67 protein-coding genes and 1 tRNA gene (1 of these 68 running past the window's edge) are annotated in these 52,140 nt (G+C 57.6%); 57 read left to right on the forward strand and 11 right to left on the reverse strand.

What is annotated here, in order from left to right; all coding sequences use genetic code 11:
- The first annotated feature begins 94 nt into the window (after positions 1 to 94).
- The 8 genes from C4K40_RS10570 (at position 95) to C4K40_RS10605 (ending at position 7,799) form a co-directional block, all read left to right on the forward strand.
- Positions 95 to 553 (forward strand): hypothetical protein, encoded by a 459-nt coding sequence (locus C4K40_RS10570; RefSeq protein WP_022643527.1) that lies wholly within the window; start codon positions 95 to 97, stop codon positions 551 to 553.
- 270 nt (positions 554 to 823) lie between these two features.
- Positions 824 to 1,780, forward strand: coding sequence for a sugar ABC transporter substrate-binding protein (locus C4K40_RS10575; protein ID WP_022643528.1), 957 nt, complete (start codon positions 824 to 826; stop codon positions 1,778 to 1,780).
- Positions 1,781 to 1,835: 55 nt separating this feature from the next.
- Positions 1,836 to 3,389, forward strand: a complete 1,554-nt coding sequence (locus C4K40_RS10580; RefSeq protein WP_053138159.1) for a sugar ABC transporter ATP-binding protein — start codon at positions 1,836 to 1,838, stop codon at positions 3,387 to 3,389.
- The gene (locus tag C4K40_RS10585; protein ID WP_022643530.1) at positions 3,386 to 4,363 is read left to right on the forward strand and encodes an ABC transporter permease; all 978 of its coding nucleotides are present in this window, start codon (positions 3,386 to 3,388) and stop codon (positions 4,361 to 4,363) included. The genes C4K40_RS10580 and C4K40_RS10585 overlap by 4 nt, the downstream gene beginning before the upstream one ends.
- A gap of 3 nt (positions 4,364 to 4,366) precedes the next feature.
- Positions 4,367 to 5,386: a LacI family DNA-binding transcriptional regulator gene (locus C4K40_RS10590; protein ID WP_053138162.1), complete on the forward strand. Its 1,020-nt coding sequence runs from the start codon at positions 4,367 to 4,369 to the stop codon at positions 5,384 to 5,386.
- A 24-nt stretch (positions 5,387 to 5,410) separates the two neighbouring features.
- On the forward strand, positions 5,411 to 6,328 hold the full coding sequence (rbsK, locus tag C4K40_RS10595; RefSeq protein WP_053138166.1) for a ribokinase: 918 nt from the start codon (positions 5,411 to 5,413) through the stop codon (positions 6,326 to 6,328).
- The gene (rbsD, locus tag C4K40_RS10600; protein ID WP_022643533.1) at positions 6,325 to 6,729 is read left to right on the forward strand and encodes a D-ribose pyranase; all 405 of its coding nucleotides are present in this window, start codon (positions 6,325 to 6,327) and stop codon (positions 6,727 to 6,729) included. The genes rbsK and rbsD overlap by 4 nt, the downstream gene beginning before the upstream one ends.
- Before the next feature lie 41 nt (positions 6,730 to 6,770).
- A complete protein-coding gene (locus C4K40_RS10605; RefSeq protein ID WP_022643534.1) occupies positions 6,771 to 7,799 on the forward strand; it encodes a nucleoside hydrolase in 1,029 nt (342 codons plus the stop codon).
- Positions 7,800 to 7,832: 33 nt separating this feature from the next.
- Here C4K40_RS10605 and C4K40_RS10610 read toward each other — a convergent pair whose 3' ends face one another.
- Positions 7,833 to 8,024 carry a hypothetical protein gene (locus tag C4K40_RS10610; RefSeq protein ID WP_031321411.1) on the reverse strand — a complete coding sequence of 64 codons (192 nt, stop codon included), beginning with the start codon at positions 8,022 to 8,024 and terminating at the stop codon, positions 7,833 to 7,835.
- A gap of 138 nt (positions 8,025 to 8,162) precedes the next feature.
- Between C4K40_RS10610 and C4K40_RS10615 the strand changes: the two genes are divergently transcribed.
- Both C4K40_RS10615 and C4K40_RS10620 read left to right on the forward strand, forming a co-directional pair.
- Entirely contained in the window at positions 8,163 to 8,468 is a 306-nt protein-coding gene (locus C4K40_RS10615) for a hypothetical protein (protein ID WP_022643536.1), read from the forward strand.
- Positions 8,469 to 8,629: 161 nt separating this feature from the next.
- Positions 8,630 to 8,944, forward strand: a complete 315-nt coding sequence (locus tag C4K40_RS10620) for an I78 family peptidase inhibitor (protein WP_022643537.1) — start codon at positions 8,630 to 8,632, stop codon at positions 8,942 to 8,944.
- A 68-nt stretch (positions 8,945 to 9,012) separates the two neighbouring features.
- Here the strand turns inward: C4K40_RS10620 and C4K40_RS10625 are convergent, their stop codons facing one another.
- Together C4K40_RS10625 and C4K40_RS10630 are read right to left on the reverse strand one after the other, a co-directional pair.
- Positions 9,013 to 9,225, reverse strand: coding sequence for a cold-shock protein (locus C4K40_RS10625; RefSeq protein WP_003179963.1), 213 nt, complete (start codon positions 9,223 to 9,225; stop codon positions 9,013 to 9,015).
- 297 nt (positions 9,226 to 9,522) lie between these two features.
- Positions 9,523 to 9,822 (reverse strand): hypothetical protein, encoded by a 300-nt coding sequence (locus C4K40_RS10630; protein ID WP_022643538.1) that lies wholly within the window; start codon positions 9,820 to 9,822, stop codon positions 9,523 to 9,525.
- A 378-nt stretch (positions 9,823 to 10,200) separates the two neighbouring features.
- On the opposite strand from C4K40_RS10630, the gene thrS reads away from it, so the two are divergent.
- The 9 genes from thrS to C4K40_RS10675 all read left to right on the forward strand — a co-directional run bounded on the left by thrS (position 10,201) and on the right by C4K40_RS10675 (position 17,664).
- Complete coding sequence (thrS, locus tag C4K40_RS10635; protein WP_022643539.1) at positions 10,201 to 12,123, forward strand: threonine--tRNA ligase; 1,923 nt, start codon at positions 10,201 to 10,203, stop codon at positions 12,121 to 12,123.
- Positions 12,123 to 12,674 (forward strand): translation initiation factor IF-3, encoded by a 552-nt coding sequence (infC, locus tag C4K40_RS10640; RefSeq protein ID WP_172681693.1) that lies wholly within the window; start codon positions 12,123 to 12,125, stop codon positions 12,672 to 12,674. The genes thrS and infC overlap by 1 nt, the downstream gene beginning before the upstream one ends.
- A gap of 60 nt (positions 12,675 to 12,734) precedes the next feature.
- Complete coding sequence (rpmI, locus tag C4K40_RS10645) at positions 12,735 to 12,929, forward strand: 50S ribosomal protein L35 (RefSeq protein ID WP_002553160.1); 195 nt, start codon at positions 12,735 to 12,737, stop codon at positions 12,927 to 12,929.
- Between the two features lie 30 nt (positions 12,930 to 12,959).
- Positions 12,960 to 13,316, forward strand: a complete 357-nt coding sequence (rplT, locus tag C4K40_RS10650; RefSeq protein WP_016963673.1) for a 50S ribosomal protein L20 — start codon at positions 12,960 to 12,962, stop codon at positions 13,314 to 13,316.
- A 109-nt stretch (positions 13,317 to 13,425) separates the two neighbouring features.
- Complete coding sequence (gene pheS / locus C4K40_RS10655; protein WP_053138173.1) at positions 13,426 to 14,442, forward strand: phenylalanine--tRNA ligase subunit alpha; 1,017 nt, start codon at positions 13,426 to 13,428, stop codon at positions 14,440 to 14,442.
- A gap of 35 nt (positions 14,443 to 14,477) precedes the next feature.
- The gene (pheT, locus tag C4K40_RS10660; protein WP_053138176.1) at positions 14,478 to 16,856 is read left to right on the forward strand and encodes a phenylalanine--tRNA ligase subunit beta; all 2,379 of its coding nucleotides are present in this window, start codon (positions 14,478 to 14,480) and stop codon (positions 16,854 to 16,856) included.
- 3 nt (positions 16,857 to 16,859) lie between these two features.
- Positions 16,860 to 17,162 carry an integration host factor subunit alpha gene (gene ihfA, locus C4K40_RS10665; protein ID WP_002553164.1) on the forward strand — a complete coding sequence of 101 codons (303 nt, stop codon included), beginning with the start codon at positions 16,860 to 16,862 and terminating at the stop codon, positions 17,160 to 17,162.
- Complete coding sequence (locus C4K40_RS10670; RefSeq protein WP_007920509.1) at positions 17,143 to 17,499, forward strand: MerR family transcriptional regulator; 357 nt, start codon at positions 17,143 to 17,145, stop codon at positions 17,497 to 17,499. Before ihfA ends, C4K40_RS10670 begins: the two co-directional genes overlap by 20 nt.
- 88 nt (positions 17,500 to 17,587) lie before the next feature.
- Positions 17,588 to 17,664: transfer RNA gene (locus tag C4K40_RS10675), tRNA-Pro, on the forward strand.
- Between the two features lie 87 nt (positions 17,665 to 17,751).
- Here the strand turns inward: C4K40_RS10675 and C4K40_RS10680 are convergent.
- From C4K40_RS10680 to C4K40_RS10690, 3 genes are read right to left on the reverse strand one after another with little or no spacing between them, the layout of a single operon-like run.
- Positions 17,752 to 18,864 (reverse strand): tyrosine-type recombinase/integrase, encoded by a 1,113-nt coding sequence (locus tag C4K40_RS10680; RefSeq protein ID WP_053138180.1) that lies wholly within the window; start codon positions 18,862 to 18,864, stop codon positions 17,752 to 17,754.
- Complete coding sequence (locus tag C4K40_RS10685; RefSeq protein WP_083457009.1) at positions 18,864 to 19,076, reverse strand: hypothetical protein; 213 nt, start codon at positions 19,074 to 19,076, stop codon at positions 18,864 to 18,866. The genes C4K40_RS10680 and C4K40_RS10685 overlap by 1 nt, the downstream gene beginning before the upstream one ends.
- A complete protein-coding gene (locus tag C4K40_RS10690; protein ID WP_256224292.1) occupies positions 19,073 to 19,384 on the reverse strand; it encodes a hypothetical protein in 312 nt (103 codons plus the stop codon). Before C4K40_RS10690 ends, C4K40_RS10685 begins: the two co-directional genes overlap by 4 nt.
- A gap of 497 nt (positions 19,385 to 19,881) precedes the next feature.
- Here C4K40_RS10690 and C4K40_RS10700 point away from each other — a divergent pair, with 497 nt between their 5' ends.
- The 3 genes from C4K40_RS10700 (at position 19,882) to C4K40_RS10710 (ending at position 21,703) form a co-directional block, all read left to right on the forward strand.
- The gene (locus C4K40_RS10700) at positions 19,882 to 20,526 is read left to right on the forward strand and encodes a BRCT domain-containing protein (protein ID WP_053138186.1); all 645 of its coding nucleotides are present in this window, start codon (positions 19,882 to 19,884) and stop codon (positions 20,524 to 20,526) included.
- Positions 20,527 to 20,786: 260 nt separating this feature from the next.
- Positions 20,787 to 21,137: a hypothetical protein gene (locus C4K40_RS10705; protein WP_053138189.1), complete on the forward strand. Its 351-nt coding sequence runs from the start codon at positions 20,787 to 20,789 to the stop codon at positions 21,135 to 21,137.
- Entirely contained in the window at positions 21,137 to 21,703 is a 567-nt protein-coding gene (locus C4K40_RS10710; protein WP_124421283.1) for a hypothetical protein, read from the forward strand. Before C4K40_RS10705 ends, C4K40_RS10710 begins: the two co-directional genes overlap by 1 nt.
- A 151-nt stretch (positions 21,704 to 21,854) precedes the next feature.
- On the opposite strand, the gene C4K40_RS10715 is transcribed toward C4K40_RS10710, so the two are convergent.
- A complete protein-coding gene (locus C4K40_RS10715; RefSeq protein ID WP_053138195.1) occupies positions 21,855 to 23,084 on the reverse strand; it encodes a hypothetical protein in 1,230 nt (409 codons plus the stop codon).
- A 773-nt stretch (positions 23,085 to 23,857) separates the two neighbouring features.
- Here C4K40_RS10715 and C4K40_RS10720 point away from each other — a divergent pair.
- Positions 23,858 to 24,775, forward strand: a complete 918-nt coding sequence (locus tag C4K40_RS10720; RefSeq protein ID WP_124421284.1) for a hypothetical protein — start codon at positions 23,858 to 23,860, stop codon at positions 24,773 to 24,775.
- 380 nt (positions 24,776 to 25,155) lie between these two features.
- Here C4K40_RS10720 and C4K40_RS10725 read toward each other — a convergent pair whose 3' ends face one another.
- Positions 25,156 to 25,548, reverse strand: a complete 393-nt coding sequence (locus C4K40_RS10725) for an Arc family DNA-binding protein (RefSeq protein WP_083457011.1) — start codon at positions 25,546 to 25,548, stop codon at positions 25,156 to 25,158.
- A 126-nt stretch (positions 25,549 to 25,674) separates the two neighbouring features.
- Between C4K40_RS10725 and C4K40_RS10730 the strand changes: the two genes are divergently transcribed.
- The 4 genes from C4K40_RS10730 to C4K40_RS10745 all read left to right on the forward strand — a co-directional run bounded on the left by C4K40_RS10730 (position 25,675) and on the right by C4K40_RS10745 (position 27,860).
- Positions 25,675 to 25,830: an Arc family DNA-binding protein gene (locus C4K40_RS10730; RefSeq protein ID WP_058545789.1), complete on the forward strand. Its 156-nt coding sequence runs from the start codon at positions 25,675 to 25,677 to the stop codon at positions 25,828 to 25,830.
- Complete coding sequence (locus C4K40_RS10735) at positions 25,823 to 26,212, forward strand: hypothetical protein (RefSeq protein ID WP_256224295.1); 390 nt, start codon at positions 25,823 to 25,825, stop codon at positions 26,210 to 26,212. The genes C4K40_RS10730 and C4K40_RS10735 overlap by 8 nt, the downstream gene beginning before the upstream one ends.
- Positions 26,212 to 27,003, forward strand: coding sequence for a phage antirepressor KilAC domain-containing protein (locus tag C4K40_RS10740; RefSeq protein WP_053138205.1), 792 nt, complete (start codon positions 26,212 to 26,214; stop codon positions 27,001 to 27,003). The genes C4K40_RS10735 and C4K40_RS10740 overlap by 1 nt, the downstream gene beginning before the upstream one ends.
- A 107-nt stretch (positions 27,004 to 27,110) precedes the next feature.
- A complete protein-coding gene (locus tag C4K40_RS10745; protein WP_053138209.1) occupies positions 27,111 to 27,860 on the forward strand; it encodes a zeta toxin family protein in 750 nt (249 codons plus the stop codon).
- Between the two features lie 313 nt (positions 27,861 to 28,173).
- Here C4K40_RS10745 and C4K40_RS10750 read toward each other — a convergent pair whose 3' ends face one another.
- Positions 28,174 to 28,599 carry a hypothetical protein gene (locus tag C4K40_RS10750; protein WP_053138212.1) on the reverse strand — a complete coding sequence of 142 codons (426 nt, stop codon included), beginning with the start codon at positions 28,597 to 28,599 and terminating at the stop codon, positions 28,174 to 28,176.
- 99 nt (positions 28,600 to 28,698) lie between these two features.
- On the opposite strand from C4K40_RS10750, the gene C4K40_RS10755 reads away from it, so the two are divergent.
- The 9 genes from C4K40_RS10755 to C4K40_RS10795 all read left to right on the forward strand — a co-directional run bounded on the left by C4K40_RS10755 (position 28,699) and on the right by C4K40_RS10795 (position 34,220).
- Positions 28,699 to 28,944 carry a YdaS family helix-turn-helix protein gene (locus C4K40_RS10755; protein WP_053138214.1) on the forward strand — a complete coding sequence of 82 codons (246 nt, stop codon included), beginning with the start codon at positions 28,699 to 28,701 and terminating at the stop codon, positions 28,942 to 28,944.
- Positions 28,945 to 29,068: 124 nt separating this feature from the next.
- The gene (locus C4K40_RS10760; protein WP_053138217.1) at positions 29,069 to 29,491 is read left to right on the forward strand and encodes a phage regulatory CII family protein; all 423 of its coding nucleotides are present in this window, start codon (positions 29,069 to 29,071) and stop codon (positions 29,489 to 29,491) included.
- A gap of 203 nt (positions 29,492 to 29,694) precedes the next feature.
- Positions 29,695 to 30,075 carry a hypothetical protein gene (locus C4K40_RS10765; RefSeq protein ID WP_124421285.1) on the forward strand — a complete coding sequence of 127 codons (381 nt, stop codon included), beginning with the start codon at positions 29,695 to 29,697 and terminating at the stop codon, positions 30,073 to 30,075.
- Positions 30,075 to 30,338, forward strand: a complete 264-nt coding sequence (locus C4K40_RS10770; protein ID WP_053138222.1) for a hypothetical protein — start codon at positions 30,075 to 30,077, stop codon at positions 30,336 to 30,338. The genes C4K40_RS10765 and C4K40_RS10770 overlap by 1 nt, the downstream gene beginning before the upstream one ends.
- The gene (locus C4K40_RS10775; protein WP_053138224.1) at positions 30,335 to 30,556 is read left to right on the forward strand and encodes a hypothetical protein; all 222 of its coding nucleotides are present in this window, start codon (positions 30,335 to 30,337) and stop codon (positions 30,554 to 30,556) included. Before C4K40_RS10770 ends, C4K40_RS10775 begins: the two co-directional genes overlap by 4 nt.
- Before the next feature lie 3 nt (positions 30,557 to 30,559).
- Positions 30,560 to 31,297, forward strand: a complete 738-nt coding sequence (locus C4K40_RS10780; RefSeq protein ID WP_053138228.1) for a helix-turn-helix domain-containing protein — start codon at positions 30,560 to 30,562, stop codon at positions 31,295 to 31,297.
- A 289-nt stretch (positions 31,298 to 31,586) separates the two neighbouring features.
- Complete coding sequence (locus C4K40_RS32090) at positions 31,587 to 32,084, forward strand: ATP-binding protein (protein ID WP_306108870.1); 498 nt, start codon at positions 31,587 to 31,589, stop codon at positions 32,082 to 32,084.
- Entirely contained in the window at positions 32,081 to 33,466 is a 1,386-nt protein-coding gene (locus C4K40_RS10790; protein ID WP_053138234.1) for a DnaB-like helicase C-terminal domain-containing protein, read from the forward strand. The genes C4K40_RS32090 and C4K40_RS10790 overlap by 4 nt, the downstream gene beginning before the upstream one ends.
- A gap of 67 nt (positions 33,467 to 33,533) precedes the next feature.
- On the forward strand, positions 33,534 to 34,220 hold the full coding sequence (locus C4K40_RS10795) for a hypothetical protein (protein ID WP_053138237.1): 687 nt from the start codon (positions 33,534 to 33,536) through the stop codon (positions 34,218 to 34,220).
- 143 nt (positions 34,221 to 34,363) lie between these two features.
- Here C4K40_RS10795 and C4K40_RS10800 read toward each other — a convergent pair whose 3' ends face one another.
- Positions 34,364 to 34,891: a hypothetical protein gene (locus C4K40_RS10800; protein ID WP_053138240.1), complete on the reverse strand. Its 528-nt coding sequence runs from the start codon at positions 34,889 to 34,891 to the stop codon at positions 34,364 to 34,366.
- A gap of 501 nt (positions 34,892 to 35,392) precedes the next feature.
- On the opposite strand from C4K40_RS10800, the gene C4K40_RS10810 reads away from it, so the two are divergent.
- The 3 genes from C4K40_RS10810 to C4K40_RS10820 all read left to right on the forward strand — a co-directional run bounded on the left by C4K40_RS10810 (position 35,393) and on the right by C4K40_RS10820 (position 36,528).
- Complete coding sequence (locus tag C4K40_RS10810; protein WP_083457012.1) at positions 35,393 to 35,752, forward strand: hypothetical protein; 360 nt, start codon at positions 35,393 to 35,395, stop codon at positions 35,750 to 35,752.
- A 105-nt stretch (positions 35,753 to 35,857) separates the two neighbouring features.
- Entirely contained in the window at positions 35,858 to 36,187 is a 330-nt protein-coding gene (locus tag C4K40_RS10815; RefSeq protein ID WP_022639557.1) for a hypothetical protein, read from the forward strand.
- Positions 36,184 to 36,528: a hypothetical protein gene (locus tag C4K40_RS10820; protein WP_053138242.1), complete on the forward strand. Its 345-nt coding sequence runs from the start codon at positions 36,184 to 36,186 to the stop codon at positions 36,526 to 36,528. Before C4K40_RS10815 ends, C4K40_RS10820 begins: the two co-directional genes overlap by 4 nt.
- Before the next feature lie 92 nt (positions 36,529 to 36,620).
- Here C4K40_RS10820 and C4K40_RS10825 read toward each other — a convergent pair whose 3' ends face one another.
- Positions 36,621 to 36,983: a hypothetical protein gene (locus C4K40_RS10825; protein ID WP_053138245.1), complete on the reverse strand. Its 363-nt coding sequence runs from the start codon at positions 36,981 to 36,983 to the stop codon at positions 36,621 to 36,623.
- 90 nt (positions 36,984 to 37,073) lie between these two features.
- Here C4K40_RS10825 and C4K40_RS10830 point away from each other — a divergent pair, with 90 nt between their 5' ends.
- From C4K40_RS10830 to C4K40_RS10915, 18 genes are all read left to right on the forward strand, one after another.
- Positions 37,074 to 37,697, forward strand: a complete 624-nt coding sequence (locus C4K40_RS10830; RefSeq protein ID WP_053138396.1) for a putative metallopeptidase — start codon at positions 37,074 to 37,076, stop codon at positions 37,695 to 37,697.
- A gap of 32 nt (positions 37,698 to 37,729) precedes the next feature.
- Positions 37,730 to 38,191, forward strand: a complete 462-nt coding sequence (locus C4K40_RS10835; RefSeq protein ID WP_053138248.1) for a DUF2280 domain-containing protein — start codon at positions 37,730 to 37,732, stop codon at positions 38,189 to 38,191.
- A complete protein-coding gene (locus tag C4K40_RS10840; protein WP_053138251.1) occupies positions 38,178 to 39,479 on the forward strand; it encodes a terminase large subunit domain-containing protein in 1,302 nt (433 codons plus the stop codon). The genes C4K40_RS10835 and C4K40_RS10840 overlap by 14 nt, the downstream gene beginning before the upstream one ends.
- The gene (locus C4K40_RS10845) at positions 39,476 to 40,894 is read left to right on the forward strand and encodes a DUF4055 domain-containing protein (protein ID WP_053138254.1); all 1,419 of its coding nucleotides are present in this window, start codon (positions 39,476 to 39,478) and stop codon (positions 40,892 to 40,894) included. The genes C4K40_RS10840 and C4K40_RS10845 overlap by 4 nt, the downstream gene beginning before the upstream one ends.
- Entirely contained in the window at positions 40,869 to 41,954 is a 1,086-nt protein-coding gene (locus tag C4K40_RS10850; RefSeq protein WP_053138399.1) for a minor capsid protein, read from the forward strand. Before C4K40_RS10845 ends, C4K40_RS10850 begins: the two co-directional genes overlap by 26 nt.
- Positions 41,955 to 42,361: 407 nt before the next feature.
- Entirely contained in the window at positions 42,362 to 43,090 is a 729-nt protein-coding gene (locus C4K40_RS10855; RefSeq protein WP_053138258.1) for a hypothetical protein, read from the forward strand.
- A gap of 12 nt (positions 43,091 to 43,102) precedes the next feature.
- Positions 43,103 to 44,065, forward strand: a complete 963-nt coding sequence (locus C4K40_RS10860) for a major capsid protein (RefSeq protein ID WP_053138262.1) — start codon at positions 43,103 to 43,105, stop codon at positions 44,063 to 44,065.
- Between the two features lie 46 nt (positions 44,066 to 44,111).
- Entirely contained in the window at positions 44,112 to 44,702 is a 591-nt protein-coding gene (locus C4K40_RS10865; RefSeq protein WP_053138401.1) for a hypothetical protein, read from the forward strand.
- 59 nt (positions 44,703 to 44,761) lie between these two features.
- Positions 44,762 to 45,265 (forward strand): DnaT-like ssDNA-binding protein, encoded by a 504-nt coding sequence (locus C4K40_RS10870; RefSeq protein ID WP_053138265.1) that lies wholly within the window; start codon positions 44,762 to 44,764, stop codon positions 45,263 to 45,265.
- A 2-nt stretch (positions 45,266 to 45,267) separates the two neighbouring features.
- A complete protein-coding gene (locus C4K40_RS10875) occupies positions 45,268 to 45,639 on the forward strand; it encodes a hypothetical protein (RefSeq protein WP_053138268.1) in 372 nt (123 codons plus the stop codon).
- A complete protein-coding gene (locus C4K40_RS10880; RefSeq protein ID WP_053138271.1) occupies positions 45,636 to 46,289 on the forward strand; it encodes a hypothetical protein in 654 nt (217 codons plus the stop codon). Before C4K40_RS10875 ends, C4K40_RS10880 begins: the two co-directional genes overlap by 4 nt.
- Positions 46,286 to 46,702 (forward strand): phage tail terminator-like protein, encoded by a 417-nt coding sequence (locus C4K40_RS10885; protein WP_053138274.1) that lies wholly within the window; start codon positions 46,286 to 46,288, stop codon positions 46,700 to 46,702. Before C4K40_RS10880 ends, C4K40_RS10885 begins: the two co-directional genes overlap by 4 nt.
- Positions 46,703 to 46,775: 73 nt before the next feature.
- Positions 46,776 to 47,429, forward strand: a complete 654-nt coding sequence (locus C4K40_RS10890; RefSeq protein ID WP_053138288.1) for a phage tail protein — start codon at positions 46,776 to 46,778, stop codon at positions 47,427 to 47,429.
- A 3-nt stretch (positions 47,430 to 47,432) separates the two neighbouring features.
- Positions 47,433 to 47,813, forward strand: a complete 381-nt coding sequence (locus C4K40_RS10895) for a phage tail assembly chaperone (RefSeq protein WP_053138291.1) — start codon at positions 47,433 to 47,435, stop codon at positions 47,811 to 47,813.
- A gap of 65 nt (positions 47,814 to 47,878) precedes the next feature.
- Positions 47,879 to 48,130, forward strand: coding sequence for a DUF1799 domain-containing protein (locus C4K40_RS10900; RefSeq protein WP_053138294.1), 252 nt, complete (start codon positions 47,879 to 47,881; stop codon positions 48,128 to 48,130).
- Positions 48,127 to 51,414, forward strand: a complete 3,288-nt coding sequence (locus C4K40_RS10905; protein WP_053138297.1) for a phage tail tape measure protein — start codon at positions 48,127 to 48,129, stop codon at positions 51,412 to 51,414. The genes C4K40_RS10900 and C4K40_RS10905 overlap by 4 nt, the downstream gene beginning before the upstream one ends.
- Complete coding sequence (locus C4K40_RS10910) at positions 51,414 to 51,752, forward strand: phage tail protein (RefSeq protein ID WP_053138299.1); 339 nt, start codon at positions 51,414 to 51,416, stop codon at positions 51,750 to 51,752. The genes C4K40_RS10905 and C4K40_RS10910 overlap by 1 nt, the downstream gene beginning before the upstream one ends.
- 9 nt (positions 51,753 to 51,761) lie before the next feature.
- Positions 51,762 to 52,140: the 5' portion of a phage minor tail protein L gene (locus tag C4K40_RS10915; RefSeq protein ID WP_053138302.1), read on the forward strand. It continues 371 nt past the right edge of the window; the window shows 379 of its 750 coding nt (coding positions 1-379); it begins with the start codon at positions 51,762 to 51,764; the stop codon falls past the right edge of the window.

The raw sequence follows: 52,140 nt of genomic DNA on the forward strand, positions 1-52,140 counted from the left end.
GTCGTCAGCCGCAGGCGGGCTTTTCGCTCATGAATTAAAGATTGTTCTGACGCGGTCGATGAGTCTTTTAGGATTTTTTTAACCAGGAGTTCATATGTCGCTGTCAGTCGGATTTCCAGGGCCGGGGGCCATTCTGATCAATGGCAAGTCGCCCGCGACCATCAATGCATTGAGCGATGCCAGTGCCGAGGGCGCTCCGGCAGCGCTGGGTACTGAAGACTCGGGTACTTTGCGCGTCGGCTCGGCCAAGCAGGCGGAAAAGGCCGAGGGCGGCGATGCGGGTGGCGAGGGCGACAACCACAGCATCGTCGTCAAGATGCTGCTCAAGCGCATGCAGGAGCTGCAAGAGCAGCTCAAGCAGCAGCAACAGCAACTGGCCGCTGCCCAGGCCGCCAGCTATCCGACACCCGAGGCCAAGCAGACTGCGGTCATGGCCATCCAGGGGCAGGTAGCGCAAACCAACGCTGCACTGGCTGAAGTTTCGGGCAACCTGGTTCGCGAGCTGGCCAAGGAATCAGGCTCCTCCGGCAAGTTGGTGAATACCTCCGCTTGATCAGCAGCCGCCCAGTGCCAAGCGCTGGGCGGCTGCTTCCTCTTGGCCATCGGCGCAGCTGTGCGCCGATGGCACCTTCGCGTAGTAATCAGCGTTGACAAACCCCGGTCGGGTTCGCATAGTTCGCCTTACGCAAACGTTTGCGCGGACTTCCGGCAAGGATAATCGACTATCTTTTCCGCACCTCCAGGCCGTTGAGCGATACCCGGCACCTGGTTGTGCATGTCATCCAAGCGTTGCCCACAATAATCATAAGATCGGAGTGAACCCATGAAGCTGCCCTTTGCTGGACGTCTGCTTGCCGCCGCTGTCCTGGCCGCCACCTGCTCAGCGCTTCCCCTCTCTTCGGCCTATGCCGATACCCCGCAGAAACCCAAGGTCGCCCTGGTCATGAAATCCCTGGCCAACGAGTTTTTCCTGACCATGGAAGACGGTGCCAAGGCCTACCAGAAAGAACACCCGTCCGACTTCGACCTGGTGTCCAACGGCATCAAGGATGAAACCGATACCGCCAACCAGATCCGCATCGTCGAGCAGATGATCGTCTCCAAGGTCAATGCCCTGGTGATCGCGCCCGCCGACTCCAAGGCGATGGTGCCGGTGATCAAGAAGGCCGTGGATGCCGGGATCACGGTGATCAACATCGACAACCAGCTCGACCCTGGCGTGCTCAAGAGCAAGAACATCAGCGTACCGTTCGTAGGTCCCGACAACCGCAAGGGCGCCCGCCTGGTGGGCGAGTACCTGGCCAAGCAGCTCAAGGCCGGGGACGAAGTGGCGATCATCGAAGGGGTCTCCACCACTACCAATGCCCAGCAGCGTACCGCTGGCTTCAAGGACGCCATGGAGGCCGCGCAGATCAAGGTGGTATCCCTGCAGTCCGGTGACTGGGAAATCGACGCGGGCAACCGTGTCGCCGCGGCCATGCTCAGCGAATACCCGAACCTCAAGGCGCTGCTGGCCGGTAACGACAGCATGGCCGTCGGCGCGGTATCCGCGGTGCGCGCAGCAGGCAAGGCCGGCAAGGTGCAGGTGGTCGGCTACGACAACATCAATGCCATCAAGCCGATGCTCAAGGATGGCCGGGTCCTGGCCACCGCCGACCAGTTCGCCGCCAAGCAGGCTGTGTTCGGCATCGAGGCTGCGCTGAAGATCCTCAAGGGCGAGAAGGTCGACAGCGGCGCCAACGGCGTGATCGAAACTCCGGTCGAACTGGTCACCAAGTAGTCCTCCCGGCGGTACAACGGCGCCCATCCGGCGGATGGGCGGATGGAGAGTCTTTATGTCTGTTTCCGCTGCGAACGCTGTCCTTTCGGTCAGCGCTATCGGCAAGACCTATGCGCAACCGGTACTGACCGGCATCGACCTGACGCTGCTGCGTGGTGAAGTGCTGGCGCTGACCGGCGAGAACGGCGCCGGCAAGAGCACCCTGTCGAAGATCATCGGTGGCCTGGTCAGCCCCACCACCGGCCATATGCGTTTCAATGGCCAGGATTATCGCCCGGGCAGTCGTACCCAGGCCGAGGAACTGGGCATCCGCATGGTCATGCAGGAGCTCAACCTGCTGCCGACCCTGTCGGTAGCCGAGAACCTGTTCCTCCACAACTTGCCCAGCCAGGGTGGCTGGATCAGCCGCAAGCAACTGCGCAAGGCGGCGATCGAGGCCATGGCCCAGGTCGGCCTCGACGCCATCGATCCCGACACCCTGGTGGGTGAGCTGGGGATCGGCCACCAGCAGATGGTGGAGATCGCCCGCAACCTGATCGGCGACTGCCATGTGCTGATCCTTGATGAGCCGACCGCGATGCTCACCGCCCGGGAGGTGGAAATGCTCTTCGAGCAGATCACCCGGCTGCAGGCCCGTGGCGTATCGATCATCTATATCTCCCATCGCCTGGAAGAGCTGGCCCGGGTGGCCCAGCGCATCGCCGTGCTGCGCGACGGTTGCCTGGTTTGTGTCGAGCCGATGGCCGATTACAACAGCGAGCAACTGGTGAACCTGATGGTGGGGCGCGAGCTGGGCGAACATATCGACCTGGGCGACCGCAACATCGGCGCGCCGGCACTGACCGTCAGCCACCTCAGTCGTGCGGACAAGGTCCGCGATGTGTCCTTCCAGGTGCGCAGCGGCGAGATCTTCGGTATCTCCGGATTGATCGGGGCAGGGCGCACCGAGTTGTTGCGCCTGATCTTCGGCGCCGACATCGCCGACAGCGGCAGCATTGCCCTGGGCGCTCCGGCGCGGACGGTGAGCATCCGCTCCCCGGTGGACGCGGTGGCCAACGGCATTGCCCTGATCACCGAGGATCGCAAGGGCGAGGGCCTGCTACTGACCCAGTCCATCAGCGCGAACATCGCCCTGGGCAACATGCCGGCGATTTCCAGCGGCGGCCTGGTCAAGGCCGAGGATGAAGAACAGCTGGCGCGCCGGCAGATCGATGCGATGCGGATCCGCAGTTCCAGTCCGGCGCAGTTGGTGTCCGAACTCTCCGGCGGCAACCAGCAGAAAGTGGTGATCGGCCGTTGGCTTGAACGCGACTGTTCGGTGCTGCTGTTCGATGAGCCGACCCGGGGGATCGACGTCGGTGCCAAGTTCGATATCTATGGCTTGCTGGGTGAGCTGACGCGCCAGGGCAAGGCCCTGGTGGTGGTTTCCAGTGACCTGCGGGAGCTGATGCTGATTTGCGATCGCATCGGCGTGCTGTCGGCCGGGCGTCTGATCGACACCTTCGAGCGTGACAGCTGGACCCAGGATGAATTGCTTGCCGCCGCGTTCGCCGGCTATCAAAAACGAGATGCGTTGCTCAATGAAGCGGCGCCTAGGAATGCATCATGAAAACTGCACCTGCAAGCGGCAAGCGCGGCGGCCAATATTATGGCCTCGGTACCTACCTGGGGCTGGCGGGGGCCCTGCTGGGGATGATCGTCCTGTTCTCCGTGCTCAGCAGCCATTTCCTGTCCTACGACACCTTCAGCACCCTGGCCAACCAGATTCCGGACCTGATGGTGCTGGCGGTGGGCATGACCTTCGTCCTGATCATCGGCGGCATCGACCTGTCCGTCGGCTCGGTGCTGGCCCTGGCGGCCTCAGCTGTCAGCGTGGCGATCCTCGGCTGGGGCTGGAGCGTGGTGCCGGCGGCCTTGCTGGGCATGGCCGCTGCCGCGCTGGCTGGCACCATCACCGGCTCGATCACCGTGGCCTGGCGCATCCCGTCGTTCATCGTGTCCCTGGGCGTGCTGGAAATGGCCCGGGGCGTGGCGTACCAGATGACCGGTTCGCGCACGGCCTATATCGGCGACGCCTTCGCCTGGCTGTCGAATCCGATTGCCTTTGGCATTTCGCCGTCGTTTATCATTGCCCTGTTGATCATCTTCCTGGCCCAGGCGGTGCTGACCCGTACCGTGTTCGGCCGCTACCTGATCGGCATCGGCACCAACGAAGAGGCAGTGCGCCTGGCGGGAATCAATCCCAAGCCCTACAAGATCCTGGTGTTCAGCCTGATGGGGCTGTTGGCGGGTATCGCCGCGCTGTTCCAGATTTCCCGCCTTGAGGCGGCTGACCCGAACGCAGGCTCCGGCCTGGAGCTGCAGGTCATCGCTGCGGTGGTGATCGGCGGCACCAGCCTGATGGGTGGACGCGGCTCGGTGATCAGCACCTTCTTCGGCGTCTTGATCATTTCCGTGCTGGCTGCAGGTCTTGCGCAAATCGGCGCAACCGAACCGACCAAGCGCATCATCACCGGCGCGGTCATCGTGATTGCCGTGGTGCTCGATACCTATCGCAGCCAGCGCGCCAACCGGCGGGTTTGATTCATGGCAACAATCAAGGATGTGGCGGCGCTGGCGGGAATTTCCTATACCACGGTGTCCCATGTACTGAACAAGACACGGCCGGTCAGCGAAGAAGTGCGGCTCAAGGTCGAAGCGGCGATCCAGCGCCTGGACTACGTGCCCAGCGCGGTGGCTCGTTCGCTCAAGGCCAAGACCACCGCCACCATCGGTTTGCTGGTGCCCAACAGTCTCAATCCGTACTTCGCCGAATTGGCGCGGGGTATCGAGGATTACTGCGAGCGCAACGGCTATTGCGTGATCCTCTGCAACTCCGACGACGATCCGGACAAGCAGCGCAACTACCTGCGGGTGCTGCTGGAGAAACGCATCGACGGGCTGATCGTGACCTCCGTCGGTGGCGACAGCGGCTTGGCCCAAGGGCTGCTCGGGGTGCGTACGCCCATGGTGATCGTCGACCGTGGCCTGGAGGGCGTGGATGCCGACCTGGTGCGCATCGACCACCAGTACGGTGCCTACCTGGCGACCCGGCATTTGCTGGAGCTGGGGCATCGCGACATCGCCTGTGTAGGCGGCCCGGCCAATACCAGCGTGACCCAGATGCGCCTGGCGGGCTTTCACCAGGCGTTGCGCGAGGCGGGAGTCGAGGTGCCGGCACAACGCATCCTGGAGAGCGATTTCAGCAGCACCGGGGGTTACTTGGCGGCGGCGCAACTGCTGGACGGGAATCCGCCGAGCGCGATCTTCGCTACCAACGACATGATGGGCATCGGCGTGTTGCGTGCTGCGGCGGAGCGCAATATCCGCGTGCCCGGCGAGCTGTCGGTGATCGGGTTCGACGACATCTTGTTGAGCCGTTATGTCTATCCGGCGCTGACCACTGTGGGCCAGTCGATCCTGCAGTTGGGCGAGACCGCGGCGGAGCTGTTGCTGCGCCGTATCGCCACGCGGGACCTGCCGCTGGACCAGCGCATCGTCACGCCGAGCATCGTCTTGCGGGAATCGACCGCGCCCGTTGCTGGCGCGTTTGTGCAATACCGCTGAACCTTATTGATTGAGTATCGATGTATGCCAGCAAAAGTAGTGGTAGTGGGTAGCCTCAACATGGACCTGGTGACCCGGGCCGAGCGCTTGCCTCGGGGTGGCGAGACGCTGGCGGGCAAGTCCTTTGCCACGGTGTCCGGCGGCAAGGGTGCCAACCAGGCGGTGGCGGCAGCCAGGCTGGGTGCGGAAGTAGCCATGGTCGGCTGCGTTGGCGACGATGCCTATGGCGTGCAGTTGCGTGATGCGTTGCTCGCCGAGGGCATCGATTGCCAGGCCGTGAGCGTGGTCGAGGGTTCCAGTGGCGTGGCCCTGATCGTGGTGGATGACAGCAGCCAGAACGCCATCGTCATCGTTGCCGGTGGCAACGGCCAACTTGTGCCCGAGAAAGTAGCGGCCGTGGACGCGGTATTGCAGCAGGCCGAGGTGATCATTTGCCAGCTCGAGGTGCCGCTGGCCACGGTGGGCTACAGCCTCCAGCGTGGTCGTGAGCTGGGCAAGACGGTGATTCTCAATCCTGCGCCAGCCAGTGGACCTTTGCCGGAGCAGTGGTACGCCTCGATCGACTACCTGATTCCCAACGAAAGCGAGGCCGGCGCACTCAGCGGCGTGGTCGTCGATTCGCTGGAAAGCGCCGAGCAGGCGGCCAACCGCTTGCTCGCCGCTGGTGCCGGCAAGGTCATCATCACCTTGGGTGCCCAGGGTTCATTGTTCGCCGATGGCAGCCGCTTCGAGCATTTCCCGGCGCCCAAGGTGCAGGCCCTCGATACCACGGCGGCGGGGGACACCTTCGTCGGCGGCTTCGCTGCCGCGTTGGCGGCCGGCAAGAGCGAGGCCGAGGCCATCCGTTTCGGTCAGGTGGCGGCGGCCCTGTCGGTGACTCGTGCCGGCGCCCAGCCTTCCATTCCCACTCAGTCCGACGTCCAGGCGTTCATTCCCTCATGAAAAAGACCCCTTTGCTCAACATCGCCCTGTCGCGCCTCATCGCTTCCCTGGGGCATGGCGATATCGTGGTGATCGGCGATGCCGGTTTGCCGGTGCCGCCCGGAGTCGAGCTGATCGACCTGGCGCTGACCCATGGCGTTCCCGACTTTCTCGCTACCCTCAAGGTGCTGCTCAGCGAGATGCAGGTGGAGCGCCACGTGCTGGCCGAGGAAATCCTGCTCAAGCGGCCGACGCCGCTACCAGCCCTCGACGCCTTGGCCGCGGCCGGCGAGCTGGGGCAGCGCCAGCTCCTGAGTCATGAAGAGTTCAAGGTGCTCAGTCGCCAGGCCCGTGCCGTGGTCCGCACCGGTGAATGCCAGCCGTACTGCAACATCGCCCTGATCGCCGGAGTGACTTTCTAGTTCGCCAACCGGTTTTTCCCACTTTGCACAAGGAGTGCGCTATGCGCCGCTATGCTCAGCTGTTCCACCACTGGTTCCGGAGTCTACTGCTCTTGTCTCTACTCACTGCTACCGGCGCCCAGGCGGCGGAGAAGATCGATCTAATCATCGATACCGACCCGGGGGCCGACGATGTGGTGGCCTTGTTGTTCGCCCTGGCGTCGCCCGAGGAACTGCATGTTCGCGCCTTGACCACCGTGGCCGGCAACGTGCGCCTGGACAAGACCTCGCGCAATGCGCGCCTGGCGCGTGAATGGGCCGGGCGCGAGGAGGTTCCGGTGTACGCTGGTGCCCCTGCGCCTTTGCTGCGCACGCCCATCTATGCCGAAAACATCCATGGCAAGGAAGGTATCTCCGGGGTCACGGTGCATGAGCCCAAGGCTCCCCTGGCCAAGGGCAGTGCGATCAACTACCTGATCGACACGCTGCGGGCGGCCAAGCCCCACAGCATCACCATCGCCATGCTTGGCCCTCAGACCAACCTGGCGCTGGCGCTGATCCAGGCTCCCGACATCACCCAGGGCATCAAGGAGGTGGTGGTCATGGGTGGTGCACATTTCAACGGTGGCAATATCACTCCGGTGGCGGAGTTCAACCTGTACGCCGATCCCCAGGCTGCCGAAGTGGTGCTCAAGAGTGGCGTCAAGCTGACCTACCTGCCGCTGGATGTCACCCACAAGATCCTCACCAGCGATGCGCGCCTGCAGAAGATCGCGGCGTTGAACAACAATGCCAGCAAGGTGGTGGGCGATATTCTCAACGAGTACGTCAAGGGCGATATGGAGCACTACGGCATTCCAGGTGGTCCGGTGCACGATGCGACCGTGATCGCCTACCTGCTCAAGCCTGAGCTGTTCACCGGGCGCCAGGCCAACATGGTCGTCGACAGTCGCGAAGGGCCTACCTTCGGCCAGACCATCGTGGACTGGTATGACGGCCTGAAGCAGCCGAAGAATGTGTTCTGGGTCGAGAACGGCAACGCCCAGGGCTTTTTCGATCTGCTCACCGAGCGCCTGGCTCGCCTGAAATAAGCATCGCCCCCGCAGGCGCCTGCCTGCGGGGTTCTACTCCCGGCGGCTTGTCGGGTACTTCTCGAATACCTGGTTCATGAACGCCTGGGCCGACTCCGCCCCCAGCTCCCTGACCAACAAGTCGACGCCGATGATCGCCAGTTCTTCCGGGCTTGCGGGGCTATAGGAGCATTGGCCTTGGGGCCATCTGGCCTTGATGTCGGCGTCGATGTTGACGATGGGCATGACGGTCTCGCTGGTTCTGTGGAGGTGGGCTGGCAAGGTCGCAGAGTTAAGCATGTCGCCCTGGTTTACGCACTGCGACTTAGGCATCAGGCGAGGGGTGTGCGACACTGCGGCTTTTCCGCGTTCAAGGAAGCCTGTGTGCAAATCGATCTGAACCAGCCTGATGCCCTGACTGCGCAAGCGGTGCGCCAATTGCTGGCTTCGGCCAGCGACGACGTCCACACCCAATTGCGCGTGAGCAAGAGCGGTATCGCCTATATTTCCTCGGGAGTGGTGGGCGGCGTCCAGATCGATAACGTGCTGTTTCGCCTGGAGACCTGGGCTGCTGGCTCCGGTTACGTAGGGGAGGTGGCCGCTAGCGATGAGGCCTGGGTGATGCAGGTCCTCAATGCGCTCAAGCAGAACTGGCCGAAGCCTGCATTCGACTACATCGATATCTACTGAGCGTCATTCATATCCAGTGACGATTGTCCGCTGAAACCGGAAGGTCGGCTGAGGCAGACTTGCCCGCCCCGTTCCATGGGGCAAAATGCCATTTCGTTTTGCAACCAAACTCGAAATCGACTGTCGCACGATCTCTGTATATTTTTGAAAAAGGAGGCTTCATGCCTTGGAAGTTCGCTTCATTCGCAACCTTGTTGGCCGTCGCAGTCCTGGGTGGCTGCAGTACCGGCGGGTCGACCAAGGAACCCGTGGCCGCAGCCGAGGCTGGGCATACTCGTTGTGAAGCAACCGCCGCCGAATTCGCCATCGGCAAGAAGGCCTCTGCGGAACTGCTCGAGCAAGCCCGTACCCGCGCTGGTGCGCAGTACGCGCGCTTCCTCAAGCCCAACGACATGATTACGCTGGAGTACCGCTCCGATCGCCTGAATCTCAATACCGACGCCGATCTGGTGGTCACTCGGGTCAATTGCGGTTAAGGCTGCAGGTTTACCCGCCCACAAAAAACCCCGTCACATGGACGGGGTTTTTTTAGCTCGCTGAGAAATTACTCAGGGCGAACTTGTGCAGCTTGCATACCCTTTTGGCCTTTCTCAGCCACGAAGGAAACGGTCTGGCCTTCTTTCAGGCTTTTGAAACCGTCGGATTCGATAGCTTTGAAGTGTACGAACAGGTCGTCACCGCCACCTTGAGGAGTGATGAAACCGAAGCCTTTTTCATCGTTGAACCATTTTACGGTGCCGGTTTGGCGATTAGACATGGTGTATCTCCAAGAAACATATATTTTCAGTAGTGCTGTGTTGCTCAGGCCAACTGGGCACACCGGGCTATCATAGTCGAAATGTTCGGCTTGGGAGCCCCCTGCAGAGGTTGTTTGCCTGGCGCTTTGGTGGGTTTTTCTGCTTGGGTTGGCTGCAGGCCCCGGTTTAAGGGGCTCTCGTGGGAAAACAAGCGGTGATAAAAAAACCGTAAAAGCTGCATTTCAGTGCAGGAAGGCCGCGTTTCAGCCTGCTTGGCTAGCGTCGATGCGGCCGTTCTCGCTCCTGGCGGTGTCGGGTTACTTGGTCACCCGGCACGCGGCAATGGCATCGAGTGCCCGAGTGCGCAGGTCGGCACTGGGTTGCTTGGTCTTGCTCATCAGTTCCTTGATTTCCTCGGTAGTGAACTTGTCATTCAGCTTTTCGGCACCGCAGGCGCAATGCTGCTCGGCGCTTTTGGCATCGATGCTCTGGCTGGCCGCTGCGGTGCAGTCCTTCATGTAGTCGGCACGGGCGCCGGCTGGCCAGGCGGCCTGGGCGCTCAGGGGCAGCAGCAGGGCGAGCGGAGCGGCTAGGGCAAGCAGGTTGGTGAGGCGCATGGGTCGATTTCTCCTGAAGTCGGTAGCAAAGGCGACGATTCTCGGGGCATTTGAGGGCTGGCGTACATGCCAAGTTCACTTTCTTCAATAAAAGACCGGAAACTGCAAATTGCGAAGTTTGCCGCACGATGATTGTGATTTTTCTGTGCTAGCATGCCCGGCTTGGGTGTTTTCAGGCTTTGGATGTTTCACTTTCCCTCGCGGTCGATACCTTTTTTTGATTTGAATTCCAGTCACTCTGGTTCGTCCCTGGCAGGCCGAAAGGTCTCTGCCACTGTGAGGCAGGCTTTCCCGTGGGAAAGGCAGGGCGGATCTTGTACTGGCTCATCCCAACCCACGTGACCTTTGGTAGGGGTCACCACTAGGAGAGGAGGCGCCATGCCCACTATTACTCTTCCCGATGGCAGTCAACGTTCGTTCGACAAGGCCGTATCCGTAGCTGAAGTCGCCGCCTCGATCGGCGCCGGCCTGGCCAAGGCCACCCTGGCAGGCAAGGTCGATGGCAAGCTGGTCGATGCTTGCGACCTGATCGAACACGATGCCACTTTGCAGATCATCACCCCCAAAGATGAAGAGGGACTGGAGATCATCCGTCACTCGTGCGCCCACTTGATCGGCCACGCGGTGAAGCAGCTGTATCCGACCGCCAAGATGGTGATCGGCCCGGTGATCGACGAAGGCTTCTATTACGATATCGCCTACGAGCGTCCTTTCACTCCGGACGACCTGGCCGCCATCGAGCAGCGCATGCACCAGCTGATCGACAAGGACTACGATGTCATCAAGAAGATGACCCCGCGCGCGCAAGTCATCGACGTGTTCCAGAACCGTGGCGAAGACTACAAGTTGCGCCTGGTGGAAGACATGCCCAACGAAACCGCCATGGGCCTGTACTATCACGAAGAATATGTCGACATGTGCCGCGGTCCGCACGTGCCGAACACGCGTTTCCTCAAGGCTTTCAAGCTGACCAAGCTGTCTGGTGCCTACTGGCGCGGTGATGCCAAGAATGAGCAGTTGCAGCGCGTCTATGGCACCGCCTGGGCCGACAAGAAGCAATTGGCTGCCTACATCCAGCGTATCGAAGAAGCCGAGAAGCGCGACCATCGCAAGATCGGCAAGCAACTGGACCTGTTCCACCTGCAGGAAGAAGCGCCAGGCATGGTGTTCTGGCACGCCAACGGCTGGACCATCTACCAGGTGCTCGAGCAGTACATGCGCAATATACAGCGCGAAAACGGCTATCTCGAGATCAAGACCCCGCAAGTCGTCGACCGTATCCTTTGGGAGCGTTCCGGCCACTGGTCAAACTACGCCGAGAACATGTTCACCACGTCCTCGGAAAGTCGTGACTACGCGGTCAAGCCGATGAACTGCCCATGCCACGTACAGGTGTTCAACCAGGGCCTGAAGTCCTACCGTGACCTGCCACTGCGTCTGGCCGAGTTCGGTGCCTGCCACCGTAACGAGCCGTCTGGCGCCCTGCACGGCATCATGCGCGTGCGTGGTTTCGTCCAGGACGATGCGCACATTTTCTGCACCGAAGAACAGGTGAAGAAAGAAGCCGCTGACTTCATCAAGCTGACTTTGGACGTCTACAAGGACTTCGGCTTCAGTGACATCGCGATGAAACTGTCGACTCGTCCGGCCAAGCGCGTGGGCTCCGAAGAGCTGTGGGATCGCGCCGAGGGTGCCTTGGCCGATGCCTTGAACGAGTCCGGCCTGGAGTGGGAATACCAGCCGGGAGAGGGCGCGTTCTACGGCCCGAAGATCGAGTTCACCCTGCGTGACTGCCTCGGCCGTAACTGGCAGTGTGGTACTCTGCAGTACGATCCAAACCTTCCAGAACGTCTGGATGCCAGCTATATCGCCGAAGATAACAGCCGTGTTCGCCCGGTTATGTTGCATCGAGCGATCCTGGGTTCGTTCGAGCGTTTCATCGGCATGCTGATCGAGCATTACGCAGGTGTGTTCCCGGCTTGGCTGGCGCCAACCCAGGCGGTGATCATGAATATCACCGACAAACAGGCCGATTTCGCCCTCGAGGTGGAAAAAACACTCAACCAAAGCGGATTTCGTGCCAAGTCCGACTTGAGAAATGAAAAGATCGGCTTTAAAATCCGCGAGCATACTTTGCTCAAGGTTCCCTATCTCTTGGTTATTGGAGATCGGGAGGTCGAGATGCAGACTGTCGCTGTGCGTACCCGCGAAGGTGAAGACTTGGGCTCGATGCCTGTCGCCCAGTTCTCGGCGTTGCTCGCACAAGCGGTTTCCCGGCGTGGTCGCCAAGATTCGGAGTAATTACTATTAAGCGTGATATGAGACAAGATAAACGAGCTGCACCGAAGGCCCCGATCAACGAGAATATCTCGGCACGCGAGGTTCGGTTAATTGGCGCTGACGGCGAGCAGATTGGCATCGTCTCGATTGATGAAGCGCTCCGTATAGCTGAAGAAGCCAAACTGGATCTGGTGGAAATTTCCGCCGACGCAGTCCCGCCTGTTTGCCGGGTGATGGACTACGGCAAGTCGATCTTCGAAAAGAAGAAACAGCTTGCTGCCGCGAAGAAGAACCAGAAGCAGATTCAGGTTAAAGAAATCAAGTTTCGTCCAGGGACGGAGGAAGGGGATTACCAGGTAAAACTACGCAACCTGGTACGTTTCCTGAGTGACGGGGACAGGGCCAAGGTTTCCTTGCGATTCCGCGGCCGTGAGATGGCCCACCAGGAGCTGGGGATGGAACTCCTCAAGCGGGTTGAAACTGACCTGCAAGAGTACGGTTCGGTCGAACAGCATCCTAAGATGGAAGGACGCCAGCTGATCATGGTCATCGCCCCGAAAAAGAAGAAGTAATCAACAGGGCACGGCAGGCCTTCTGATTATGTTTATCAATTGAATGCGGAGTATCCGAACATGCCAAAGATGAAAACCAAAAGCGGTGCTGCTAAGCGGTTTCTGAAAACTGCTAACGGTATCAAGCACAAGCACGCTTTCAAGAGCCACATCCTGACCAAAATGTCGACCAAGCGTAAGCGTCAACTGCGCGGTAGCAGCTTGCTGCATCCGTCTGACGTGGCAAAAGTCGAGCGCATGCTGCGCCTTCGTTAATTTTTGGATCAAGAATAGAGGAAGTAACTCATGGCTCGTGTAAAGCGTGGCGTCATTGCCCGTAAGCGTCACAAGAAAATTCTGAAACTTGCTAAAGGTTACTACGGTGCTCGCTCGCGCGTATTCCGTGTTGCCAAGCAAGCGGTAATCAAGGCAGGCCAATACGCCTACCGTGACCGTCGTCAGAAAAAACGTCAGTTCCGCGCTCTGTGGATCGCTCGTATCAACGCTGGTGCTCGTACCAACGGTCTGTCCTACAGCCGTCTGATCGCCGGTCTGAAAAAGGCGTCCATCGAGATCGACCGTAAGGTTCTGGCTGATCTGGCAGTGAACGAAAAAGCGGCGTTTGCTGCGATTGTCGAGAAAGCTAAAGCCACCTTGGCTTAAGTATCCCCGACAGTCACCCGGGCTCACCTTCGTGGGCTCTGGTGTTAAACGTCATAAATAGGGGAAGAGCCTTCAAGCTCTTCCCCTATTTTGTATCTGGAGTCTGTACATGGAAAACCTGGATGCGCTGGTTTCTCAAGCACTTGAGGCCGTGCAACACGCTGAAGACATCAATGCCCTGGAACAGATCCGGGTTCACTTCCTTGGCAAGAAGGGCGAGCTGACTCAGGTGATGAAGACCCTGGGCAACCTGCCGGCCGAAGAGCGCCCGCAGGTCGGTGCGCTGATCAACGTTGCCAAGGAGCGTGTGACAGAGGTTCTCAATGCTCGCAAAGCGGCTTTCGAGGAGGCGGAACTCAGCGCCAAGCTCGCCGCCGAGTGCATTGATGTGACCCTGCCGGGCCGTGGCCAGACCTCTGGTGGCCTGCACCCGATCACTCGGACCCTGGAGCGTATCGAGCAGTTCTTCACCCATATCGGCTTCGGCATCGCCGAAGGCCCCGAGGTCGAAGACGATTATCACAACTTTGAAGCGCTCAACATCCCAGGCCACCACCCGGCCCGGTCGATGCATGACACCTTCTATTTCAATGCGAACATGCTGTTGCGCACCCATACCTCGCCGGTACAGGTCCGCACCATGGAATCGCAGCAGCCGCCGATTCGCATCGTCTGCCCAGGCCGTGTGTATCGCAGCGACTCCGATATCACCCACTCGCCGATGTTCCACCAGGTCGAAGGCCTGTTGGTGGATCGCGGGATCAACTTCGCCGACCTGAAGGGCACCATCGAGGAGTTCTTGCGGGTGTTCTTCGAGAAAGAACTGGCGGTGCGTTTCCGTCCTTCCTACTTCCCATTCACCGAGCCATCCGCTGAAGTCGACATGGAATGCGTGATGTGCAGTGGCAAGGGTTGCCGCGTCTGCAAGCAGACTGGCTGGCTGGAAGTGATGGGTTGCGGCATGGTTCACCCCAACGTGCTGCGTATGTCCGGGATCGATCCGGAAGAATTCCAGGGCTTTGCCTTCGGCATGGGCGCCGAGCGTTTGGCCATGCTGCGTTACGGTGTCAATGACTTGCGCCTGTTCTTCGACAACGACTTGCGGTTCCTTGCGCAATTTCGCTAGTCGCGCGTCCGTAACGAATCTATTAGGAGAGCAGGATGAAATTCAGTGAACAATGGCTGCGCGGTTGGGTTAGCCCGCAGGTAAGTCGTGACGAGCTGGTCGCTCGTCTGTCCATGGCTGGCCTTGAGGTGGACAGTGTTACGCCAGCCGCCGGTGACTTCAGTGGTGTGGTCGTGGGTGAGGTGCTAAGTACCGAGCAGCACCCTGACGCCGACAAACTGCGGGTCTGCCAAGTCAGCAACGGAGCCGAGACTTTCCAGGTTGTCTGCGGTGCGCCGAACGTGCGCCCCGGCCTGAAGGTCCCTTTCGCGATGATCGGTGCCCAACTGCCCGGCGACTTCAAGATCAAGAAGGCCAAGCTGCGTGGCGTCGAGTCCAACGGCATGCTGTGTTCCCAGGCGGAGCTGCAGATCGGTGAAGGCAACGACGGCTTGATGGAGTTGCCGGCTGACGCGCCAGTGGGTGAGGACATTCGTGCCTACCTGAGCCTGGACGATGCCAGTATCGAAGTCGACCTGACCCCAAACCGCGGTGACTGCCTGTCGTTGGCCGGTATTGCACGCGAAGTTGGTGCCCTTTATGCGGCCAAGGTGCAGCGTCCGGAAGTCAAGGCAGTTCCTGCAGTGCACGATGAAGTACGTCCAGTTGACGTGTTGGCGCCAGCAGCCTGCCCGCGTTACCTGGGGCGGGTGGTCCGTAACGTGGACCTGTCCAAGCCGACCCCGCTGTGGATGGTCGAGCGCCTGCGACGTGCCGAAGTCCGCAGCATCGATGCTGCAGTGGATATCACCAACTACGTGATGCTTGAATTGGGTCAGCCGCTGCATGCGTTCGACCTGGCCGAGATCAACGGTGGCATTCGCGTACGCATGGCTGAAGAAGGCGAGAAGCTGGTATTGCTCGATGGTCAGGAAGTGGCCCTGCGCAGCGATACCCTGGTGATCGCCGACCATGCCCGTGCCCTGGCGATTGCCGGTGTGATGGGGGGCGAGCATAGTGGCGTCACCACCAAGACTCGCGATGTATTTTTGGAAAGCGCATTCTTCGACCAGATCGCCGTGGCTGGCAAAGCCCGTTCCTACGGCCTGCATACCGATGCTTCCCATCGTTATGAGCGTGGCGTGGATTGGCAGTTGGCCCGTGAGGCCATGGAGCGTGCTACTGGCCTGCTGCTGGAAATCACCGGCGGCGAAGCCGGCCCGATCATCGAAACCGTCAGCGAGCAACATTTGCCATTGGTGGCGCCTGTCACCCTGCGGGCCGAGCGCATCAGCCAAATGCTGGGCATGGAACTCGAAGATTCTGAGGTCGAGCGCCTGCTCACCGCGTTGGGCCTGACGGTAGCTGCCGATGGGGCAGGGCAGTGGCGCGTTGACGTGCCGAGTCATCGTTTCGATATCAGCCTCGAGGTCGATCTGATCGAGGAGCTGGCACGCCTGTACGGTTACAACCGCTTGCCGGTTCGTTATCCGCAAGCCCGCCTGGCTCCTCAGGCCAAGGCCGAGGCGCAAGGCGACTTGCCGGCACTGCGGCGCCTGCTGGTGGCTCGTGGTTACCAGGAAGCCATCACTTACAGCTTCATCGACCCGAAACTGTTCGAACTGTTCAGCCCTGGTGTCGAGCCGTTGCTGTTGGCGAACCCGATTTCCGCCGACATGGCTGCCATGCGTTCGTCCCTGTGGCCAGGCTTGGTCAAGGCGCTTCAGCACAACCTGAACCGTCAGCAGGATCGCGTCCGCATGTTCGAAAGCGGCCTGCGGTTCGTTGGTCAGCTGGAAGGCCTGAAACAGCAGCAGATGCTGGCAGGTATCGTTTGTGGTACCCGGTTGCCTGAAGGTTGGGCGCAAGGCCGCGATGGCGTGGACTTCTTCGACGTCAAGGCAGATGTCGAGGCGGTGCTGGGCTTTGCCGGGGCTTTGGATGCGTTCACTTTCGTACCGGGCAAGCACCCTGCGCTGCATCCGGGCCAGACAGCACGCATCGAGCGCGCTGGGCGTGAAGTCGGTTACCTGGGTGCCATTCATCCGGAACTGGCGAAGCAACTCGGGCTGGATCGTCCGGTTTTCGTGTTCGAACTGGTCCTGAGCGAAGTGGCCCAAGGTCGTTTGCCGAAGTTCCACGAGCTGTCGCGCTTCCCTGAAGTGCGTCGTGACTTGGCCCTGCTGGCAGATCGTGACGTTGCCGCGAGTGCGGTCTTGGAGGTCATTCGCGAGAATGCTGGCGAGTGGCTGACCGACCTCAGGCTATTTGACGTGTATCAGGGTAAAGGCATTGATCCTCATAGAAAAAGCCTTGCCGTTGGCTTGACCTGGCAGCATCCATCGCGCACTCTTAATGACGATGAGGTGAACTCAGCGACGCAAAACATCCTCACCTCGCTCGAACAAAGGTTGAACGCCACGTTAAGGAAGTGACGTATGGGGGCTCTGACGAAAGCTGAAATGGCCGAACGTCTCTACGAAGAGCTGGGCCTGAACAAACGCGAGGCCAAGGAATTGGTCGAGCTATTCTTTGAAGAAATCAGGCACGCTCTCGAAGATAACGAACAGGTCAAATTGTCCGGTTTTGGTAACTTCGATCTTCGGGATAAACGCCAGCGTCCTGGCCGGAACCCGAAGACAGGCGAAGAAATCCCGATCACGGCTCGCCGAGTCGTCACCTTTCGTCCAGGGCAGAAGTTGAAGGCCCGGGTTGAGGCTTATGCTGGAACCAAGTCATAACGACGAGCTCCCGGTTATCCCGGGTAAACGCTACTTCACCATTGGTGAAGTCAGCGAGCTCTGTGCGGTCAAACCGCATGTGCTGCGTTATTGGGAGCAGGAGTTCCCTCAACTCAACCCCGTCAAGCGCCGCGGAAATCGCCGGTATTATCAGCGCCAGGATGTGCTGATGATCCGGCAGATCCGCGCGTTGCTTTATGATCAGGGGTTCACCATCGGTGGCGCGCGCTTGCGCCTCTCCGGTGATGAAGCCAAAGACGATACCACCCAGTACAAGCAACTGATCCGTCAGATGATCTCCGAACTGGAAGATGTGCTCGTAGTACTCAAGAAATAATTCTCTGTTTTAAATACTTCCACTTTTCAAAAGGTTGCGGTATATTCTTCAGCGTTTCCTGAGAAGTGAAACAGGTTTCACGCCTAGTCGGGGCGTAGCGCAGTCCGGTAGCGCACTAGCATGGGGTGCTAGGGGTCGAGTGTTCGAATCACTCCGTCCCGACCATATTCCTGAGTAAAATCAGTCACTTAAGCCGATCTTTTGATCGGCTTTTTTGTGCCTGCGCAAAACCCGCGCAAAACTGGCGCAAAACTACCCCGTTATTTCGCTGATATTCAGGTCAGGAATGGCTTCCGACCAGACGATTTCAGCGTGGTCCTTCTGGTAGTTTTTGGTCATGGTCTCGCTGGCATGGCCGGCTATCTTCTGACCATCCTTTCCGGCTTTCTGATACAGGTGCAGTGATAGTGCTCGCACTTCATGGAAGCCAGGCATTTCCTCCTCTTTCCATCCCTTGTAGCAACCCGCCGCTTCCCGGGCTTCTTTGAAGGCTCGCGTCAAATATCGTTCTTCGACCTGCGTCCAGTGGTCCTTTGTCTGCGCCTGTTTCTGCTTCTTGCGGTCAGGTCGGCGGTGGATCAGGTAAGGCGAGACGATCTCGTCCCGGCACCGGCTGATAACGGCCTGTAGTTCTTCGGTCACCTTGAACCGGATCCATGCCGCATCACTGGCCTTGGCCGTCTTCTGCTGCACCACATACAGAAACCCTTCCCGAACCCCATCGAATCGCATGTTGAGGATGTCGGTGCGGCGCTGCGCCGTGATCAAGGCTAGGTCGATTGCGTTCTGCAGCCAGGCCGGCGACTTCTCCCGGATGGCTTTCAGACCTTCGACGGTGTGTCGCTTGCGTTGCTTCTTCTCAATTCGGTTGATAGTGCTGGCTGCCGGGTTGTCCGGACACAGTCCCTTGGCAGCGGCGTGATTGAAGATGTCGATCAGCAGTGCGCGGCACTGGTTTGCAGTCCGAGGTGTAAGGGCGTCCAGCATCTCCGCGATCATACGGATCGTGATCTGATCGAGGGCCCGGCCTTCGAAGTGCTTCCGAAAGCGCCGAAAGTGGACGGCGTAAAGGCCCAAGGTACCCTTGGCTAGCTCGCGCGGCGGCAGGACATCGCGCTCATAGATATCGAGGAAGCCGGCGAAAGATTCGGAGGTGTTGCCCATTACTGCGCCCACCAGATCGGCTCCGCGCATGAACTCCAGGTTCAACTGCTTCGCGGCGTCGATGGCTTTTAGGCGATCGGATCCGAACGGGAAGAACTTCCCGTCGGTCGGCCGCCGGTAGCGATATGTCCCGCGCCGCGCATCGAAGTACAGATTCTGCGGAAGGCTCTTGTTCGCAGTTTTGCGCGGCCTTGGTGCCATCATGCAGCTCCTTTCAATACCATCGCGACGAGATCGTTACCGGCTGACTTGGTGAATGCAGCCCAGTCAACGTACCAGAGCTTGCCTATCTGCTCGCCTGGCACCTTGCCGTTGCGGATGTAGTTTCGGATTGCCTGGGGGCATGGTGGAGTGCCGTTTTTACCCCAGTGTCTGCGCTGAAATTCGCTTATTTTTATCAACTCTCGGTTCATTGGTTGCACCTGGTTGATAGACGATTGAAGTAGCGCATGGGAAAGGCTTCTCCCTCCCACCGGCCGGGCTTTCCGCGTATCGCGCCATATTGCTCGAAGCGTCGAGGATTCTTGCTAGCGAACAGCTTCTCGCATGCCTCAAGCAGGGCTGTCTCATCCTCTATCGCCATCAATTCCTGGCCAGCAATCGATCCAACTTGAATCCATCCCGACTTGGCGCGTCCGTAGTTCTCTGTCTTGAATAGGCGGTAGCGATTCCGGTGCCCGGTATTGGGGGATGAGGTTTCAGAGTTCAGGTAGAAGGCCACACCCTTTCCTCGAACCCGAAGGAGTGTCCTAGCCATTCTAGGGTTCTCCCTGTTCCGCAGTAGCTTTCAGTTTGAGGTCGATACCGCATGCTGCAGCTAGCGAGGTGAGCTCTCCAACAGTTGTCGAGCCTTGCTGTAGCGCTTGGCCGAAGCGAATCAGACGGGCGCCAAGGTTGGCGAAATCATTTCCTTGAGTAGGTGTTGTGGCAGTGTGCATGCTTTTCTCCAGGCAAGCCGAGGGCCTGCCGCGTTGTTGGCCTTGCAAAAAATGGATGGGGTAAACCAGCTCGCGGCTGGCGTTTAGCTAAATTAGCATAAAGTAATGTTTGTGCAATGCATTTTGCTAAATTTCAAATTGCTAATTTTTGAGTGAGGTAGGGAAGGGGGTTGCTAATCGTAGTGGCGAAGTAATGGTGCTAGATTCTGATCAGGAGAGTTCTGACTGGCGCTATGGATAGATTTTGGACCTATCGCACCTCATCTAAAAAGGAGTTGAGATGACTGATATTCACGCTGAGTTTGAGCAGAGCAAGTACTTCCATCGTTCCAGGATTGATCGACGCTCAGCTGACGCGCTCGTTGGTTTAGCGGCAGGCCTTGCCGCTGACGGCGTCGTGTCTACTGCTGAGGGCCTATTCCTCAAGGACTGGCTTGAGACGAATCTCGCTTACCTTGATGACCCCGTGATCAACCTGCTGTATTCGCGTCTCTCCAATATGCTTTTAGACGGGGTGTTAGACGCAGAGGAATCCCTTGAGCTCATTGGCTTGCTGCAGAGCTTTTCGGGCCTGAGTGCCGAAAAGCCGAAGGCTAGTGATCAAACCTTCAGCACGCCCAACGACCTTCCCTTCAATCGTCCAGAACCAGATCTCACTTGGGACGGCAGATTGTTCGTTTTCACCGGAATCATGGCCTACGGACCTCGAAAAGACTGTCAGGCCTTAGTAGAAGAGCGTGGCGGCATCATCGGGGGAGGGGTGAGTAAAAAAATTCACTACCTAGTGGTTGGCAGCATTGGAAATGACCAATGGCGCCACAGCTCCTATGGGACAAAAATAATGAAGGCGGTGGAGTTGAGAGAGGCTGGAACACCTATCGCCATCATCGGCGAGCAGCAATGGCAGCGCGCACTTTTTGGCTGAGTGGATGAGGTGGGGCTAATTCCTGATGGAGTTTCTAGAGTTCTTGGGGAATTTTTGCAGCTCACTCAGCAATTACTAGCCCTATCAAAAACCTCGTCGCGTCTTCACTCGCGGGTTTGTGGTTTTCTGTGTGATGGTTGCCGGGCTTGAGCCAGCGTGTGGTTTGGCGCGCAGGAATGCTTTAGCATCCGCGTTGCTCCAAGGTTAGTGATTTCTTTTATTCATCACTTTCATAGAATCGGCAAAAGGAATTTCTGGTTATGACTGAAAAAGCAATAGAGGGAGCAGGGCATGTCATTCTGCATAAGCCTGCGTCGACATTCGTGCGAGATGTAGTTGAGCATGTCAATGTTGGATCAATGACATCAAGTGACGGCACCATAAAAATTTCCATTTTTTTCTCCCGCGATGAGCTGGAAGTCACTCACGAGACCTTGGTCGCCTCGAAGGATGACCCTGAAAAACTTGTGCCAACGATAGGGCAGGACGCTATTTCTGCGTTTCGCCTAGACATTGCAAATCTATCAATGTCTATCAAGACAGCTAAGGCGTTGCTTAGGAATCTTGATAAAACCTTAAAAGGTTTTGACACCAGTCCGAGCGATGAATAATGCAGCCTAGCAAGATCTCAGTGATCAGCTCGGACATTAGTGAAACTAATCGAGCGCTCATAGAATTTGGATGCACGCCAGATGTCAAAACGGTAGCGATGGCTGGGAAATTCCTGTCTGAAGGAGGTTTTCTGGTGAATTGGGGGGACGGCGACGTCAAGGATGAAATGAATGCCAGACCTGAAAAATCGGTCCATAATGAATCTATGAGCGAACTCAACCGCGACGAACTCAAAGCACATCTTGAGAATCAGGAACTGAAGGTAGATGCACGCCTGAACCTTTTTGAGCAAAGGGTGGCGCAAGGTATTGTGGATATGAACAATACGTTGAAGCTTTTGGATAGGGACCTATCAGGAGTGCGCGGCCTAAAAGGAACCATCATCCTCAACTCTGTGCTTTCGGTGATTGCTATAGTCGGTATCGTTGTCGGAGTCATGGCATACGGCACATCAAGCTTTGATTCTGGACGAGATACAGCTCAGATGGTGCAGGATCTTCGCCAGCAATCGAATGAGACCAAGCAGATTCTTGAGCAATTGAAGCAGTCTCAGAAGTCCCAATAATGCACAAGCCCGGCCCAGCGCCGGGCTTCTTTTATCTGCCCTTCCTGCATCATCCTGGTTCTGAATCTGCTACAGGGCCGTCCTTTCATGACCTGAAGTCCTCACATCTCCAACCCTGACCAATCCATGAGCGCGCCACTGAGCCGGTTTTTTACATTGAGGGGAGAGCGGCAACAAGCTCCTCAAGGGAGATAATGTCTGTCTCCAAGAAAGAAGACCCAGCGTATGTCATAGCCAGCTGTTCGCCTCCAACCTCGACTATGTCCACAAGCCCAAACAGAGTGAGTAAATCACATCCTTCGACTCTCCCTACTTCAGGGGCTTCGAATTCATCCTCATCAGCATACTGAGTGGCGAGGTGCCGTGCTTCCTCATGGGTTTCAAGCAGTTCTATTGCAATGGGCACCCAATGTTTGGAGTGATCACAATAGGTGATGGTGTCTGGATGTCCTGAGCTCGTGAGGTAGTAGGCGTATTTCCCGACGAGTGCTTTGCGGTCTGGGTGTTCTGGGCCGCGGCGAATAATCCAGGCTCCATTTGGTCCTCTGGCACTGAAGTGAGGGATCAGGACCAGTTGGCGGACCCACGGTGAATAGTCGAAGAAGTCGAGGGGGAGGGCTGGGCGGCCGAGGTGTAGCTCAGAGCTACCACACCTAAACTTTGATCGATGACTGTCTGCAGAGGACCATGAACCGAATGGTTCCTGCTCCCTCATAAGTTTGATAATCGCTGGGATCAGATCCTGAGACTTGCGCCCCATCATCGGAGCACAGCGCTTGAAATACGCTTCATCCTCTGCAACGGCGTCGCTTGGAAGTGGGGCAAGCATCTGCTTCCCGATCTCTACAAACTCCCACTCCCAGAGCCCATCACGCTGCATATCAACCGCATCGTGATACTCATCATGGTAGGTGCGTAGTTGTTCATCCCGTAGCGGGATAGCGTCCGTTTCGCGAGTGGCTCTGCCGGCATGGCTATCTGGCTTGATCGCTTCGATCGCTGCTCGCCAATCACACCCTGGGCCTGACCAAATCGGGACCGCTTCTGGGAATGCTACGCCTGATGCGTTCTCGCTTGGATTGCCAGGGTAATAGCGCACGAGTGAAAGGGAGCCAAAGAACGTCTTGGCCCAGCTCCTGGTTGAGGGTAAGGCGCCTTCGCTTCGCAACCCTATAACCAGATCCAAATCTCCGCACGTAATCGCGCCGCGGGCATAGGAGCCAACGGCCCAGATCGAGTTGATTTCTATCTCGCAAGTAAATTCGCTATAGATCTCTTTATGTGTGATGGTGCGTATGGATTGCCCATCAATCCTCTGGCATATCCGGATCAGCTTTTTGGTGAACGACTCACGGGGATAGCGCTTTTCCAGTGCTGCCATGCTCTGATCTCTATTGGGGGGCTCGGTGAGTTTGGAGATTCACCGTATCACCCGGGTCAGCTAAATCGCCATTAGCAGACGATACAGTGATCACGCAGTGCGAAGCGGCTCAGAGGGGATCTGGTGACAGGCCTTTGGGGAACTGATCGTACCCATCAATTCGGATTGGTCGAAAAAAGACTCTCATAAGTGCCATTGATGCCTCCTCGGCATGAGGAAAACCTCGCTCAAGTTGCCCCCACATTTGTCTTGCCAGTGGCCGTAGCTCTAGTCGTGCGCCTACTCGCGAAGTGTGGAGCCAAATCATCACTGCCGCAGCCTCCTGAAGGCGTCCTTCGGTTTGGAGGGTTCGGATCATCCCGTTGAGGGCGGAAGGGGTTTCCGGCTGAACTGTGTAAGCTCCAATTGGATCACTCAGAAGAAAACCTGTTTCTTCTAGTCGGTTTCGAGTGTCCGCGGCCAACGCGACGATCATGCCGATCTCATCGGAGTCCATTTGGCTGAGCTGTGCAGTGAAAGCTGATAATTCGCGTTCTTGAATGCGAAGGTATCGAGCGAGCTTCCATTTTGTGAACAGTCCCATCTTCCCTTCCCTGATGATCATTGCTCGGTGTTGGCTGACGATACCCCACCTCATAGGCATGATGCCATGGCAGTGTTCTGTTCATGCTGTTCCGGCTATTACATTTTGCTAACTGGCGATAGACTGAGTGCTATTTGCTGATAAACAGTGTCTGGCGGCAGATTTAGTCTTAGAGAGAGGAAAGGCGTCAATGCAAGAATACGTGTCGCTGGATGTATCTTGCTCTGATGTCAAAGGAAGGAATCCTGCTCTGCTTGCATATATTTCAGAACGATTATCTTCAATTGTTCAGCCAGATGCTGAGTTTAATCCCGGAACTATCTATATCAAAGGCACCAAAAACGCTGTTTTGGATATTCCGATTACTTACTCTGAAGTATCTGAATATTTTAGAAGAGCGACCGGTAGGCATGTGCCTGCTTTATTTGAAACTCTACAAGGACCGATTGATTCGAACAAGGTCATGGTTAACCGGGAGTGGCTCGATCGGCAAGTGAGTGACGCTGAAAAAAAAGCTCGCTTGAAGGGCAGCGCGTTGATTTCAAATTATACAGGGGCGCCAAACAGAGAGAGTGCTCAGGCGCGAAACCATCGACATGGTGATGGGCTATCTGAGCTCGATAGTGACAAGGTAATCGTGCGGTCTGCCGAAGACCGGCTCGCTTTACTGGAAGCTGAAAACCGCCTTGCCGAGGCTGAGTCATTAATTGTCGAGCTGAAGGCTAAGGAGAAGGCTTCAGCCGATGATAGCCGAAATCTTTATAACGAGCTCCGAGCCAAGGATAGAAAAATCCAAGAAAAGGATTCGCAAATTGAACTATTGAGAGCGGAGCTCGATGGTTTTTTGAACTGCTTCAATCCTGAAAGTCCGGTTCACCCAAAAGGGCTATACGAGGCCTTTCAGTGTTGGAAGGCGGTTACTGATAATGGCGCGCGAGATCCTTCAGGGCCTGGAGGGAGAGGGGCTTTGAGTTTGGTTTTGGACTGGCTGAAAGCCCGCGGGGAGCCAGAGACAGGCACGATAAAAAAACCAGGTTTACGTGCAAAGCGGCTTGCAGCGGTAATCGGTTGGCGTGGAAAGGGAAGCGGTGCCATCAGGTCAAAATAATAGGTGACCCATTGTTAGGTCTTTGTTTTTCGGGGTTCGCTTGAGGCTTAGTGGCCCTAGCTGAATGAATAGGTGACCTATTACTGTGAGGTTGGGGCTGGCCTGTGCATAACTTTGCGGTCAAGCTATGTTTGTCCTCCGGAAAGCGCTGTTGGTCTTCTCCTCAAGCTACTCCGCTGATGAGCCTGACTGGTGAGAAACTTTACTGAGACTGGGTTTGGCATGAAGACCCTGCTGCACATCAAGTTGAGTCTTGGGCGTAGGGTGGAATCAGCGGCGGCTTTCTCATGATCGGGCTAATCAGGAAAATCATATTCAACCGCTTTTAACATAGCTGTGTGCGCAGAAAGCTGAAGGAGTTCGGAAACCAGATGCCGGAGTTAACTTTTTGGAAAGCGCTTGCGTGAGGTGGAACCTTTATTGGGACGCTCGGTTTCGTCCTCAGGTCCTTGGGTTTTGCGAAGAGCTTGGATCATCGCCAACATAATTTCTTTTTCTTGCGAGGTCAGCGGATCATCAAACCCAGCCAACAGGCGATCCTTATGGATTTTTGTGGTCACCTGAGCATCAGTGTACGGAACATAGGGAGCGTGGTCGGGATTCATACGATCACTGTCGTTAACTCCAGGCTCATCGGTTTCGGTAAAGCTCCGCTCGAGACGATCAAGAATTTCGGCTGTAGCGGAGCGTTTATTCCGTTTTGCAGCCGTCATTACAAGATCGCGTAAGGATTCTGGAATGCGTAGGTTGAATTGCGGGTCGGTTCGGCTCATGTCAACTCGGTCAACTATAGGTTTACTAGGTTTACGCGAGAGAATGCATCACCGTGGTATTGACGACAATGCATCACGGTTCTATATTTATTTGGTGAATCACGGTGATGCATAAGGGGTGAACCCATGTCTAGAAAAGATCCACAGTTCAATCTCAGGCTTCCGGAGGAGCTAAAGCAATGGGTGGAGAGCCAGGCGCAGGAAAATTGCCGGTCACAGACAGCGGAAATTGTTTTCCGGCTGATGGAAGAGAAAAGGCGACAAGAGCAGGCAAATGCCTGAAACGAAGAAGCCCCGACGAGGTGAGAGTCGTCAGGGCTTCGGGAACGAGATCAGCTTCGAGGAAGAAATCGTCATGAATGAGCATACCGAAGTAACCGAAAAACTCAATGCTGGCGCTAGCAAAGTACCGGTCACCGTTGAGAGAACCTTCACGATCTGCAACGTCGAGCGGCAGGAGTTGTTTGCTGTTCAACCAGGCATTTCTGCAGTGGATGCACTTGGCGAGGCGTCCTGTATCCTCAGCGAGCTCAAAGGACAACTCGAGTTCATGGCAATGGGGGGAAATGCCATCCCGTCGATCAATGCTTGGTCGTTTTTCCGGGCGGTAGATTCGGTGAAGGCTGTAATCGACTCAGTCCAAGCTGGCCTGGAGGAGGTGTAATGAATATTTCCTCTAGCCAGCATGGCCAGCCTAGCGCCGCGACACATTTTCAGATTCAACAAAGTGTGTCGCATACCACGATGTCCTCTCGTGAGGTCGCCGATCTGGTCGGCTCTCGTCACGATAGTGTGAAGCGTGCTGTCGAACGTTTGGCAGAAAAAGGCGTGATCGGTATTCCACCATTGGTGGAATACCTCGATGGCCTTGGTCGCCCGGCCCTGGAGTACCAAATCTGCAAGCGTGACACCTACATCATCGTCGCGCAGCTCTGCCCTGAGTTCACGGCCCGCCTAGTCGATCGCTGGCAAGAGTTGGAGGAGCGGGTAGCCAAGCCAGCCTTCGACTACGCCGCGGCACTAAGCGATCCTCGAACGCTCTTGGCGCTGCTTACCGAAAACGTAACGAAGGTCGTTGCGCTCGAGGCTGACAATACCGAGCTGACCAAAGAGAACCATCTGCTGGAAGTGAAGGTGGAGCAGGACGCGCCGAAGGTGGCCTTCCATGACATGGTTGTGGTGTCACACAAGACGTACAACGCGGCCCAGGCTGCGAAGATCATTGGCACTGGCCGTACCAGATTGTTGCAGTTCATGCGGCAGAAGGGTTGGGTGACCAGAACGAACGAACCCTATCAGGCGAAGATCGAGGCTGGGTTGCTCGATGTGAAGCTGGGTACGTTTGATCATCCGACCCAGGGCACTGTTCCTACGTGCTCGACGCTGATCACCGGCAAGGGTCTAACCAAGCTGCAGGCCGTGTGGCAGAGCAGGGAAGTGGACTTGCTTGAGTAGTAGAGAAGGGAGCCCGGCCTAAGTGTCGGGCTCTTTGCTTTGCCCCAAAGCTGTGCGGTTTAGGACGGTGCTATGTTAGTTTTTGGAAAACGGATTTCGAGCTTTCGATGACCCCTGAAGAAATAGAGTTAGAAGAAGCGGCGTTTCAGTTCGCAATCGCCCATCGTCGTCCTCTTGCAAAGAAAATTGTCGATACCGATGTTTTTATCCCTGAGCGTGCTCCGCTCACTGTCTTTATGGCGGGCTCACCAGGTGCAGGGAAGACAGAGGTTTCCAAGGCAATAGTGGAGGCCCTCGAGAAGGGAGGACAGGATGTTGGTGCGGGGCGAGTTCTCCGAATTGATCCCGACGATTTCCGAGAGAATATTCCAGGGTACTCAGGCAAAAACTCTTATCTTTTCCAGCGTGCTGTGACAAAAATCCTCGAAAAGGTCTTGGACAGGGCTTTTGAAAAGCGTATTTCGTTCATCCTTGATGGGACGATGTCGAACCTTGATGTCGCAAGACGAAATATAGATAGGGGTCTAAAGGGGAATAGAGGTGCCCTGATCATGTACGTCTATCAGCGCCCAGAGCTCGCTTGGGAGTTCGTGAAGGCACGGGAGATAACTGAGGGAAGAAATATTCCGAGGGAAAAATTTGCTCAACAGTACCTAGCCGTAAGGGAGAATATTGTTAAGCTGAGGCAGTCCTATGGGCAGGATCTACAGATAGATTTACTTGTAAAAAACACTGATAGCTCCAAGGCGCTCTATGAGCCGGGGGTAACAGTGGAGCAGATTGACGCCCTAATACCTAATACCTATGATTACGAGCAGCTCATTGAGCTACTGACTGAGGCTGATCGTCATGCGTAAAACTTACACCGAAGACTCCAGCCTGTTGGTGGATTTCTTCAGTAACGCCTCCTATGAAACCAAGCATGAGGTTTTCAGGGAAGTGCTTCACAAGGCAAGCGCTTCTCAGCGTGAGGTGGTTGCACGCGCGGCAAAAATAAAATGCTCATTGTCCACTGGTGACTCTGGTAGTAACAAAAAGCCAGGTGGCTAGTTTTTTGAGTAAATAGTAGAAGCCCAGCCCGCCCGCTGGGCTTTTTCGTTTCTTCCCACCTTAGAAGTAATCACTCAGAATGAGAAAGCCCGGCCCAGTGCCGGGCTTTTTGCATTTGGCTCAAGATTTTTCGGCGTTGGCCTTCTCAAGCAGGCCTGCAATGCCCTCGAGTAGCACCAGGTCAGATTCCTTGAGCTTTCCCTTGGCTGCGGCTCTGGCCAGCTTTTCTATCGCAGCGATCGCCCTGGGCGAGGCGGACTGTTGCAGTGCTTTGTAAGCAGGGGATGGCTGGTCTCGAACTTCGTGGCGTGTGAACTCACCCTCGATGAGGTTTGAGCCATAACCTCCAGGGTTGACTAGGACACCTGGCGCCAAGCCAATTTTATGCTCGAGATTGAGTGCCGCTTTCTCGCCCAAGCCTCGATGCCCGTTGAGGATCTGGGACAAATAGGAAGCGTCCAGATCGTGCTGATCGGCGAAATCTTTCTGGCTGAGTGGGCCGATCACACGCCGCAGCGCTTCGACCCGAAGAGTTTTCATATCCATAGACGAATAGTGTCCCTGCGTTAGCAAACAGTAAATTATAAATTGCTATTGTGTTGCAAATTAGCAAAGAGTAATCTTTGAGTCCTTAGGAGGATGACCATGACGCTAATCGAATTTATGCGCTCCCTGGACGCCGTTTCGCTGGATGCCTTGGCTAAGCGTTGCGGTACCAGCGTGGGCCAGCTCAAGCAGGTTGCTTACAACGTACGTCGGGCCAACCCGGCGCTCGCTATCAAGCTCGAGCGCGAGTCGGGGAGGGAGGTGACCTGTGAGGAGCTCAGGCCTGATGTCGATTGGGCGTATTTGCGAAATACCACGACTGAAACGAAGCAGTCCGCAGCCTAATTTCGAACTCAGCGAGCCCAGAAGCTCAGTCTTTAAACTTGATTAAAAGCCTTCCTGCGGTGGTGAGTCCATTGTGCTCATCAAGCGAAAACACTGCCACGACAACCCCGAAGAGGTTTCCCGAATGGAACAGGTACATCGAGCAATTCATGAGGCAGTGCTGGAGGCGGGGCCGAAGCAATTGGCCCACTTGATGGGCATGAGTCATACCGCGCTACTCAATCGCAGCAATCCGAACGACGACTCGCACCGGCTGAATCTGGAGCAGTTCCTACAGATTCTGGTGCACAGCAAGAACCCAGAGCCACTGCAGCTTCTGGCAGGCGCTTTGGGTTATGTCCTTGTTCCTCAGCAGAGGCCTGAAGGGGTCAGCTTGATTCAGGCGCTGGTGCACTTGGCTGCTGAGTCAGGTGATGTCTCTCGTGCTGTCCACGACGCCCTGGCGGATGGTCGTGTAACGCAAATAGAGAAGGCAGGCATCCAGAAAGAAATCGGCCATGTGCGACAGAGCTTGCTGGTGCTGGAGGAGTCGGTGAAGGCGGCTTGAGAAGGCCCGCTAAAAGCTTAAGCGGCCCTGAAATTACTTTCTCTCGAGGCAGCGTTGATGATGTGCCTGCCCGAGTGAAATCGCTATTTCAAACGGGTGGATGATGAGAATCACCCGGGGCAGAAAGCAATAAGCCCGGCGGGAACCGGGCCTATCAATCGTCCTGCGCAACCAGGACAACACATCTCACAGAGGTACTAATCATGGCACACGCAATCCGTAGTGAACAAGGTCACCCTGTCACCCCATTCCATTTTCCGCTCATCTGTACGCGGGAAGACCTGAGTTTCACAAGTCGAGATGCCCAAGGGCTGATGGTTAATTGGCCCAAGAATAACCCTGGAGTCAAAGAAGATTGGAAAAAGGGGATGGCCTTTTTCGACGAAGAAATAAGTGCACTCGCTTCTGTCGATGAAACGGCAGCGTATGAAGCCATTCAGTTCGCCATAACGGGCATGGGAGGCCGTTACACGTGCTTGGAGATTGGTTTTGCTCAGAGTGTTGCTGCAGCGGCGGTGTTGGGGTTGCGCGCATTGCGCAATGGTGGAGAGGGCTTTGCTCCGGTCGAGAAGGAGTACCGTTGATGCGCCAATCAATCGCTAACGATGTTCGCATCTCGAAGGACGCCAACTCTATGCACGACACGGGATATTTCATCGATGCTTTGGATCGTCTTTTTCAGGACCTCGCCGGTGAAGACCCTGATGCGGTCGAGAGAATTCTCAATGGATACACCTTGGGTGGAATTGCTGCCGGCTTGCGAATCGTCGGCAGTGAACTGATGTCGCGCGGTGAGAGCTTGAACGCTTTGATCGAAGGCGCGCTTGTTGAGGGGGCCGCCAAATGAGAACTCAACCGGATGCGTTTGTGGAGTCCGTTACGGCGTGCAAGATCGCTGGCCCCTGGCCTACCTATACCCGTTTCCGAAATCTTCCCGAGCGTGAGCGCTGGACGCTTTACGGCAGCGCCAAGGCGTATCGGCAAGCTTTGGAAGATCATGGGTTCGTCATGGCCGAGTCCTACGACTCGTTCATCAAGCGTGTCACTGACGAGCTGGAGCTTTGACCGATGAGCATGGAGTTGATGGTCAAGGCTATGAAGATCAAGGTGGGTAATCCGCTGCGCAAACTGGTGCTGGTCAAGCTGGCCGACAATGCCAGCGACCAAGGCGAGTGCTGGCCGTCATACCAGCACATCGCCGATCAATGCGAGATCGGACGTTCTACTGTGAAGCTACATATTCGAGAACTTGAAAAGGCTGGACTTCTTCGCCGCGAGTATCGCCGCAAGGGCGATTTGAATCAGTCGAACCTCTTTCACTTAACTCTCGATGGTGGGTCATCTCCTGCCCCAGGTGGGGCATCAGATAACCTACCTGGGGCAGGAGCTGACCTAGGGGGTGGGGCAGGAGCTGCCCCCAGAACCAGTCACTCTTCTGAACCAGTCAAGGAACCTAAAACCTTGTGTGCACAAGAAGTGGAACTTGCCGAAGCCTTCGAAGTGTTCTGGAAGCTGTACCCGAATAAGAAATCGAAGAAGGACGCACGCAGGGCATGGGAGAAGCTCAAGCCAAACGCAGAGCTTCGCCTGACCCTGATGATTGCTCTGGGCAACCACCGCGTTTCCCGCGACTGGACCAAGGATGACGGTCAATACGTGCCCATGGCGTCGAGATGGCTAAACGGAGAGAAGTGGCACGATGAGCTGAAGCCGGCATCCGCCGCGAAACCTTCAGCCTTCAACAACCTGCCCAACCACACCCCTGACATGTATCCAGAGGTGCCAAATGGCCAAGCTAACTTCTAATTTTTGCAGGCAGCCTCGTGTCCGCTTTTTTGATCTCGAATGTCCGTTGCATGGCTCGGTGAATAGTTCTGAGACGGAGCAGTTCGATGGTTCTGTGCTTGCTCGGGGATGCAAGCACTGTCACTGGGAGGCCCTGCATACAGCGCCAAAATCGAGTGCTGAGTATACCCAGGCGAGCAGTAGGAAGAAGGCTGAAGACCTCAATAGGTTGCTCGTAGGGGCTGGTATTGCACCACGTTTCCAAGGGTGCACATTCGACAGTTACAGAACTACTGCAGGGGACGCTGGTATGACCAAGGCCCTCAATGCGTGCAAAGACTACGTTGCTCGGTTTTCCGATAACTACGCAGCCGGTCGATCGCTCGTCCTTTCCGGAAACGTTGGCAACGGAAAAACCCATCTTGCTTGCGCGATGGTTCAGGCCGTTATTCGTGAGCATGGCGCCCAGGCTGTGATTACCACGGCAGCGGAGATCATTCGTGTTTTCAAAGGGGCGATGGAACGATGTGCCGAGTATTCAGATCGCGATGTTCTCAGCGAGCTATCGGGTTTCGACTTGCTCGTCATTGATGAGCTTGGAGCCCAAAGCGGTAGTGCTTACGAACTGGGCGTTTTGCATGAGGTTATCGATCGCCGTTATCAGTATGTTTTGCCAACGGTGGTGGTGTCGAATCTGGCTACTGCAGATCTTGCTCGTTACATCGGTGAACGGGCTCTAGACCGCCTTCGCCAAGCTGGCGGCCAGGCAGTTGGGTTTACCTGGGCATCAGCGCGAGGTGCTGTATGAATCGCGAACTATTCAGCGATGAGGCCGAGCACGCGTTGCTGGGAGCAATGCTGCTCGATGGCGAGTTGCTAGATGCAATTACCAGCCAAGTGTCTGTGGCGGACTTTCACGATCTGGAGAATGCTGCGCTGTTTCGGGCGATGACAGAGTTGCATAGCGCAGGCTCGCCAGTTGATCCGGTGACGCTGCATGAATTCATGCCGGCCCTGCCAAGTGGGGCTGTGACCTTGGCCTATTCCGGCGAGCTGGCGCGTAACACGCCAAGCATCGCCAATTGGAAGGCCTACGCCAAGGTTGTGACAGAGCGCGCCGTTCTGCGCCGCCTGGTTGATGCTGCTGACGCGGTGCGCGAGCTAGCAACCGAGAACCGACCGGTCGCCGAGATTATCGCAAACGCCCAGCAGGCAATGGCGGATCTGCGAGACCTGCAAACTGGTGAACCGGACTACAAGCGCATGGATGAGGTAGTGACGCGCAATATCGACATAATCGACTCAAAGTTCAACGGCGCGCTGCAATCTGGTTTGTCGACCGGGCTGGTGGATCTGGACAAGCTGATCCGCGGCCTGCGGAAAAAGACCGTCACCATCGTGGCCGGGCTTCCGGGGAGTGGTAAAACTACGCTCGGCCTGCAAATTGCCCAGCACATTGCGTGCGGTGGATCCGGCGTCGGCATGGTTTTCTCGTTGGAGATGCCGGAGGAAGAACTGGGCAACCGTACGCTCGCCTCAATCGGTGGCATCGACTTACGAAAACTTGATGACGGGCAACTGCAGGATGATGACTGGCCACGACTGACTTCGGCTGTGAGCAAAATCCTCGATAAGCCTCTGTTCGTTTGCGACAAATCTGGACTGACCGTGGCGCGCATCCGCAGTATCGCCCGCCAGGTTCAGCGCGTCCAAGGTCTCGACGTGGTCGTGATTGATTACATCGGTCTGATCGGCTCTGAGGGCAAAGCCTGCAACCGTGCCTCGGAGCTCGGCAAGATCTCTACTGGGATCGTGAACATTGCCAAGGAGCTCGAAGTGCCAGTGATCCTGTTGGCACAACTCAACCGCGAATCAACGAAGCGTCCAGGCAAGAAACCAATTGCTTCTGACCTTCGCGAATCAGGTCAAATCGAGGCGGACGCTCACTGCATCATCCTCGTTCATCGCGACAACGAGTCGGAGGAGGGCCAGAACGGTGTTACCGAACTGATCATGCCTAAGTGCAGACACGCGCCGATAGGATCTTGCCTGGTTCAGCAGCAGGGGCAGTTCGCCCGTTTCGTCAACTTCACCGGAAACCGCGGACCATCGACCGAGGAGGTTGAGATGGGTCGTGGCTTTGCCAGTAAATACAAGCCTTCAAACCAGTCTCGGAGTGCTGAACGATGAGCAATCTAACGGCGGCACTATCGAAATTCCGAACCAAGACCTGTGAACTGAAGAAGGGGATCGCAGCATGAAGCTGATCAACGCAAGGCAGGTATGGACAGAGGCGCAGCACGAATCGAACGCGTCGATCAGCGCTGTTGCCATTGAGCGGGCCGAGTCGGCACCGGTGAAGACTCGGGGGCGTATCAGCAAGCGCGAGGTGCAGTTCCCGGCGCTGGGCAGCGAGAAAGGGGAGGAGGCCGCTCGCTTCTCAGTACCTGGGCAGCGCATCAGCATAAGTGAGACCCGCCGCACGCCGATCGGCCGCTCTACGGCCCGCGCTGCGCACCTGGCTACGATAGGCAAGGTACTGCGCGCCATCGACACGTTGCCGTTCCAGGTACAGCAGTTTGGGCACTACCTGTACCACCCGGCGATGAACATGAAGCATCTGCTGAACGCAGTGCTGCTGATTACCGCTAAGGCGGCGTTGCCCGATCTGACATCGGCCAAGCGCGTGAAGGCTCAGTACTTGGTGACCCTGGCCCTGCAGTCCTACAAGGGTGAGGCTCACGGCGCGGCAGAGTGGGGGCCGGCCAGAGTCGCAGCAGAGATGAAGGAGTTCTTCGGTGTCACTATCGAGCCTAAGCATTGGAATCGTGACTGGTTCGCCTTATGGGAATCACTGAAAGCAGTTATCAAGGAAGTGGATATTCAGGCTCAACAGCCGATCTGGCAGGTGATTCACTCGGAAAATGATGAAAAGGCGGCATAAAGATATTGACATGGTGGGGTTTTGAGCGTACTTTTCCCATAGTGCACAAGTAACGCGAAACGCACACGAAACCCTGAGCCCGGCCAAGCGCCGGGTTTTTTAATCGAGAAGTGCAGGTGTGTTCCTACAAGGCGCTCCTGCACTCAAATTGCCAGCGCAGCGTTATCGGCCTTCGGGAGCAATGCGTGTGCACTGCTGAAAGCCTTTAGTATCTCGGTTATATCCTGCACTCCGCTATCGGAAAGCAATGGTCCGCGCAGTTGTAAAATATGCGCATTCACGTGCGCCCGGTACTTGCTGTGAGTAGCTATGACGGAGTGAGGGATCGATACGGCTTCTATTACTTCGTATGCCTCATTGAAGATCACCGCAACGAGTTCATCGAAATCACCTTTATCCAGATTTCGTATAGCGCCTAGCTGTCTGGATTTGTTGTTTTGATTTACGCGACGAGCCTTTATCTGAATTTTTTTGCCCTCTTCAGACTCCGCGTCATGGCCGGTGGCCGAGTTCTTGGCGAGCTTCAACCCCAAAGCTGAGGCTACCAGCCATTCGGCATAGTCGCCGACAGGATTGTTCATCGTCCTAAGGACTCCGCGACCTTTGAGTTCTTCGATCACTTTAGACTGAAGCTTGAGTAAGTCTTTAGTTTGGAAATTGGCGAGATTCATCGTGCGAGAGTCCTTTGGCGCAGAGTCAATTGCGACGCTTCTAATGGTTAGCGGTCAGCTACCCCAGTTTACACCGGCAGCCCACACACCCTTATCTACATGCTATCTCGGTGGCGCGAGGCTGGATCGGCGAGATCGATGCAGCGGGGCGTCGACGCAGGGAAGGTCTTTGACAGGCAGAGCGGAAAGATGCGCGCATCTATTCAGGCTCTGGCACCCGCTGGGGCTTTTTCATTTCTAAAGCGTCGATGGGCGCGACCATGCCCGTCCGGTTAGGCGTCCTGGCTGTGGATGCGAATGGCTAGAACAATTACTGGTTGCATGTCCAGTATTTTGCTGAGATAGTAATTCCACTCCTCGGGTGCATCAGAAGCGAACCCAACGCGTTGCTGGTGTTTACATTCTCGACTCGTGTGAAGGCCTTGAGCCTCGAGCAATCGCCTTTGAGCGACATGAAAGCGGAATTTTCCGCAAACAATCATTCGACTCAATAGGTGAAAAATGAGTGCAATAAAAATTGGTAAGCACTTCGGTAACGTATTTCCGAAGGATGTTGTGCAAATCGTTTCGCCCAGTCAGAACGTAAACGGTCTGACCATTCAAACAGCTTATATCGATCCTGCCGACGGGTACGTCAACCTTTATGCCTCGGAGACTGCTCCTGCCGGTGCCGGTGACGCCAATACTCGCATTATCTTCTGCGGCAACGGCCCTGCTGTCGCAACCAGCCATTCCCTAATCACGCTTCCAGAACCATTGCTTGTGCCAGCTGGTCTGGGGCTTTGGGTTACTGCTGGCTCTAGGGTCGCAGGAGCCAGCGCTACTGGGTCGATAGCCATCACTTGGGACTTGGTTGCATAAAGGCTAGATGTAGCCACTGGCCTGGCCATATGCCGGGCCTTTTTGTCTTTGGGTTCCTACTAAGTCTGTAACAGCCTTTTTTACTATGCCCACGGAGTCGAGCGCATGGAGTTTCTGTACCGCCTGCTCGACAGGCTGGATACCTGGTTTACCGCAGGATTGGTTGGTGCGTTCGCCGCGAGCTGGTGGCACCGCGATGACCTGGTGGACCGAAAGGCCTGGGCTGTCTTTATTTTCTCGGGTGCCGTCTGCGCTCATTACCTGACCGGACTGGTAAGCGCATACCTGGGAGTAGTCGAACCCCGTAGCGTTGCCGGTATCGGTTTTCTGCTCGGTACCTTCGGTGGCTCATTGATCGCTGCCATCACCCGGGCAATCAAAGCTGCTGACCTTTGGGCGTTCATTCGTTCGAAGTTCGGGGGAGGTGGCACATGATCCTGGAGCATGTTGCAATCTGGTCGGCAGGACTGATTGCGCTATGGGCGACCTGGTGCTGCTTGAGCGGGAAGGTCCGCGACGGGGTGCTGGGGAAGTTGATCTACGCGACTATCGCGCTGAGCGGGTACGCGCTTCTGGTGCGCAACGATAGGCTGATCATGTCCCAGTCGGTGGCAGAGGCGACTTTGTACGCCTCCCTGGCCCTTGCCGGTGTTCGGCACGTCTTCATGGTCACGTACTGGCAGCGGGTGAAGGTCTGGCTGTGCGGGGCACTGAACTGCGAGCACTGTCTGCGCTGTGACAAGGCGTCGGGCGGTATCGAGCGCCGCAAGCAGTAGTGCGCCACGTTTGGTGTTGGCAAAATCGTGGTGCGATGGTTAAAGACTGGCAGGTAGTCGCAGGCCCACTGCTGCTACTGAACTGGAGCGTGTTACTCGTCAATCTCCACTGGCTCTGACCCAGTAATCTCTTTGTCCAGTTCTTCGTAATCAATGTGTTTCCCTTTCTTGAGATCTGGCAGCAGATCTTCCAACAACCGCCTGGCTGTAAATGCTTTCGCTCCCTCTAGGCTACTGGTCCTGAAGAGGCCAAAGGCTCCGTTGTCCAGTTCAAGCATAGTAATGTCATAGTAGTTGGATAGAGTTTCGGAAACGGCTGTGATGAAGGCTGAGCGGAGCTTGTACCGATAACCAAGAAACCGAAGGGTCTTTTGACTGATCCGGATTCGGGTTTGGCCGGAGCGTTCGAACATCAGCGCCACGAGTGTCGCAGTATCTTCAGGTGACCTAAGCATATTGAGTTCCTTTATTCGGATCATAAAACCCTAAATCAGGGTTTTATGATCTTCTATCAGGATTTCATCATTGTCAACTGGAGGCATGTGATGTTCAGGCCTATGCCTTACCCTGCGCTTTTGCGTGTTTCCGAATCGAGCCTTTGTGGTATCCGCCTGACTCCAGCTCATGAGGTATGGGAGTGGATCCAGGCCGAGATCCTTTCTGACACTGGCAGCATCCACAACGAAGACCATGCCCACTTACTGGATGCAGACATCCGGGTCATGTGGGCATCGTCGAGCTTCGAGAAGCAGGGCCGCATAGTCCTGGGTCAAGCCGAGCAGGTGGCGTTCCGCGCTGGCGGTTGGCAGAAGGCCCGAATGGAGCAACAGATGCGTGATTGGTTCGGCGATGTGCCGGCCTTCATCATCACCCTGGCCGCTGACTACTGTGCTCAGTGCTCCGACGCTGAGTTCTGCGCCCTGATCGAACACGAGCTCTACCACATCGCCCAGGCGACTGATAAGTACGGCCAGCCAGCCTTCACCCAGGAAGGCGCACCCAAATTGAAGCTACGTGGCCATGATGTCGAGGAATTCGTCGGAGTGGTCCGCCGCTACGGTGCGAGCCCTGACGTTCAGGCCCTGGTAGACGCTGCAAACAATCCTGCTGAGGTGGGGAAATTGAACATATCGAGGGCCTGCGGAACCTGTCTGCTCAAGTCGGCCTGATCCTTGACAGGACCTTGACGGAATAAACCCATATGGCAGCCCTGAAAGATGAGGTGAAGCGCTTCATTGTGCAGGCGTTGGCCTGCTTTGATACGCCCACGCAAGTAGTGCAGGCGGTCAAGGAAACCTTCGGGCTTGATGTAACCCGTCAGCAGTGTGAGTTGTACGACCCCACGAAGTACGCAGGGCGTGATCTTGGAGTGAAGTGGCGGACAGTCTTCGAAGATACCCGCAAGCGCTTTCGAGAGGACACGGCTGATATCCCGATCGCCAACCGCGCGTTTCGTCTCCGCGGCCTAGCCAGGATGGCCGAGAAGGCCGAGAACATGCGCAACCTGGCCCTGACCGCCCAGCTTTACGAGCAGGCCGCCAAGGAGTGCGGGGATATGTACGTCAACCGCGCCCGTAAGGAAGAGCCGGACGACGAGCCGCTGATCCCGACCCGCATCCAGGTCGATGTGGTGGATGCGAGGAAGCCGAATGCCGAGCCTTAACATTCCTCAGGCTCAGTTCCTCACGCTGCCCCACAAGTTCCGTGCTTTCGTTGCCGGTTTTGGATCCGGGAAGACCTGGGTAGGCTGCTCCGCGCTGAGCAAGCACTTCATGGAGTGGCCCGGCGTCAACGCTGGCTACTTCGCGCCAACCTATCCGCAGATCCGGGACATCTTCTATCCGACCATGGATGAGGTGGCCTATGACTGGGGGCTGAAGACCAAGATCAACCAGGCGAACCATGAGGTTCACATCTACAGCGGCCAGCAATGCCGCGGCACTGTGATCTGCCGGTCTATGGAGAAGCCCCAGACCATCGTCGGCTTCAAGATCGGCCACGCCCTGGTGGATGAGCTGGACGTGCTGACGTCGATCAAGGCACAGCAGGCCTGGCGCAAGATCATTGCCCGGATGCGCTACAACCTGCCGGGCCTGAAGAACGGGGTAGACGTCACCACGACGCCCGAGGGCTTCAAGTTCGTCTTCCAGCAGTTCGTGAAGCAATTGCGCGACAAGCCGGCGCTCAAGGAGATGTATGGCCTGGTCCAGGCCAGCACCTTCGACAACGAGCTGAACCTGCCCGACGACTACATCCCGTCGCTGATGGAGTCGTACCCCGAGCAACTGATCAGGGCCTACCTGAACGGCCAGTTCGTCAACCTGACGTCAGGCTCGATCTACCACGCCTATGACCGAAAGCTGAACCAGTGCTTCGACACGGTCCAGGCTGGCGAGCCGCTGTTTATCGGCATGGACTTCAACGTCGGCAAGATGGCGGCGATCACCCACGTCAAACGCGGCCAGGGGCTGCCCAGGGCGGTCGATGAGCTGATCGATGGCTACGACACGCCGGACATGATTCGCCGCATCAAGGAGCGCTACTGGCAGCACGACGGCAACGACTTCAAGAAGACGTGCGAGATCAGGATCTACCCGGACGCCTCGGGCGATTCGCGCAAGTCGGTCAACGCCAGCATGACGGACATCGCCATGCTCAAGCAGGCCGGTTTCTCGGTCATTGCGCCGGCGGCCAACCCGCCAGTCAAGGACCGAATCAACGCCATGAACGCCATGTTCTGCAATGCCCAGGGCGAGCGGCGCTACCTGGTAAATCCGCTTACCTGCCCGACCTATGCCGATGGCCTGGAACAGCAGGTATGGGCTGCCAATGGCGAGCCCGACAAGTCACAAGGAAACGACCACGCCAACGATGGCGGCGGTTACTTCATCCACCGCGAGTACCCGATCATCAAACCGGTCACCGCTATCAAAATGGGATACGCCCGATGAGCAACGACGTCTCCTTCAAGCGGGCGGACTACATCGAGGCCCTGGGCCGATGGGCAACAGTGCGCGATGTGTGTGCCGGCCAGCATCGGGTTGTCGATCGACTGCCGTACATCAACGCGCACGACAAGTCTCCAGAGAACCAAGACCGAAACCGAGCGTACCGCGAGCGCGCAGTCTTCAAGAACGCCACTGGGCACACCCGAAACGGGTTGCTGGGCTTGGCGTTCCATAAAGACCCGACACTGGTGGTATCGAAGAAGCTGGAGTACTTGCAGGACAACGCCAACGGCTCCGGCGTGAGCATCTACCAGCACTCCCAGGGCACGCTTGAGAAGGTGCTTGAGGCTGGTCGGCATGGCCTCTATGTCGACTACCACCAGGACGATGGCATCGGTGGCCACTCGGTGATCCTGTCCTACTGCGCTGAGGACATCATCAACTGGCGTACCGGGATGGTGAATGGTCACAGTGTGCTGACCCTGGTGGTGCTGCGAGAGGCGCCGGAGGAGGAAGACGGCTTCGGCTTCAAGGTGATTGAGCAGTATCGAGAGCTGGCATTGGAGCCCGATGGCTTCGTCTGTCGGGTCTGGCGTCGATCTGGACCGAAAGGCGGCGGCCCGCTGGCCATTGTTGAGGAGTTCAGGCCTGAAGGCGGCTCCGGGCGCCTCAAAGAGATCCCGTTCACCTTCGTCGGCGCGCAGAACAACGACCCGAGCATTGATGAATCGCCCCTCTACGACATCGCCATGATCAACCTGGGCCACTACCGGAACAGCGCCGACTATGAAGACAGCGTCTTCTGGTGCGGCCAGGCCCAGCCGTGGATCTCCGGCTTGGATGAGCAGTGGCGCGACTGGATGGAGAAGAACGGCGTCTATGTGGGCTCCAGGGCGCCGATGATGCTGCCTGCTGGCGGTTCCTTCGGGTACGCACAGCCCCAGCCCAACACGTTGGTCAAGGAGGCCATGGCCGACAAGAACCAGATGATGATCGAGCTGGGCGCTCGCATGGCCGTAGCGTCTCTGTCGTCAAAGACCGCAACCGAGGCTCGCGGAGATCAGTCTGCATCGACCTCTGTCCTTGCAGGGTGCGTGGCCAACATCAGCGAGGCCTACACCAGGGCGCTTATGTGGTGCTGCTCCTACATGGGCATCACTGACAAGAAGGTCGCTTACCAGGTCAACCAGGAGTTCGTGGAGCTGACAGCGGATCCGCAGATGATCACCGCTCTCGTCGGGCTCTGGCAGAACGGCGGGTTTGCGAAGGCTGACCTGCGCGCCTACTTGCGCAAGCTGGGGCTGATCGCTCCTGAGCGCACGGACTTGCAGATTGATGGCGAGCAGCAGGAGCAGGGCGATGGCCTGGGCCTGGACGACGAGGACAACCCCAATGGCGGCAAACCAAGCAATTCTTGACGCCACGATCCGGCACGCGGTCTTTCTCGAGAAGCTGAAGGCGGGGGAGGTGGGCAAGTTCGCTCCCTTCCTCAAGGAGATTGATCGTTCGATTCGGGACCGGCTCACCCGGTCGGATCTGACTGAGTACAACGTCAAGCGCCTGGAAGCGCTGCTGAAGGAGGTCGATAGCCTCCTGCTGGGCATCTTCGACCGCTACAGCACGCAACTGAATCTCGACCTGGTGGACATTGCGAACTACGAGGCTGAGTTCGAAGCCACCAGCCTTGCCCGGTCAGCACCGGTTGGCGTATCGCTGGATGTGGCAGCTCCGACTGTTGCGGCGGTCCGCACGGCAGTCCTGACAAACCCGCTCAGTGTGCGCGGTACCGGTGGTGGGAAGCTGCTGAAGGCCTTCATCAAGGGGTGGACCACTGCTGAGCGCGAACGCGTCACAGGCACGATCCGGCAGGGCTTCTTCGAAGGAGAGACGAACTTCCAGATCATTCGCAACATCCGCGGCACCAAGGCGGCCGGCTACAAGGACGGCATCCTGGCCACGACCAGCCGCAATGCCAGCACTGTCGTGCACACCGCGATTCAGCATGTATCGTCTCAGGCGCGCATGGAGGTGGCCAAGGCCAACACGGACATCGTGTCCGAGGTTGAGATGGTCGCCACGCTGGACAGCAAGACCAGTCAGACCTGCCGATCGATGGATAAGCGGCGGTTTCCGGTCGATTCCGGGCCAAGGCCGCCGTTTCACCCGAACTGCCGGACGACCTTCGTCCTCATCACCAAACTGAGTGCGGCTTTCGCCGAGGGCGCTACCCGAGCCTCTATCGGTGATGGCGGCCCCCAGCAGGTCAGCGCGAGCCTGGACTACTACCAGTGGCTTCAGCAGCAGCCAGCAGCGTTTCAGGCCGTGGCAATCGGTCCTGTTCGGGGCAAGTTGTTTCGGGAGGGCGGATTGACCGTGGAGCGGTTCGCAGAGCTGCAGCTCGATCGCAACTTCGCGCCGCTGACACTGGCCCAGATGAAGATTTTGGAGCCACTGGCATTTGAGCAGGCTGGCATATAGAAACCATGCAAACCACGCAATTTTGCCTTTCCAAAAGAGCTTTACCATATCGCCTCAATCAACAGCGAGGTGTTACATGTGCATGGAGTTTGAGCGAGTTGTAAGGGTGACGGGCGATCTGATTGAGTCCTTTCTGAGGATGTTGGCGCGTTATCCAAGCGGTACAGGAGGCTTTGATGACTTTCCAATCGATGGGCCATCTGATCACAAGGAGGAAGTCTACCGACTGGTGAGCCAGCGACTACAAGAAAGCTACCCGTGGGTGGCATTCACGCTCACCGCGGATGGAAAGATTCGGTGCTCTGGTATCGCTCCGTAGTGTTTTCGGCAACTCACTAACCCTGGCATCTGCTGGGGTTTTTTTATGCCTGCAAAGCGGGCAACACATACCCAAGGGGTGCAGCAACGTGGCAGAAGAAAACGAAATCGACCTGGAAAACCCGGCAGTCAAGGCCGCTATCGCGACTGCTGTTGAAGCATCCGTCTCCGGGTTAAAAACCAAGAACTCCGAGCTGTTGGGCAAGCTGAAGGAAACCACCGGCAAGCTGACCCAGTTTGAAACCCAGTTCGAAGGCATCGATATCGATGCGGTCAAAGGACTGCTGAGTCGGGCCGGTCAGGATGAAGAAACCAAGCTGCTCACCGAAGGCAAGGTGGACGAGGTTTTCAACCGTCGCACCGAGCGCCTGCGTGTCGACTTCGACAAGCAACTGAAGACGGTCACAGCGCGGGCGGAGAAGGCTGAAGCCTTCGCTGCCAAATTCCAGGGCAAGGTTCTGGGTGATTCGGTGCGTGGCGCAGCGCTGAAGGCTGGGGCTCTCCCCGAAGCAACCGACGACATCATTCTACGCGCCAAAGGCGTGTTCACCCTGAACGAAGAGGGCGAAGCCGTTGCCGTTGATGAATCTGGCGAGATCATTCTCGGCAAGGACGGCAAGACCCCTCTGACACCGCTCGAATGGGCGGAGTCTCTGCGCGAAAGCGCACCTCACCTGTGGCCAAGGGCTTCAGGCACACAAGCCCCGGGCGGGGGTAGCGGCCAGGCTGCATTCAAGCGCTCCGAAATGACTGCTGAGCAGAAGCGCGACTACCAGCGCAAGCACGGCCAAACCGCGTACCTCGCATTGCCCAAGTAAGGGGATTCATCCATGCCAACTACCGTTAACAGCGACCTGATCATCTACAACGATGAGGCGCAGACCGCATACCTGGAGCGTGTCCAGGACAACCTGGACGTGTTCAACGCATCCTCCAATGGTGCGATCGTCCTCGACAATGAGCTGATCGAAGGCGACTTTCGTAAGCGCGCTTTCTATAAGATCGGCGGCTCGCTGGAACACCGCGACGTCAACTCCACCGGCAAGGTGACCGCCAAGAAGATTGGTGCCGGCGAGGCTGTAGGCGTTAAAGCCCCATGGAAGTACGGCCCGTACCAGACCACCGAAGAGGCGTTCAAGCGTCGTGGCCGTCCGGTTGATGAGTTCTCTCAGATCATTGGCGCCGACGTGGCTGACGCGACCCTGGAAGGTTTCATCCAGTACGCCACTGCTGCGCTTCGGGCTTCGATTGGCTCCAACGCCGGCATGGTGGTCACCGCCAACATCGAAACCGATGGCAAAAAGACTCTGACCCGTGGCATGCGCAAGTTCGGCGACAAGTTCGGCCGCATTGCCTTGTGGGTCATGCACTCCAGCGCCTACTTCGACATCGTCGACGAGGCCATCACCAGCAAGATCTACGAAGAAGCCGGCGTTGTGATCTACGGCGGCCTGCCGGGCACTCTCGGCAAGCCGGTACTGGTAACCGACACCGCGCCTGCGGACGTGATCTTCGGTCTGCTGCCGAATGCTGTGGTCATCACCGAATCCCAGGCCCCGGGCTTCCGCTCGTACCCTGTGAACGATGAAGAGAACCTGGGCATCGGCTACCGCGCCGAGGGCACAGTGAACATCGATGTTCTGGGCTACAGCTGGAAGGAGTCCGCTGGTGGCGTCAACCCAACCCTGGCCGCCGTAGGCTCGGCAGCCAACTGGGCCAAGCACGCGGACAGCAACAAGGTCACCGCCGGCGTGATGATCACGCTGACCCCGACGCCACCAGCTGGTGGTTGATACCTGCCCCTGGAAGCGGTCAGCAATGGCCGATACGGAGATTTCCATGGAACTGATTTACACGAACCAGCTTGAAGGCTTCGATCCAGACAAGCGTTACCGGACTGCTAGCCTGTTTCGCGGCATCGAGCGCGATGCGACGGCGGTGGTGGTCGTCGGCGACTATCCGGACATTGTCGCTGCCTATGAGGCAGCAGGTGTTGACGTATTGGTCGAAGATGCCCCGGCCGCGCTTGTCCCGAGTGCCAAGGCGCCTGCATGTGGTGACCTGGCAGACGAAGTTGCAAAGCTACGAGCTGAAAATGGCGCGGTCATTCTCCTGCTTGATGGTCTGGACGCTGGCGAAATCCAGCGCCCCGAGTCTGGTGAGCTGGCGATACGTCTGTTTGAATCGCTGGGCATCATCCACGCCTCAGTCGGCGAGCTGACAACTGAGCGTGACGGCTTGCTCCTGACTATCGATGCACTGCGCGGTGAGGTCGAAGCTCTGAAGAAGGCGGAACCTGCGGCGCCGACTGATGAGGCTGGCGAAATTGCGGCGCTGAAGGCAAAGCTTGATGAAGCGAAGGTGCAGTACCGGGCCAACGCCTCGAAAGAATCGCTTGAAAAGCTCATCGCTGATCTGCCCAAGGCCTGATACTGCTGGCTGCCGGTGATCCGGCGGCCAATCTTCAACCCATACCAGCGAGTTGACGCATGACACTCATCATTGAGGACGGCACCGGAAAGCCTGACGCCGAAAGCTACGCATCCGCCGAGGATCTGGCCATGTACGCCGTGAAGTTCGGCGTAGCCATCCCTGCGCAGGTGCCTGCCCAGGAAGCCTTGCTTCGTCGGGCGGCTCTGGCAATGGATGGCATGATCTGGAAGGGCCGCAAGACTAGTAGCGAGCAGGCTCTGGCTTGGCCGCGCCGGGAAGTGCTGCTGGATCAGGAGATCAAGCCCAACAACTACCTGCCGGCGCGGATTCAGTACGGCCAGATGGCCCTGGCCGCCGAGATCCACACCGACGACGTTGACCCGATTGACCAGCGCCAAGGCGCAGTAATTCGCGAGCGTGTCGAGGGCGCAGTTGATGTTGAATATGCGCCAATTAGCAATGCCAGCGGCAGACTTCTACCGGCTGCACCGGACCGCCCAAGTCGAACCCAGTTCGCCGATTACCTGGCCAAGCGAGGCCTGTTTGCCGTGAGGGCATGATCATGAGCGCGTTCTATGACCGCACGGCTGAAACCGCGTTGCGGTTGATTACGCGCTTCGGCCAACCCGTAACCATCCGTGACATCAAGCCCGGCGAGTACGATCCTGAAACCGGGTCGGCCGGCCCCGACACCGTCACCGAGCAAACCGCCCAGGGCATCCTGCTCGACTTCACAGGCCTGGAGTTTCAGAACAACAGTCTCATCAAGCAGGGTGACAAGAAGCTCAAGGTCGCCGCCCAGGGGCTGGCCTGGGCGCCGGATCTGCTGAATAAGGTGGTCATTCAAGGGCGGACCTGGTCCATCGTTCCGCCGCTGAAAGAGATCAACCCCGCCGGTACGCCGATTCTGTACGAGTTGCAGGTGCGGTCATGAACCGGTATGCGGGCAGGAACGGCAGCTTCGCCGAGAACATCCGCCAGTTCGCCGAGCAGGCCCAGGCCGGCATTGACGCCACCTTCCGCGAGATCGTGATCGAGATCGGCAGCAGCGTGATTCGCATGTCGCCGGTGGGCAATCCGGAGATCTGGGCGGCCAACGTGGCATTCCGCGCCAAGAACACCGCAGAGGCGGATGCTTATGACGCCAATGTTGAAGTGCGCAACGTGATCAAGTCGCTGACGCCTAGCAACTTCACTAAGGCAGGCAAGTTGCGTCGAGGTGTGAAGTACGCCAAGCCCCTGACCAAGACCGAGCGTGACCAGAACTTCAACGTGAACGGCCTGGTCGCCGGAAAGGACTATGTCGGCGGCCGCTTCCGGGGGAACTGGCAGTTCTCGATCGATACGCCGGCTGAGGGTGTGCTGGATCAGATCGACCCATCCGGCAATGTCACCCTGGCGAAGCTGAAGCTTCAGGTTGAGCAACTGACCATCGGGCAAACGGCGTACATCGTAAACAACCTGCCTTATGCGGTGCCGCTTGAATACGGGCATTCACAGCAGGCCCCCGGCGGCATGGTTCGAATCACGCTCGCAAGGTTCCAGCAGATCGTCGACGAAGCCATCAGGAACAACCAGGTATGAGCCACAACGTCATTGCCTCGATCTTCGAGGCCAGGGTTATCGCCTGGGCGAAGGCCAGAGCAGCACCACTTAAAGTGGTCGTTGAGAACGAGGCCCACACGCCAAAGGACGGAGAAACCTACCTCCGTGCCTACACACTGCCGGCTGACACGGCGAGCAATACTCTGGCGGGCGATCACCGGCTGTACACCGGCATCTTCCAGGTCAGCGTGGTCGCACCATCTGGCAAGTACCGCGGTCCGGCCGGCGGCCTGGCTGACGAGATCGGCGCACTGTTTCCGCTGTACGAGCGGAACGAGAAGGGCGGCCTGACAGTGGTCACCATGACGCCTCCAGAGCAAGGCCCAGGCATTCAGGGAGACACAACCTACACCCTGCCCGTGTCCTTCCAGTACCGAGCTGATACCAACTGATTCTGCCTATCGGGCAACCCCAACGAACCCGCCACTGAGCGGGTTTTGTTATTTCTAAAGAGAGGAAAACCCAATGGGATACAAAATTCCTAACGGCGGTACCTTCCAGCACGCCGCTACCTACGCTCCACCCCTGGCGTTCACTGCCATCACCAATGCCGCCGAAGCAGTCGCTTCTGTGGTGGCTGCCGACCTGGACGTTGGCGACATCGTGCTGCTGACCTCGGGCTGGAGCAAGCTGGACAACAAGGTGGTTCGCGTGAAGGCCGCAACCGCCACTGCGATTACGTTGGAAGGGATCGACACCACCGACACGCAACTTTTCCCGGCCGGCAATGGTGCGGGCTCGATGAAGAAGATCCTCAGCTGGGTGCTGATTCCTCAAGTCACAGACCTGGCGTTCTCCGGCGGCGAACAGAACTACCTCGATGTGGTGTTTCTGGAGGATGACCAGGGCAAGCAGATCCCGACCGATAAATCGGCGGCGAGCATGACGCTGACCATCGCGGATGATCCGGCCCAGCCCTTCAACTCGGTCCTGATGTCTGCTGACTCGGGCAAGAAGGTTCAGGCCGCACGCCTCAACCTGCCGGGCAATGACACGTTGTTGTACGGGGCCTATACCTCGTTTTCTAAGCAGCCTGCGGTATCTCGCAACAATCTGCTGACCCGTACCGTGAGCTTGGCGTTGCAGTCCGAGCCGACCCGCTACCTGACCTCGGTGTAACCCATGGCCAAGTTCTCACTGATCCAGAATCCGACCTTTAAGGCCGACGTGATGGTCCCGCAACTGGGCGGCCAGCCGGTAAAGGTTGGGTTCGTGTTCAAGTACCTCGACAGGGCTGGTCTGGCCGAGCTCTACGCCGAGTGGGTTGAGCGCCACAAGGCGTTGGTCGCGAAGGCTGATGACATGGACCTGATGACTTTCACCGCAGCTCAGATCGATCTCCAGGTCGACCAAGTCAAGGCCGTGGTGGCTGGCTGGGATTTCAAGGAAGAGTTCAACGACCAGAACGTCCGTCTCCTGGTCTCCTCGATTCTCTCGGTGCCCAGCGCAGTACTCGCGACGTACTCCGATGCCTTCAACCAGGCCCGCCTGGGAAACTCCTAAGCGCCGCACGCGCACTCTACGAGCAAGGGCCTTCTGCTGAAGAGCTGAAGACCTTTGGCTTTCTGGTGGGCGATCTCACCGGCCAGGACTGCGAGGTCTGGCCAGACAACTGGCCGGCCTTCACCGTCTTCGAGGCGATGAGCACCCAGTGGCGGGTCGGCGCGTGCGGCGCTACCGGCCTGGACTACGGCGTCCTCCCGAGCGTTATCCGAATGTGTGGCGTGCCGGCTGGTTCCAGGCAAAGCATTTTCAGTGACATCCGGCAGATGGAGGCTGAGGCCCTGGCCTTAATGGCTGAACAGAGAGACAACAAATGAGCACTACCTTCGCTTCGCTTGGCATTGCGGTTGAGTCGTCTCAGGCGGTCAAGGCTGCCGATGATCTGGATAAACTGGTCGACGCGGCCGAAGGGGCAGAGAAGGCCGTCGATGACCTTGGCAAGGCTGGGGAGGGCCTGGCCAACACCGGCAAGAAGATCAGCCAGGCGGAGGTGGAGGCCGCCCAGGGCATCGATAAAGCGACCAGTGCGAAAGAGCGCCAGGTCGACGCCAGCCGTAAGGCCGGAACAAGCGCCGCCAGTGAAATTGCCATCATCAGCCAGCTCGACAGGGCAATGACCGGCAACATCGACAGCATGGAGAAACTGGTCCAGGCAGAGGGACTGCTTGAGCGTGCCCGCAAGGGTGGCCTGGTCACCATCGAGCAGCAGGAGGCCTACCAAGAACGTCTCGGCAAGTCCTTCGACAGGATCGAGAAGGCCGAAGCCAAGGAGGCAGCGCAGAAGCAGCGCCTGATCGACGCCGAGAACCGGCAGATCGAGGCGCTCAAGCGCACGGTCAATAGCATAGATCCTCTGAATGTGAAGCTGGCCAAGCTAGAGGCGCAGGAAAGGGCGGCGAATGAGGCGTTTCAGCGCGGAGCGATCAGCGCTGAGCGCTACAACGAGGCCCTGGCCAAGATCGGTAAGGACCGAGCCGGCCTGACTGCAACAGAAACTACATTCGACAAGTTGAAGCTCGGCACCCGCCAGGCTCAAGAAAACGTCATGCAGTTGAGCAATGCCCTGCAGTCGGGGGATTGGGGGAGCGGCGTTCGTGCCGTTGCCCAGCTCGGCGCCGAAGCTGGTGCCTCGGCTAAGAGTTTGGCTGCGGCCCTGATGCCGGCCGGCCTGCTCGCCGGAGTCATCGGTAGTCTTGCCTATGCCTACTTCGACGCCGTGAAGCAGGCACGAGAATTCAATAGCGTCATCAATGGCGGTTCAAACGATGCAGGGCAAAGCATCGCCAGCCTCAAGGCAATGAGTGAGTCGGCCGGAGCTCTCACCGGTAACCTGAGTGGTGCGCGTGAAGCTGTTATCGCACTGGCTTCTGGTGCAGCTACCAGCGGCGTCCAGATGCAGAACTTAGCCCAGGCCGCCGCCGCTATCGGTGAGGTGACTGGTAAAGGGGCAGGGGATATCGCGAAGTCACTGGCCAACGCTGGTGATACCGCGACGGAAGCAGCTTCGAAGATCAGCGATCAATATGGTCTGCTGACTTATGAGCAGTACCAGGTCATCAAGTCCATCGATGAACAGGGTGACCATCAGCGTGCTCTGGATACCCTCAGTGAGAACCTGAATCAGTCTGCACAGGAACGGCTGAAGGACTACCGCGATTCACTGTCGGATATCGAGCGTGATTGGGATCGGGTAAAGGTCGCCATCAAGGGCGCTTACGCAGAGATTCGGTCTGAGATCTTCCCGGACCTGGCCAAGCAAATCGAAATCACACAGCGGGTGCTGGATACACGAAAGGGTGGCGGTGTCGCGGGAGCCTTGTCAAATGGCCTCAGCTCGCTCAATTCTTTCCTTGGCTTGGCTGATGGAGAGAACGACGACTCTACGCCTGCGCTGGAAGCAAAGCTTGCTGCACTGAAGGCGCGGCAGGCGGCCAGCGAGAGCAACGCAAACGCAACCGGTGAGGCTACCAGGGCAAACAAGGAGCTTATTGCGGTCCAGAAGGATCTGGATCGGCAGATGGAGAACCTGAATCCGCTGGCTAAGCGGCAGGAGGCGTACAAAAAGCTCGACGACCAGTTCACCACGCTCTACCAGAATGCGGAGAAGACTGGCCAGAAAGCGGCGCTGCTGGATGGGGTCCAGTTCGACGGCAAGAAGTTTTCGGGCGGTGCGTACGACCAGTTGCGCAAGGCGATTGATGAGCAGAAAAAGGACTCCAAATCTGTTGTGGGTGCCGTCGACCTGACGGCCTTCAATAACTCGAAAAACACCCTCACCGGCATCCTTTCCGAGTACAAAAACGCCCAGAAGGAATTGGACGCGGCGCAGAAGGCCGGACTGATATCCCAGGCCGACTACCTGCTCAAGCGCGAGGCCATGATCGGCAATGAGCGGGACGAGGTCACAGCGGCTTATGAGGCGGAGATTGCGGCACTTGAGGCCGCCAAGGGTAAGGCCAGCACCTCTGCCGCACAGCGCATCCAGCTAGACCAGAAGATCGCCGATGCCCGCGCCGCAATGGTCAAGGCTCAGCAAGATGCTGACACCGAGCTGAGCGTGCTGGCCAAGAATGAAGAAGGCCGACTGAAGAAGCAGGAGCTGGCGGTCAAGACCTACACCAACGCCCTGCAGCAGCAAGTCGACACCTTGCGCGAGCAGGGCCTGCGAGCTGCAGCCGGCCTTGGCCAAGGTGATCGCCAGCGGGATCTGACCAACCAACAGAACGCGATCGACGACCGTATCAACCAGCAGAAGCTGGACCTGGCCAACCAGTACGGCAATGGCTCCCGAGGTATGAGCCTCGACGAGTACACGCAGAAGTTGCAGGCGCTGGAAGCCTCCCAGCAGAAGCTGCACGACACCGTTGTCAGTAACTACGACGAGATGACGGCTGCCCAGGGCGACTGGACGAATGGAGCTTCTTCCGCCTGGCAGAACTACCTGGAGTCAGCGCGGGATGTTGCCGGCCAAACCAAGAGCCTATTCACCAACGCCTTCGGCTCAATGGAAGACGCGATCGTGCAGTTCGCTACCACTGGCAAGTTTTCGTTTGCGGACTTCACAAAGTCGGTTCTGGCCGACATGGCTCGGGTCGCAGCACGGCAGGCGGCTTCTTCTGCGCTCAGTTCGTTGTTCGGCATGGCTGCATCGGCTGCTGGTTCGTACTTCGGTGGCGGGGCGTCGTCAGCGGGCTCCACCCAGGCTGGATATACCGGTGTCGACTTCTCCGGGTACCGGGCCGCTGGTGGTCCCGTGTCTCCAAATTCCCTATACGAGGTGAACGAACTGGGCCCCGAACTCTACAGCGAGGGCGGTCGGTCGTTCCTGATGACAGGTGCCAACGGCGGTAGTGTCACTCCGCTAACTTCTGGTGCGCTTACTGGTGCTGCTGGCGCCCAGGGCGGCGGCAATACCTACAACTTCCCTGTATCAGTCTCAGTCCAGACCTCCAGTGATGGAGGGGCGGCCACGGCACCACAGGACGCCGCACAGATTGGGAAGAGCATTCAGCAGGCAGCCAAGACCGAAGCGGAAACAGCCATTAATCGGGCGCTACAGCCTGGCGGATCCATCTGGCGACTCACCAACGGGAGGGTGTGATGGCGATAGAGACCTTCACCTGGCCAACGCAGAACGGGGATTCCCCCACCATCGAATATCGAACTCGATCAACCCAGTTTGGGGGCGGGTACAAGCAGGTGGTGGGAGACGGTCCCAACAACAAACAAGACTCCTATCCGATCACATATACCGGCTCGAAGTCGAAGGTGGCCGACATCATGGCCTTCTTCGACCGGCACGCAGGCGCGAAAGCCTTTCTCTGGACTACACCCCTGGGCCAGTTGGGCCTGTTCACCTGCAAGAATCCAACACCGGTTCCTGTGGGCGGAGGCGTGTTCAAACTCACGGCCACTTTCGAGCGGGCCTTTCACCCCTAAGGGAATCCTATGTCGCTGATTCGTGATATCCAGACTCTCGAGCCTGGCAGCGAGGTATTGCTGTTTGAACTCGACGGTACGGACTATGGCGCCGATATCCTTCGCTTCCACGGGCACGCCATACCGCACACGCCTAGGGAGTTGATCGCCGCCGGCGCTGCAGCGGATGAGCTGCCCGCCAAGTCGATCTGGTGGCAGGGCAACGAGTACGGTGCCTGGCCGATGCAGATCGAGGGCATTGAGGCAAACGGCGATGGTACTGCTGTTCGGCCCAAGCTCTCTGTAGGCAACGTGAACGGGCGTATCACGGCCTTGTGCTTGGCGTTCGATGATCTGCTGGAGTTCAAGCTGACCATGCGTAACACCCTGGGCCAGTTCTTGGACGCTG

It is taken from the genome of Pseudomonas sp. CMR5c (assembly GCF_003850545.1).
In the GTDB taxonomy this organism is placed as follows: Bacteria; Pseudomonadota; Gammaproteobacteria; order Pseudomonadales; family Pseudomonadaceae; genus Aquipseudomonas; species Aquipseudomonas piscis.

What these genes read in the sequence shown, in the direction of transcription:
- C4K40_RS10570 (WP_022643527.1), top strand. Translation starts at nt 95, where the DNA reads ATGTCGCTGTCAGTCGGATTTCCAGGGCCGGGGGCCATTCTGATCAAT.
- C4K40_RS10575 (WP_022643528.1), top strand. Translation starts at nt 824, where the DNA reads ATGAAGCTGCCCTTTGCTGGACGTCTGCTTGCCGCCGCTGTCCTGGCC.
- C4K40_RS10580 (WP_053138159.1), top strand. Translation starts at nt 1,836, where the DNA reads ATGTCTGTTTCCGCTGCGAACGCTGTCCTTTCGGTCAGCGCTATCGGC.
- C4K40_RS10585 (WP_022643530.1), top strand. Translation starts at nt 3,386, where the DNA reads ATGAAAACTGCACCTGCAAGCGGCAAGCGCGGCGGCCAATATTATGGC.
- C4K40_RS10590 (WP_053138162.1), top strand. Translation starts at nt 4,367, where the DNA reads ATGGCAACAATCAAGGATGTGGCGGCGCTGGCGGGAATTTCCTATACC.
- rbsK (WP_053138166.1), top strand. Translation starts at nt 5,411, where the DNA reads ATGCCAGCAAAAGTAGTGGTAGTGGGTAGCCTCAACATGGACCTGGTG.
- rbsD (WP_022643533.1), top strand. Translation starts at nt 6,325, where the DNA reads ATGAAAAAGACCCCTTTGCTCAACATCGCCCTGTCGCGCCTCATCGCT.
- C4K40_RS10605 (WP_022643534.1), top strand. Translation starts at nt 6,771, where the DNA reads ATGCGCCGCTATGCTCAGCTGTTCCACCACTGGTTCCGGAGTCTACTG.
- C4K40_RS10610 (WP_031321411.1), bottom strand. Translation starts at nt 8,024, where the DNA reads ATGCCCATCGTCAACATCGACGCCGACATCAAGGCCAGATGGCCCCAA.
- C4K40_RS10620 (WP_022643537.1), top strand. Translation starts at nt 8,630, where the DNA reads ATGCCTTGGAAGTTCGCTTCATTCGCAACCTTGTTGGCCGTCGCAGTC.
- C4K40_RS10625 (WP_003179963.1), bottom strand. Translation starts at nt 9,225, where the DNA reads ATGTCTAATCGCCAAACCGGCACCGTAAAATGGTTCAACGATGAAAAA.
- C4K40_RS10630 (WP_022643538.1), bottom strand. Translation starts at nt 9,822, where the DNA reads ATGCGCCTCACCAACCTGCTTGCCCTAGCCGCTCCGCTCGCCCTGCTG.
- thrS (WP_022643539.1), top strand. Translation starts at nt 10,201, where the DNA reads ATGCCCACTATTACTCTTCCCGATGGCAGTCAACGTTCGTTCGACAAG.
- rpmI (WP_002553160.1), top strand. Translation starts at nt 12,735, where the DNA reads ATGCCAAAGATGAAAACCAAAAGCGGTGCTGCTAAGCGGTTTCTGAAA.
- rplT (WP_016963673.1), top strand. Translation starts at nt 12,960, where the DNA reads ATGGCTCGTGTAAAGCGTGGCGTCATTGCCCGTAAGCGTCACAAGAAA.
- pheS (WP_053138173.1), top strand. Translation starts at nt 13,426, where the DNA reads ATGGAAAACCTGGATGCGCTGGTTTCTCAAGCACTTGAGGCCGTGCAA.
- pheT (WP_053138176.1), top strand. Translation starts at nt 14,478, where the DNA reads ATGAAATTCAGTGAACAATGGCTGCGCGGTTGGGTTAGCCCGCAGGTA.
- ihfA (WP_002553164.1), top strand. Translation starts at nt 16,860, where the DNA reads ATGGGGGCTCTGACGAAAGCTGAAATGGCCGAACGTCTCTACGAAGAG.
- C4K40_RS10670 (WP_007920509.1), top strand. Translation starts at nt 17,143, where the DNA reads ATGCTGGAACCAAGTCATAACGACGAGCTCCCGGTTATCCCGGGTAAA.
- C4K40_RS10680 (WP_053138180.1), bottom strand. Translation starts at nt 18,864, where the DNA reads ATGGCACCAAGGCCGCGCAAAACTGCGAACAAGAGCCTTCCGCAGAAT.
- C4K40_RS10685 (WP_083457009.1), bottom strand. Translation starts at nt 19,076, where the DNA reads ATGAACCGAGAGTTGATAAAAATAAGCGAATTTCAGCGCAGACACTGG.
- C4K40_RS10700 (WP_053138186.1), top strand. Translation starts at nt 19,882, where the DNA reads ATGACTGATATTCACGCTGAGTTTGAGCAGAGCAAGTACTTCCATCGT.
- C4K40_RS10705 (WP_053138189.1), top strand. Translation starts at nt 20,787, where the DNA reads ATGACTGAAAAAGCAATAGAGGGAGCAGGGCATGTCATTCTGCATAAG.
- C4K40_RS10710 (WP_124421283.1), top strand. Translation starts at nt 21,137, where the DNA reads ATGCAGCCTAGCAAGATCTCAGTGATCAGCTCGGACATTAGTGAAACT.
- C4K40_RS10715 (WP_053138195.1), bottom strand. Translation starts at nt 23,084, where the DNA reads ATGGCAGCACTGGAAAAGCGCTATCCCCGTGAGTCGTTCACCAAAAAG.
- C4K40_RS10720 (WP_124421284.1), top strand. Translation starts at nt 23,858, where the DNA reads ATGCAAGAATACGTGTCGCTGGATGTATCTTGCTCTGATGTCAAAGGA.
- C4K40_RS10725 (WP_083457011.1), bottom strand. Translation starts at nt 25,548, where the DNA reads ATGAGCCGAACCGACCCGCAATTCAACCTACGCATTCCAGAATCCTTA.
- C4K40_RS10730 (WP_058545789.1), top strand. Translation starts at nt 25,675, where the DNA reads ATGTCTAGAAAAGATCCACAGTTCAATCTCAGGCTTCCGGAGGAGCTA.
- C4K40_RS10735 (WP_256224295.1), top strand. Translation starts at nt 25,823, where the DNA reads ATGCCTGAAACGAAGAAGCCCCGACGAGGTGAGAGTCGTCAGGGCTTC.
- C4K40_RS10740 (WP_053138205.1), top strand. Translation starts at nt 26,212, where the DNA reads ATGAATATTTCCTCTAGCCAGCATGGCCAGCCTAGCGCCGCGACACAT.
- C4K40_RS10745 (WP_053138209.1), top strand. Translation starts at nt 27,111, where the DNA reads ATGACCCCTGAAGAAATAGAGTTAGAAGAAGCGGCGTTTCAGTTCGCA.
- C4K40_RS10750 (WP_053138212.1), bottom strand. Translation starts at nt 28,599, where the DNA reads ATGGATATGAAAACTCTTCGGGTCGAAGCGCTGCGGCGTGTGATCGGC.
- C4K40_RS10755 (WP_053138214.1), top strand. Translation starts at nt 28,699, where the DNA reads ATGACGCTAATCGAATTTATGCGCTCCCTGGACGCCGTTTCGCTGGAT.
- C4K40_RS10760 (WP_053138217.1), top strand. Translation starts at nt 29,069, where the DNA reads ATGGAACAGGTACATCGAGCAATTCATGAGGCAGTGCTGGAGGCGGGG.
- C4K40_RS10765 (WP_124421285.1), top strand. Translation starts at nt 29,695, where the DNA reads ATGGCACACGCAATCCGTAGTGAACAAGGTCACCCTGTCACCCCATTC.
- C4K40_RS10770 (WP_053138222.1), top strand. Translation starts at nt 30,075, where the DNA reads ATGCGCCAATCAATCGCTAACGATGTTCGCATCTCGAAGGACGCCAAC.
- C4K40_RS10775 (WP_053138224.1), top strand. Translation starts at nt 30,335, where the DNA reads ATGAGAACTCAACCGGATGCGTTTGTGGAGTCCGTTACGGCGTGCAAG.
- C4K40_RS10780 (WP_053138228.1), top strand. Translation starts at nt 30,560, where the DNA reads ATGAGCATGGAGTTGATGGTCAAGGCTATGAAGATCAAGGTGGGTAAT.
- C4K40_RS32090 (WP_306108870.1), top strand. Translation starts at nt 31,587, where the DNA reads ATGACCAAGGCCCTCAATGCGTGCAAAGACTACGTTGCTCGGTTTTCC.
- C4K40_RS10790 (WP_053138234.1), top strand. Translation starts at nt 32,081, where the DNA reads ATGAATCGCGAACTATTCAGCGATGAGGCCGAGCACGCGTTGCTGGGA.
- C4K40_RS10795 (WP_053138237.1), top strand. Translation starts at nt 33,534, where the DNA reads ATGAAGCTGATCAACGCAAGGCAGGTATGGACAGAGGCGCAGCACGAA.
- C4K40_RS10800 (WP_053138240.1), bottom strand. Translation starts at nt 34,891, where the DNA reads ATGAATCTCGCCAATTTCCAAACTAAAGACTTACTCAAGCTTCAGTCT.
- C4K40_RS10810 (WP_083457012.1), top strand. Translation starts at nt 35,393, where the DNA reads ATGAGTGCAATAAAAATTGGTAAGCACTTCGGTAACGTATTTCCGAAG.
- C4K40_RS10815 (WP_022639557.1), top strand. Translation starts at nt 35,858, where the DNA reads ATGGAGTTTCTGTACCGCCTGCTCGACAGGCTGGATACCTGGTTTACC.
- C4K40_RS10820 (WP_053138242.1), top strand. Translation starts at nt 36,184, where the DNA reads ATGATCCTGGAGCATGTTGCAATCTGGTCGGCAGGACTGATTGCGCTA.
- C4K40_RS10825 (WP_053138245.1), bottom strand. Translation starts at nt 36,983, where the DNA reads ATGCTTAGGTCACCTGAAGATACTGCGACACTCGTGGCGCTGATGTTC.
- C4K40_RS10830 (WP_053138396.1), top strand. Translation starts at nt 37,074, where the DNA reads ATGTTCAGGCCTATGCCTTACCCTGCGCTTTTGCGTGTTTCCGAATCG.
- C4K40_RS10835 (WP_053138248.1), top strand. Translation starts at nt 37,730, where the DNA reads ATGGCAGCCCTGAAAGATGAGGTGAAGCGCTTCATTGTGCAGGCGTTG.
- C4K40_RS10840 (WP_053138251.1), top strand. Translation starts at nt 38,178, where the DNA reads ATGCCGAGCCTTAACATTCCTCAGGCTCAGTTCCTCACGCTGCCCCAC.
- C4K40_RS10845 (WP_053138254.1), top strand. Translation starts at nt 39,476, where the DNA reads ATGAGCAACGACGTCTCCTTCAAGCGGGCGGACTACATCGAGGCCCTG.
- C4K40_RS10850 (WP_053138399.1), top strand. Translation starts at nt 40,869, where the DNA reads ATGGCGGCAAACCAAGCAATTCTTGACGCCACGATCCGGCACGCGGTC.
- C4K40_RS10860 (WP_053138262.1), top strand. Translation starts at nt 43,103, where the DNA reads ATGCCAACTACCGTTAACAGCGACCTGATCATCTACAACGATGAGGCG.
- C4K40_RS10865 (WP_053138401.1), top strand. Translation starts at nt 44,112, where the DNA reads ATGGAACTGATTTACACGAACCAGCTTGAAGGCTTCGATCCAGACAAG.
- C4K40_RS10870 (WP_053138265.1), top strand. Translation starts at nt 44,762, where the DNA reads ATGACACTCATCATTGAGGACGGCACCGGAAAGCCTGACGCCGAAAGC.
- C4K40_RS10875 (WP_053138268.1), top strand. Translation starts at nt 45,268, where the DNA reads ATGAGCGCGTTCTATGACCGCACGGCTGAAACCGCGTTGCGGTTGATT.
- C4K40_RS10880 (WP_053138271.1), top strand. Translation starts at nt 45,636, where the DNA reads ATGAACCGGTATGCGGGCAGGAACGGCAGCTTCGCCGAGAACATCCGC.
- C4K40_RS10885 (WP_053138274.1), top strand. Translation starts at nt 46,286, where the DNA reads ATGAGCCACAACGTCATTGCCTCGATCTTCGAGGCCAGGGTTATCGCC.
- C4K40_RS10890 (WP_053138288.1), top strand. Translation starts at nt 46,776, where the DNA reads ATGGGATACAAAATTCCTAACGGCGGTACCTTCCAGCACGCCGCTACC.
- C4K40_RS10895 (WP_053138291.1), top strand. Translation starts at nt 47,433, where the DNA reads ATGGCCAAGTTCTCACTGATCCAGAATCCGACCTTTAAGGCCGACGTG.
- C4K40_RS10905 (WP_053138297.1), top strand. Translation starts at nt 48,127, where the DNA reads ATGAGCACTACCTTCGCTTCGCTTGGCATTGCGGTTGAGTCGTCTCAG.
- C4K40_RS10910 (WP_053138299.1), top strand. Translation starts at nt 51,414, where the DNA reads ATGGCGATAGAGACCTTCACCTGGCCAACGCAGAACGGGGATTCCCCC.